Origin of the sequence: Halosegnis rubeus, assembly GCF_009184545.1 — an archaeon.
GTDB lineage: Archaea > Halobacteriota > Halobacteria > Halobacteriales > Haloarculaceae > Halosegnis > Halosegnis rubeus.
The window spans coordinates 555,208-608,141 of sequence record NZ_QJOW01000001.1 but is presented as its reverse complement, the minus strand read 5'-3'; the positions used below and the strand labels follow the sequence as shown (position 1 = coordinate 608,141).

65 protein-coding genes, 1 tRNA gene and 2 pseudogenes (2 of these 68 only partly in view) are annotated in these 52,934 nt (G+C 67.0%); 36 read left to right on the top strand and 32 right to left on the bottom strand.

Going from position 1 to position 52,934, the window contains the following annotated elements:
* A protein-coding gene (locus tag DMP03_RS03235) for a radical SAM protein (protein ID WP_152119274.1) crosses the window boundary here: on the bottom strand, positions 1 to 1,598 show its 5' portion. 106 nt of this gene lie to the left of the window's left edge; 1,598 of the gene's 1,704 nt are visible here — the first part of the coding sequence; it begins with the start codon at positions 1,596 to 1,598; its stop codon lies beyond the left edge, outside the window.
* 86 nt (positions 1,599 to 1,684) lie between these two features.
* Between DMP03_RS03235 and DMP03_RS03230 the strand changes: the two genes are divergently transcribed.
* Positions 1,685 to 2,176, top strand: coding sequence for a TspO/MBR family protein (locus tag DMP03_RS03230; RefSeq protein WP_152119273.1), 492 nt, complete (start codon positions 1,685 to 1,687; stop codon positions 2,174 to 2,176).
* On the opposite strand, the gene DMP03_RS03225 is transcribed toward DMP03_RS03230, so the two are convergent.
* Both DMP03_RS03225 and DMP03_RS03220 read right to left on the bottom strand, forming a co-directional pair.
* On the bottom strand, positions 2,173 to 2,982 hold the full coding sequence (locus tag DMP03_RS03225) for a DUF429 domain-containing protein (protein WP_152119272.1): 810 nt from the start codon (positions 2,980 to 2,982) through the stop codon (positions 2,173 to 2,175). The two genes, DMP03_RS03230 and DMP03_RS03225, sit on opposite strands and share 4 nt — an antisense overlap.
* 36 nt (positions 2,983 to 3,018) lie before the next feature.
* Positions 3,019 to 3,705 (bottom strand): metallophosphoesterase, encoded by a 687-nt coding sequence (locus DMP03_RS03220; protein ID WP_152119271.1) that lies wholly within the window; start codon positions 3,703 to 3,705, stop codon positions 3,019 to 3,021.
* Positions 3,706 to 3,814: 109 nt separating this feature from the next.
* On the opposite strand from DMP03_RS03220, the gene DMP03_RS03215 reads away from it, so the two are divergent.
* Entirely contained in the window at positions 3,815 to 4,585 is a 771-nt protein-coding gene (locus tag DMP03_RS03215) for a DUF7839 domain-containing protein (RefSeq protein WP_152119270.1), read from the top strand.
* Here DMP03_RS03215 and DMP03_RS03210 read toward each other — a convergent pair whose 3' ends face one another.
* From DMP03_RS03210 to DMP03_RS03180, 7 genes are read right to left on the bottom strand one after another with little or no spacing between them, the layout of a single operon-like run.
* Positions 4,586 to 4,810, bottom strand: a complete 225-nt coding sequence (locus DMP03_RS03210) for a hypothetical protein (RefSeq protein ID WP_152119269.1) — start codon at positions 4,808 to 4,810, stop codon at positions 4,586 to 4,588. It abuts the gene before it with no gap.
* A gap of 5 nt (positions 4,811 to 4,815) precedes the next feature.
* Complete coding sequence (locus DMP03_RS03205) at positions 4,816 to 5,442, bottom strand: J domain-containing protein (protein WP_197739280.1); 627 nt, start codon at positions 5,440 to 5,442, stop codon at positions 4,816 to 4,818.
* 39 nt (positions 5,443 to 5,481) lie between these two features.
* Complete coding sequence (locus DMP03_RS03200) at positions 5,482 to 6,234, bottom strand: proteasome assembly chaperone family protein (RefSeq protein WP_152119268.1); 753 nt, start codon at positions 6,232 to 6,234, stop codon at positions 5,482 to 5,484.
* A 50-nt stretch (positions 6,235 to 6,284) separates the two neighbouring features.
* Positions 6,285 to 6,470, bottom strand: a complete 186-nt coding sequence (locus tag DMP03_RS03195; RefSeq protein ID WP_123124225.1) for an RNA-protein complex protein Nop10 — start codon at positions 6,468 to 6,470, stop codon at positions 6,285 to 6,287.
* A gap of 1 nt (position 6,471) precedes the next feature.
* Positions 6,472 to 7,272, bottom strand: a complete 801-nt coding sequence (locus tag DMP03_RS03190) for a translation initiation factor IF-2 subunit alpha (RefSeq protein WP_152119267.1) — start codon at positions 7,270 to 7,272, stop codon at positions 6,472 to 6,474.
* 58 nt (positions 7,273 to 7,330) lie between these two features.
* Positions 7,331 to 7,522, bottom strand: coding sequence for a 30S ribosomal protein S27e (locus DMP03_RS03185; RefSeq protein ID WP_152119266.1), 192 nt, complete (start codon positions 7,520 to 7,522; stop codon positions 7,331 to 7,333).
* Positions 7,522 to 7,803, bottom strand: coding sequence for a 50S ribosomal protein L44e (locus DMP03_RS03180; protein WP_152119265.1), 282 nt, complete (start codon positions 7,801 to 7,803; stop codon positions 7,522 to 7,524). Before DMP03_RS03180 ends, DMP03_RS03185 begins: the two co-directional genes overlap by 1 nt.
* 195 nt (positions 7,804 to 7,998) lie before the next feature.
* Between DMP03_RS03180 and DMP03_RS03175 the strand changes: the two genes are divergently transcribed.
* Positions 7,999 to 8,265: an HAH_0734 family protein gene (locus DMP03_RS03175; protein WP_152119264.1), complete on the top strand. Its 267-nt coding sequence runs from the start codon at positions 7,999 to 8,001 to the stop codon at positions 8,263 to 8,265.
* 3 nt (positions 8,266 to 8,268) lie between these two features.
* A complete protein-coding gene (locus DMP03_RS03170; RefSeq protein ID WP_152119263.1) occupies positions 8,269 to 8,997 on the top strand; it encodes an SDR family NAD(P)-dependent oxidoreductase in 729 nt (242 codons plus the stop codon).
* Here the strand turns inward: DMP03_RS03170 and DMP03_RS03165 are convergent.
* Positions 8,986 to 11,247 carry a DUF2298 domain-containing protein gene (locus DMP03_RS03165; RefSeq protein WP_152119262.1) on the bottom strand — a complete coding sequence of 754 codons (2,262 nt, stop codon included), beginning with the start codon at positions 11,245 to 11,247 and terminating at the stop codon, positions 8,986 to 8,988. The genes DMP03_RS03170 and DMP03_RS03165 overlap by 12 nt on opposite strands.
* Before the next feature lie 84 nt (positions 11,248 to 11,331).
* Here DMP03_RS03165 and DMP03_RS03160 point away from each other — a divergent pair, with 84 nt between their 5' ends.
* From DMP03_RS03160 to DMP03_RS03145, 4 genes are all read left to right on the top strand, one after another.
* Positions 11,332 to 12,093: a glycosyltransferase gene (locus DMP03_RS03160; RefSeq protein WP_152119261.1), complete on the top strand. Its 762-nt coding sequence runs from the start codon at positions 11,332 to 11,334 to the stop codon at positions 12,091 to 12,093.
* Positions 12,090 to 12,539: a GtrA family protein gene (locus DMP03_RS03155; RefSeq protein ID WP_152119260.1), complete on the top strand. Its 450-nt coding sequence runs from the start codon at positions 12,090 to 12,092 to the stop codon at positions 12,537 to 12,539. The genes DMP03_RS03160 and DMP03_RS03155 overlap by 4 nt, the downstream gene beginning before the upstream one ends.
* A gap of 58 nt (positions 12,540 to 12,597) precedes the next feature.
* Positions 12,598 to 12,672: transfer RNA gene (locus tag DMP03_RS03150), tRNA-Met, on the top strand.
* A 32-nt stretch (positions 12,673 to 12,704) separates the two neighbouring features.
* On the top strand, positions 12,705 to 13,172 hold the full coding sequence (locus tag DMP03_RS03145; RefSeq protein ID WP_152119259.1) for a hypothetical protein: 468 nt from the start codon (positions 12,705 to 12,707) through the stop codon (positions 13,170 to 13,172).
* On the opposite strand, the gene DMP03_RS03140 is transcribed toward DMP03_RS03145, so the two are convergent.
* Entirely contained in the window at positions 13,173 to 13,856 is a 684-nt protein-coding gene (locus tag DMP03_RS03140) for a type 1 glutamine amidotransferase domain-containing protein (RefSeq protein WP_152119258.1), read from the bottom strand. It abuts the gene before it with no gap.
* 88 nt (positions 13,857 to 13,944) lie between these two features.
* Here DMP03_RS03140 and DMP03_RS14170 point away from each other — a divergent pair, with 88 nt between their 5' ends.
* Positions 13,945 to 14,103 (top strand): DUF7559 family protein, encoded by a 159-nt coding sequence (locus DMP03_RS14170; RefSeq protein ID WP_172967056.1) that lies wholly within the window; start codon positions 13,945 to 13,947, stop codon positions 14,101 to 14,103.
* Positions 14,100 to 14,534 (top strand): Hsp20 family protein, encoded by a 435-nt coding sequence (locus tag DMP03_RS03135; protein ID WP_152119257.1) that lies wholly within the window; start codon positions 14,100 to 14,102, stop codon positions 14,532 to 14,534. Before DMP03_RS14170 ends, DMP03_RS03135 begins: the two co-directional genes overlap by 4 nt.
* Here the strand turns inward: DMP03_RS03135 and DMP03_RS03130 are convergent, their stop codons facing one another.
* The 3 genes from DMP03_RS03130 to DMP03_RS03120 all read right to left on the bottom strand — a co-directional run bounded on the left by DMP03_RS03130 (position 14,535) and on the right by DMP03_RS03120 (position 17,664).
* Complete coding sequence (locus DMP03_RS03130; protein WP_152119256.1) at positions 14,535 to 15,632, bottom strand: NAD(P)/FAD-dependent oxidoreductase; 1,098 nt, start codon at positions 15,630 to 15,632, stop codon at positions 14,535 to 14,537. It lies immediately after the preceding gene.
* 30 nt (positions 15,633 to 15,662) lie between these two features.
* Positions 15,663 to 16,439 (bottom strand): DUF7388 family protein, encoded by a 777-nt coding sequence (locus DMP03_RS03125; RefSeq protein ID WP_152119255.1) that lies wholly within the window; start codon positions 16,437 to 16,439, stop codon positions 15,663 to 15,665.
* Between the two features lie 73 nt (positions 16,440 to 16,512).
* Positions 16,513 to 17,664, bottom strand: coding sequence for an HD domain-containing protein (locus DMP03_RS03120; protein WP_152119254.1), 1,152 nt, complete (start codon positions 17,662 to 17,664; stop codon positions 16,513 to 16,515).
* 208 nt (positions 17,665 to 17,872) lie between these two features.
* Here DMP03_RS03120 and DMP03_RS03115 point away from each other — a divergent pair, with 208 nt between their 5' ends.
* The 10 genes from DMP03_RS03115 to DMP03_RS03070 all read left to right on the top strand — a co-directional run bounded on the left by DMP03_RS03115 (position 17,873) and on the right by DMP03_RS03070 (position 26,663).
* Positions 17,873 to 19,129 carry an RNA-guided endonuclease InsQ/TnpB family protein gene (locus tag DMP03_RS03115; protein WP_152119253.1) on the top strand — a complete coding sequence of 419 codons (1,257 nt, stop codon included), beginning with the start codon at positions 17,873 to 17,875 and terminating at the stop codon, positions 19,127 to 19,129.
* A gap of 141 nt (positions 19,130 to 19,270) precedes the next feature.
* A complete protein-coding gene (cofD, locus tag DMP03_RS03110) occupies positions 19,271 to 20,263 on the top strand; it encodes a 2-phospho-L-lactate transferase (protein ID WP_152119252.1) in 993 nt (330 codons plus the stop codon).
* Positions 20,263 to 20,994, top strand: coding sequence for a tRNA-dihydrouridine synthase (locus DMP03_RS03105; RefSeq protein ID WP_152119251.1), 732 nt, complete (start codon positions 20,263 to 20,265; stop codon positions 20,992 to 20,994). The genes cofD and DMP03_RS03105 overlap by 1 nt, the downstream gene beginning before the upstream one ends.
* Positions 20,991 to 21,824: a triphosphoribosyl-dephospho-CoA synthase gene (locus tag DMP03_RS03100; RefSeq protein ID WP_152119250.1), complete on the top strand. Its 834-nt coding sequence runs from the start codon at positions 20,991 to 20,993 to the stop codon at positions 21,822 to 21,824. The genes DMP03_RS03105 and DMP03_RS03100 overlap by 4 nt, the downstream gene beginning before the upstream one ends.
* Positions 21,821 to 22,381, top strand: coding sequence for a DUF447 domain-containing protein (locus tag DMP03_RS03095; RefSeq protein ID WP_152119249.1), 561 nt, complete (start codon positions 21,821 to 21,823; stop codon positions 22,379 to 22,381). The genes DMP03_RS03100 and DMP03_RS03095 overlap by 4 nt, the downstream gene beginning before the upstream one ends.
* Positions 22,382 to 22,430: 49 nt before the next feature.
* The gene (locus DMP03_RS03090; protein ID WP_152119248.1) at positions 22,431 to 22,628 is read left to right on the top strand and encodes a 30S ribosomal protein S17e; all 198 of its coding nucleotides are present in this window, start codon (positions 22,431 to 22,433) and stop codon (positions 22,626 to 22,628) included.
* A 215-nt stretch (positions 22,629 to 22,843) separates the two neighbouring features.
* Positions 22,844 to 23,434 carry a TetR/AcrR family transcriptional regulator gene (locus tag DMP03_RS03085; protein WP_152119247.1) on the top strand — a complete coding sequence of 197 codons (591 nt, stop codon included), beginning with the start codon at positions 22,844 to 22,846 and terminating at the stop codon, positions 23,432 to 23,434.
* Complete coding sequence (locus tag DMP03_RS03080) at positions 23,434 to 24,933, top strand: MATE family efflux transporter (RefSeq protein ID WP_152119246.1); 1,500 nt, start codon at positions 23,434 to 23,436, stop codon at positions 24,931 to 24,933. Before DMP03_RS03085 ends, DMP03_RS03080 begins: the two co-directional genes overlap by 1 nt.
* A gap of 60 nt (positions 24,934 to 24,993) precedes the next feature.
* Complete coding sequence (asd, locus tag DMP03_RS03075) at positions 24,994 to 26,025, top strand: aspartate-semialdehyde dehydrogenase (protein WP_152119245.1); 1,032 nt, start codon at positions 24,994 to 24,996, stop codon at positions 26,023 to 26,025.
* Positions 26,025 to 26,663 (top strand): hypothetical protein, encoded by a 639-nt coding sequence (locus tag DMP03_RS03070; protein WP_152119244.1) that lies wholly within the window; start codon positions 26,025 to 26,027, stop codon positions 26,661 to 26,663. Before asd ends, DMP03_RS03070 begins: the two co-directional genes overlap by 1 nt.
* A gap of 4 nt (positions 26,664 to 26,667) precedes the next feature.
* On the opposite strand, the gene DMP03_RS03065 is transcribed toward DMP03_RS03070, so the two are convergent.
* A complete protein-coding gene (locus DMP03_RS03065) occupies positions 26,668 to 27,108 on the bottom strand; it encodes a hypothetical protein (RefSeq protein WP_152119243.1) in 441 nt (146 codons plus the stop codon).
* Positions 27,109 to 27,185: 77 nt separating this feature from the next.
* On the opposite strand from DMP03_RS03065, the gene DMP03_RS03060 reads away from it, so the two are divergent.
* Positions 27,186 to 27,548 carry a VOC family protein gene (locus tag DMP03_RS03060; protein ID WP_152119242.1) on the top strand — a complete coding sequence of 121 codons (363 nt, stop codon included), beginning with the start codon at positions 27,186 to 27,188 and terminating at the stop codon, positions 27,546 to 27,548.
* Positions 27,549 to 27,555: 7 nt separating this feature from the next.
* On the opposite strand, the gene DMP03_RS03055 is transcribed toward DMP03_RS03060, so the two are convergent.
* Positions 27,556 to 28,509, bottom strand: coding sequence for a D-2-hydroxyacid dehydrogenase (locus tag DMP03_RS03055; protein ID WP_152119241.1), 954 nt, complete (start codon positions 28,507 to 28,509; stop codon positions 27,556 to 27,558).
* 77 nt (positions 28,510 to 28,586) lie between these two features.
* Here DMP03_RS03055 and panB point away from each other — a divergent pair, with 77 nt between their 5' ends.
* Positions 28,587 to 29,393 carry a 3-methyl-2-oxobutanoate hydroxymethyltransferase gene (panB, locus tag DMP03_RS03050; protein WP_152119240.1) on the top strand — a complete coding sequence of 269 codons (807 nt, stop codon included), beginning with the start codon at positions 28,587 to 28,589 and terminating at the stop codon, positions 29,391 to 29,393.
* Here panB and DMP03_RS03045 read toward each other — a convergent pair.
* A complete protein-coding gene (locus DMP03_RS03045; RefSeq protein WP_152119239.1) occupies positions 29,390 to 30,175 on the bottom strand; it encodes an alpha/beta fold hydrolase in 786 nt (261 codons plus the stop codon). The genes panB and DMP03_RS03045 overlap by 4 nt on opposite strands.
* A gap of 143 nt (positions 30,176 to 30,318) precedes the next feature.
* Between DMP03_RS03045 and DMP03_RS03040 the strand changes: the two genes are divergently transcribed.
* Genes DMP03_RS03040 through DMP03_RS03030 form a run of 3 tightly spaced genes read left to right on the top strand, consistent with a single transcriptional unit; the run spans position 30,319 to position 33,228 of the window.
* Entirely contained in the window at positions 30,319 to 30,558 is a 240-nt protein-coding gene (locus tag DMP03_RS03040; protein WP_152119238.1) for a DUF7127 family protein, read from the top strand.
* Positions 30,555 to 32,825, top strand: coding sequence for a CDC48 family AAA ATPase (locus DMP03_RS03035; RefSeq protein WP_268900762.1), 2,271 nt, complete (start codon positions 30,555 to 30,557; stop codon positions 32,823 to 32,825). Before DMP03_RS03040 ends, DMP03_RS03035 begins: the two co-directional genes overlap by 4 nt.
* 52 nt (positions 32,826 to 32,877) lie before the next feature.
* Positions 32,878 to 33,228, top strand: a complete 351-nt coding sequence (locus DMP03_RS03030; RefSeq protein WP_152119237.1) for a HesB/IscA family protein — start codon at positions 32,878 to 32,880, stop codon at positions 33,226 to 33,228.
* A 24-nt stretch (positions 33,229 to 33,252) separates the two neighbouring features.
* Here DMP03_RS03030 and DMP03_RS03025 read toward each other — a convergent pair whose 3' ends face one another.
* From DMP03_RS03025 to DMP03_RS03000, 6 genes are read right to left on the bottom strand one after another with little or no spacing between them, the layout of a single operon-like run.
* Positions 33,253 to 33,450 (bottom strand): dodecin, encoded by a 198-nt coding sequence (locus DMP03_RS03025; RefSeq protein WP_152119236.1) that lies wholly within the window; start codon positions 33,448 to 33,450, stop codon positions 33,253 to 33,255.
* Between the two features lie 42 nt (positions 33,451 to 33,492).
* Complete coding sequence (locus tag DMP03_RS03020; RefSeq protein ID WP_152119235.1) at positions 33,493 to 34,158, bottom strand: hypothetical protein; 666 nt, start codon at positions 34,156 to 34,158, stop codon at positions 33,493 to 33,495.
* A complete protein-coding gene (locus DMP03_RS03015; protein ID WP_152119234.1) occupies positions 34,155 to 34,802 on the bottom strand; it encodes a hypothetical protein in 648 nt (215 codons plus the stop codon). Before DMP03_RS03015 ends, DMP03_RS03020 begins: the two co-directional genes overlap by 4 nt.
* 39 nt (positions 34,803 to 34,841) lie before the next feature.
* Positions 34,842 to 35,789, bottom strand: coding sequence for a metal-dependent hydrolase (locus DMP03_RS03010; RefSeq protein ID WP_172967055.1), 948 nt, complete (start codon positions 35,787 to 35,789; stop codon positions 34,842 to 34,844).
* Positions 35,790 to 35,828: 39 nt separating this feature from the next.
* The gene (locus tag DMP03_RS03005) at positions 35,829 to 36,143 is read right to left on the bottom strand and encodes a DUF7116 family protein (protein WP_152119232.1); all 315 of its coding nucleotides are present in this window, start codon (positions 36,141 to 36,143) and stop codon (positions 35,829 to 35,831) included.
* Between the two features lie 50 nt (positions 36,144 to 36,193).
* Positions 36,194 to 36,445 (bottom strand): DUF5816 domain-containing protein, encoded by a 252-nt coding sequence (locus DMP03_RS03000; protein ID WP_152119231.1) that lies wholly within the window; start codon positions 36,443 to 36,445, stop codon positions 36,194 to 36,196.
* A 104-nt stretch (positions 36,446 to 36,549) separates the two neighbouring features.
* Here DMP03_RS03000 and DMP03_RS02995 point away from each other — a divergent pair, with 104 nt between their 5' ends.
* Entirely contained in the window at positions 36,550 to 37,899 is a 1,350-nt protein-coding gene (locus DMP03_RS02995; RefSeq protein ID WP_152119230.1) for a bifunctional metallophosphatase/5'-nucleotidase, read from the top strand.
* A gap of 38 nt (positions 37,900 to 37,937) precedes the next feature.
* Positions 37,938 to 38,336, top strand: coding sequence for a universal stress protein (locus DMP03_RS02990; RefSeq protein ID WP_152119229.1), 399 nt, complete (start codon positions 37,938 to 37,940; stop codon positions 38,334 to 38,336).
* 2 nt (positions 38,337 to 38,338) lie between these two features.
* On the opposite strand, the gene DMP03_RS02985 is transcribed toward DMP03_RS02990, so the two are convergent.
* A complete protein-coding gene (locus DMP03_RS02985; RefSeq protein ID WP_152119228.1) occupies positions 38,339 to 39,349 on the bottom strand; it encodes a mechanosensitive ion channel family protein in 1,011 nt (336 codons plus the stop codon).
* 100 nt (positions 39,350 to 39,449) lie between these two features.
* Between DMP03_RS02985 and DMP03_RS02980 the strand changes: the two genes are divergently transcribed.
* Positions 39,450 to 39,635 carry a hypothetical protein gene (locus tag DMP03_RS02980; RefSeq protein ID WP_152119227.1) on the top strand — a complete coding sequence of 62 codons (186 nt, stop codon included), beginning with the start codon at positions 39,450 to 39,452 and terminating at the stop codon, positions 39,633 to 39,635.
* Here DMP03_RS02980 and DMP03_RS02975 read toward each other — a convergent pair whose 3' ends face one another.
* A complete protein-coding gene (locus tag DMP03_RS02975; RefSeq protein ID WP_152119226.1) occupies positions 39,636 to 40,490 on the bottom strand; it encodes a translation initiation factor eIF-2B in 855 nt (284 codons plus the stop codon).
* Between the two features lie 75 nt (positions 40,491 to 40,565).
* On the opposite strand from DMP03_RS02975, the gene DMP03_RS02970 reads away from it, so the two are divergent.
* Together DMP03_RS02970 and DMP03_RS14165 are read left to right on the top strand one after the other, a co-directional pair.
* Positions 40,566 to 40,877: a hypothetical protein gene (locus DMP03_RS02970; protein WP_152119225.1), complete on the top strand. Its 312-nt coding sequence runs from the start codon at positions 40,566 to 40,568 to the stop codon at positions 40,875 to 40,877.
* An 83-nt stretch (positions 40,878 to 40,960) separates the two neighbouring features.
* Positions 40,961 to 41,119 carry a DUF7563 family protein gene (locus DMP03_RS14165; RefSeq protein ID WP_172967054.1) on the top strand — a complete coding sequence of 53 codons (159 nt, stop codon included), beginning with the start codon at positions 40,961 to 40,963 and terminating at the stop codon, positions 41,117 to 41,119.
* A gap of 190 nt (positions 41,120 to 41,309) precedes the next feature.
* On the opposite strand, the gene DMP03_RS02965 is transcribed toward DMP03_RS14165, so the two are convergent.
* From DMP03_RS02965 to DMP03_RS02955, 4 genes and pseudogenes are all read right to left on the bottom strand, one after another.
* Positions 41,310 to 43,826, bottom strand: a complete 2,517-nt coding sequence (locus DMP03_RS02965; protein ID WP_394351027.1) for an RtcB family protein — start codon at positions 43,824 to 43,826, stop codon at positions 41,310 to 41,312.
* A gap of 57 nt (positions 43,827 to 43,883) precedes the next feature.
* Positions 43,884 to 44,204, bottom strand: a pseudogene (locus DMP03_RS14815) (RtcB family protein); the annotation flags it as partial.
* 39 nt (positions 44,205 to 44,243) lie between these two features.
* A complete protein-coding gene (locus DMP03_RS02960; protein WP_152119223.1) occupies positions 44,244 to 44,660 on the bottom strand; it encodes an archease in 417 nt (138 codons plus the stop codon).
* The gene (locus DMP03_RS02955; protein ID WP_172967053.1) at positions 44,657 to 45,721 is read right to left on the bottom strand and encodes a DUF502 domain-containing protein; all 1,065 of its coding nucleotides are present in this window, start codon (positions 45,719 to 45,721) and stop codon (positions 44,657 to 44,659) included. Before DMP03_RS02955 ends, DMP03_RS02960 begins: the two co-directional genes overlap by 4 nt.
* A gap of 83 nt (positions 45,722 to 45,804) precedes the next feature.
* Here DMP03_RS02955 and DMP03_RS02950 point away from each other — a divergent pair, with 83 nt between their 5' ends.
* The 4 genes from DMP03_RS02950 to DMP03_RS02935 all read left to right on the top strand — a co-directional run bounded on the left by DMP03_RS02950 (position 45,805) and on the right by DMP03_RS02935 (position 48,859).
* Positions 45,805 to 46,290 (top strand): GNAT family N-acetyltransferase, encoded by a 486-nt coding sequence (locus tag DMP03_RS02950; RefSeq protein WP_152119221.1) that lies wholly within the window; start codon positions 45,805 to 45,807, stop codon positions 46,288 to 46,290.
* Positions 46,291 to 46,338: 48 nt separating this feature from the next.
* Positions 46,339 to 47,526: a DNA primase small subunit PriS gene (priS, locus tag DMP03_RS02945; protein WP_152119220.1), complete on the top strand. Its 1,188-nt coding sequence runs from the start codon at positions 46,339 to 46,341 to the stop codon at positions 47,524 to 47,526.
* The gene (locus tag DMP03_RS02940; RefSeq protein WP_152119219.1) at positions 47,523 to 48,422 is read left to right on the top strand and encodes a hypothetical protein; all 900 of its coding nucleotides are present in this window, start codon (positions 47,523 to 47,525) and stop codon (positions 48,420 to 48,422) included. Before priS ends, DMP03_RS02940 begins: the two co-directional genes overlap by 4 nt.
* Positions 48,423 to 48,664: 242 nt before the next feature.
* A complete protein-coding gene (locus DMP03_RS02935) occupies positions 48,665 to 48,859 on the top strand; it encodes a cold-shock protein (RefSeq protein WP_152119218.1) in 195 nt (64 codons plus the stop codon).
* A gap of 49 nt (positions 48,860 to 48,908) precedes the next feature.
* Here the strand turns inward: DMP03_RS02935 and hisD are convergent, their stop codons facing one another.
* Positions 48,909 to 50,180, bottom strand: coding sequence for a histidinol dehydrogenase (hisD, locus tag DMP03_RS02930; protein ID WP_152119217.1), 1,272 nt, complete (start codon positions 50,178 to 50,180; stop codon positions 48,909 to 48,911).
* Between the two features lie 117 nt (positions 50,181 to 50,297).
* On the opposite strand from hisD, the pseudogene DMP03_RS02925 reads away from it, so the two are divergent.
* A pseudogene (locus DMP03_RS02925) lies at positions 50,298 to 51,136 on the top strand (ZIP family metal transporter).
* Between the two features lie 37 nt (positions 51,137 to 51,173).
* Entirely contained in the window at positions 51,174 to 51,842 is a 669-nt protein-coding gene (locus DMP03_RS02920; RefSeq protein WP_152119216.1) for a metal-dependent transcriptional regulator, read from the top strand.
* On the opposite strand, the gene DMP03_RS02915 is transcribed toward DMP03_RS02920, so the two are convergent.
* Positions 51,839 to 52,934, bottom strand: partial view of a sensor histidine kinase gene (locus DMP03_RS02915; RefSeq protein ID WP_152119215.1) — the 3' portion only. 161 nt of this gene lie beyond the right edge of the window; the window shows 1,096 of its 1,257 coding nt (coding positions 162–1,257); its start codon lies beyond the right edge, outside the window; the stop codon is at positions 51,839 to 51,841. The genes DMP03_RS02920 and DMP03_RS02915 overlap by 4 nt on opposite strands.

Genomic DNA, 52,934 nt, shown 5'->3' with positions numbered 1-52,934 from the left:
CCCGGAATCGCCGTCAGTTCGTCCATCGACGCCTCGTTCACGTCGAGCGGATGGGGGACGCCGGTCACCGACCGGTAGCCGTGGCCCGTAATCGCTACGTCCATCGACTGACCCAGCTCTCGTTCGCCGGGCACGGCGATGAGCAGCGAGTACGTGCCCAGCTGGCGACCGAAGGTGCGCCCGTCCTGATGGTATTCGAGGTGCACGTCCGGGAGGACGGTCCCGACGGGTGCGACCCGTTTCAACATCGGATTGTCGATTTGCTCTCGTACCTCTTGTTTGTAGGCGTTGAAGTTCTGCTTGTGCGCCTTCGCGATGTCGGCACCCGTCTCGGCCATCTCCGTCCCCTCGAAGGCCATCACCTGCCGGATGTTGATGCGTCGGATCATCAGCCCCTCGTCGAGCACGCGCCGGAGGAACTGCTTGTTGTGCTCGTACGTCTCGGGGCGTTCGCCCATCAGCCCGTGGACGAGATTGATTCCCGGCAGGAGCTTCGGCAGGCGGTTCGCCGACCCCTCCCCGAAGGAGGGGGCGTCTTCGGGGGATTCACCGGGTCGCCAGCCACCCTCCTCGTTGACGATGCGGACGGCTTCGAGACACTCGTCGGCCGTGACGAGCAGATTGTTCTTCTCTTGGACGAGAGGGTCGGCCGACTCCAGCCCGAACGCCGCGGTGTCGCCGGCGGTGTTGTACTTCGCAATGGTGCGAATCGCCTCCCGCGACTGCTCGGGGTAGTCGACGATAGTGACGGGGTTCATGTTGTCGAGGTGGAGCGTCTCGAGGTCGGGGGCCACCTCGCGAATCCCGCTGTAGAGGTCGTGAAGGGCGTCTGGGTTCGGGGCCTCGCCGTCGCCGCCGTACGCGAGGATGTCGGCCTGTCGCCCAAGCCGGAAGTGGCGCGCGCCGCGGTCGTACAGCGCCTCGATTTCCCCGGTCACCGCGTCAACGGACCGGAAGGCCGGGTCGCCGTACATCGGCTCCGTACAGAAGGAACACCGGTAGGCACAGCCGCGGGAGGTCTCCATTTCGCAGATGAGGTAGTCGGGGTGGTTGGGGTGTTGTTCGATGACGAACGCGCCGTCAGCGGCCCACCGGGCCAGCTCCTCGTTCGACCGGTAGCGGTCCTCGAATCCCTCTAGCCCGCCGTGGACGAGGTCGTAGGCCGCGGCTTCTACGTCGGCCATCGCGAGATAATCGAAGTCGAGGTCGTCACGCTCCATGTTCTGTGCGCCGGCGTTCTCCTCGCCGACGCCGAATCGGACTGGCCCACCCATCAGGGTCGTGCCGTCTGCGGTCCACGCGAGCTCGCGAACCTCGTCGGGTTCGGCGGGCGTCCCGCCGACGTAGCTGCCGGGGACGGTCATTCCGCCGACGTAGATGAACAGGTCGGCGTCCTCCACGTCGCGCCACTTTGACTTCTCGTCGCGGAGTTCGTCGATGGTGTGGTAGGTAATCTGCGATTCGGAGACGCCGGCGTCGACGAGCGCGCCGGCCGTGTACCGAGGGTACGTCGAGATGTACGGCGGGACGCCGAAGTGGGCCGGCTCGTCCACGTAGCCGTCGACAAGCGTCACGGAGAGCGTCGCCGGGTCGGTCATTACCAGAGCAAGCGGGTCGAGACGCAAAACGACGCCGGTCGCGAACCGACGCAAACAGCTACCGTCTCGGAGGGCGTAGAGCAGATATGCAACAGCAGACAGACAGCGGCGGCCTGTCGGTGCCGGACGGGCGCGGCCTCCTGACTGCGGCCGGTTTCGTCGTCGGTGTGAACGCGGTCGGTGCGCTTCCGGCACTGTTCGTCGGCTCTGACACCTCGTGGATCGACAAGCCGGCCTTCTTTCCGCCGGAACTCGCGTTCCCCGTCGTCTGGACGCTGCTGTTTACACTGCTCGGCGTCGCCCTCTACCGGGTGTGGCAGACGCCCGACGGCCCCGCTCGGTCGCGCGCGCTGGCGCTGTTCGCCGGACAGTTCGCCGTCAATCTCGTGTGGACGCCGGTGTTCTTCGGACTCCGCGCGCCCGTCGCCGGACTCGCTATCATCGCCGTGTTGTGGGTCGCAATTCTCGCCACGATGCGCGCCTTCGACCGCGTGGACCGGCCGGCGGCCGCGCTCGTGGTGCCGTATCTCGCGTGGGTCTCCTTCGCGACGGTGTTGAACGCCGCTATCGCTTTTTAAACGTATATATACCCCTCAAGCGAATCGTACCGCTCTTCCTCGACGGCAAAGTCGTTCTCGACAGCCCGCGCGACGGCTACAGTTCCGACGGCGGCATCGAGGGCGTCACCGCCCGATTCGTCGACCAGTCGCTCGGCCAGCGCGTCGTCCATCGCCATGCCCCACTCGCGCAGGCCGGCGACGATTTCCTCGCGACGGGCGCGCTCGCCGTCGTGTTTGTTTCCCTTGTACTGCTGGTCGGGGAGACAGAGCGCACGCAAGGTCGCCGCCGGATAGATTTCACACAGCGTGGGTCCCTCGCTCGGGGCCATCGGCTCGACGCCCGCTCGCTCGCCGAGGACGAGGGGGGCGAGTACGTCGCGAATCCCGTGGAGCGTCTGGTAGCGCGTGATGAACGAGTAGGGTGAGGAAGCGCCCGTCGGGCTGTCAGTCCGCCGCTTGAGTTCGATTCCGTCGGCGTCGCTGGCCCGAGCGCGCTCCTTCAGAGCGGTCTGCATCGACTTCCCGTCGTCTCCGGCGAAGGTCGCGCCGAACCACCGGAGGAACGCCGGCCACGAGTCGCAAGCCTCGGTGGGGACGAGCACGCGCGGGAGACCGAAGGATACGTCGAGTCCGGCGACACCGTCCACATCAGCGAGCCACGCGCGCAGCGCACTGAGAACGGCTTCTCGCCCGGTCGCGTCGAACTGCTCGCCCGCAGAGACACAGGAGTCGAGTCTGAGTCCGTCGGCGGTCGGGCGGGCGCTCGCAAGCCAGATGTCGTCGCCGGGTCGGGCCGCGCCGCTGAAGTCGATACCGTGGTACACACTCGACGGTCGGGGCGCTCGGGGTAAGCAGTTTCCTCACAGCAGCCGGCGGAACTCGTCCAGCGGCGGAAACGTCAGCGTCTCGTCGGCGTCGGGATCGCGCACGACGGGCCGGAGCGGGCGGGTCGTCTCCACGAGCGGCGAGTCGAAGTGGCGGGCGTACATCGCGTTCACCTCGACGCCGCCCGCGAGTCGCGTGAAGGCGGGCAGCATCAGGAGATCGCTGTCGCCGTAGACGCCGTCCCCGGTGAGATAGCAGGGTCGCCGCTGCCCCTCGATGTCGATTGCCGGGTGGTCGTGGCCGACGATGTAGCCGTCGGCGTCGGCCGTCGGCTCCTCGTGGCCGTGACACACGACCCAGTCGCCGACCCAGTGTTCCGACTCCGTTGGTCCGTCCCACACCTCACCCAGCATCGCGTCGTGGTTGCCGGGGGTGACGACGAGTCGCGCGCCGGTCTGTCGACACGCGGCCTTCAGTTCGCGAACCGTCTCCAGCACCCCCCGGGGAAGCGTCGAGAACGAGTGGAGGAAGTCGCCGGCGACGACGACTTCGTTGGGCGAGAACTGCGCGAGCAGTCGCTCGAACCGCGCCGTGAGGTCGCCGTGCTCGCCGACCCGAAGCTCCAGATTCGACGCCTCGTCGCGGCCGATGTGCAGGTCAGCGACGACGAGCGTCTCGGGGGCGGGGAGATAGACCGCCCGGTCGCGGTACGTCGGCTCCATGTCTCTGGTAGGGCGGCGAGCGACAAAGAGGCTCGCGGCCACAACACTCTGGAGAGACGACGCGACCGCCACGCCGGGGTTTATGAACACTGGAGCGGAACAGTTCGGTATGGTCGAGGTTCTCGAAACCAAGCGGGCGGCGACGACGTTCCGCGTGCTGACCGCGGTCGCGGAGCGTGGCCCCGCCGTGAATCAGGAGGAGATCGCCGAGGCCGTCGGCGTCACCTCTCAGGCCGTCTCCGAGTACATCAGCGACCTCGCGGACCGTGGCTTCGTCGAGAAGGAGGCTCGCTCCCGGTATCGCGTCACCAACGAAGGCGTCGACTGGCTGTTCCAGCAGGCCAACGACGTGCGCCGGTTTGCCGACCACGTCACCGACGACGTGCTCGGCTCCGTCCAGGAGGACGCCGCCGTCGCGACGGCGGAAATCCAGGAGGGCGAAACCGTCTCCCTGTCCATCGAGGCGGGACTGCTCCACGCGACCCCGGGCGAGACCGGACCGGCGACGGGGGTCGCGACCACCGACGCGAGCGAGGGGACGGTCGTCGGCGTCACCAACTTCGCGGGCGTCATCGACCTGGAGCCGGGCGAGGTGACGGTGTATCAGGTCCCGCCCGTGCGGGCGGGCGTCGAACCGGACATCGAGACGCTCACCGCCGCTCGCTCTGCCGAAGTCGTCGCCGCCGACGGGGTGGAGGCGGTCGTCGCGCTCCGCGAGGCCGACATCGAGACCGACGTGACCGTCGCCGCCGGCGAGGTCGCCGCGGACGCCGCTGGGCGGGGGATGGACGTCGTCGTCGTCGTGAGCGCCGACCGAACCGGACGCGTGACCGACACGCTCCGGGACAGCGGTCTGGCCTACGAAGTTACCGACGCCTGATTAGGGCAGTTCGATGTCGGTCTCGGCCTGTTTCTCGGCGCGTCGCACCGCCTCGTAGTAGGTGGCGGCGTCCGCCTCGAAGACGAACGTCGCAAGCTCCTCGAAGCCGAAGTCCTGTGCGAGAAACTGCGTCCCCATCCAGTTCGTCGGTTGATCGAGTTCGCCGCTGTCGAGAAGTTCGGCCAACTGCGTTACTACCGTCTCGGTGATGTCGACTCGTGTCATGCTGTCTATTGTGTCGCCGTCGCGTACGCCTCCTGCACCCGGCGGAACGCCTCCTCGTCGCCGCCGTGGTCGGGGTGGACCTCCTTCACGCGATTTCGATAGGCGGTCCGGATCTCCGTCTCCGAGGCCGTCGTCGGAACCCCGAGGGTCTCGTAGGCGTCGCGCGTCGGACGGTGGTCGCCGCCGGACTCGGCCATCTCGCGTTGGTACTGCTCGCGGCGGTCGCGGTCGCGTTCCGGTTCGGGCGTCACGAACGGGAGCCGATACCCCAGATTCACGCTCGGCATCTCGTACTCGACGAGCACCGGATGCGTCTCGGTCTCGCCGAGTCGGTAGAACGTCCGCGGGTCGAAGGTGATCGCCACGTCCCGGGCGGGCAGGTAGAATGCGACGGACTCCGCGTCGAGCGCGTGGTCCTCGACGTAGCGTTCGCCGATAGAGTCGAGATACTCCCGAATCTCGCCGCGCCGGCGGCCGTCCCCGTCGAACTGCTGGTCCGACTGTCGGGGTGCGGTCGGAAACAGTCGCACGCCGGCGATGAAGATGCCGGCGATGGCGACCGTCGCGACGCCGCCGGCGACGAGACCGAGACGGACCCACTCGGGAGTGGCGGCGACGATGTCTGCGAGCACACCCGCCGTATGTGAACGGGACGTAAGAATCTCTCGCCGTCAGCCGATGTACCGCAGGTCGTCGTCCGGCGTCTGCGCGCTCTGTTGTTGCATCTCCTGCATCTTCTCCATCACTTCCTCCATCTCGTCGGCGCGCTCGTCTAACGACTCGTAGTCCACTTCGAAGCCGAGTTTCGCACACAACACGTCGAGCACGGCGCGGGCGCTCTTCGGGTCGACCAGATAGCCCGAGGTCTCACCCATCAGACAGGCGGCCTCGAAGCCGCGCCGGCCACCGAGTCCGAGGATGAGTCCCGAGACGCCGACGACGCCGCCCGCGGGTTCGTCGTCGCGGAACTCCACGCCGGCGTCCTCGAGCGGCTCGACGAGCGACGCCTCGCTGACCGCGCCGACGACGCCGTACTCCTCGATGAGCTCCCCCGTCGGGACGCCACCCAGCGCGTAGGCGGTCTCACAGCCACACTCCGCGGCGACGTCCAGAAACGTCGTGGTGAGCCGGTAGTGGCCCGGGCCGTCGCCGGCTTGCTGGTCGCCCGTCAACACGAGCAGGTCGGTGCCGTCGGCGTCGACGGCGTGAAACTCCGCGCTCGCGAGCTTCGAGACGCCGTCCTCGACGGTGACCTGCGGCGGGAAGTGCTCGGAGTACACCGTCGCGACGTGGTCCGTCTCGAACTCGTCGACGAGGTGGTCGGCCGCCAGCTTGCCGACGTGACCGACCCCCGGTAACCCCTCGACGAGTACGGGGCTGTCGAGCGACGGCTCCGTGTGCCAGAGTACATCGAATTCGTCCATACCCACACCGGGAGGCCCGCACGTAAGTCGTATTCGGTCGTTGCTCGGGGTTACGCGTCCCGCTCGCGGCGCTTGACGCGGCGGCGATACTCGCCGTAGCGGTCCTCAGGGTTGTACGGCGCTGGCGCGCTGTTTTCGGTGTCGGCCCCGCAGTCGGGACAGCGGTCCTGCAGCGTGTAGCGCGGGCGCTCGTGGGCCGTCTCCCACGCGCTACAGACGCGGATGTCGGCTTTCATCTCACTCGTCGTCGGTACGGCGGTCGCGGTGGAACTCCGCCGTCCCGCCCGCGGCCGAAATCGCGTCGCTCGCACGGGCCGCACTCGCTTCGAGCTCGGACTCCGCGTCGTCGTAGTTCGGTGCCTGCACGCGGATGCGGTACTCCGGTGCGCCGACGTAGGTCACGTCAAGGTCCACCTCGTCTGGCACCTCGCCGTTGCCCGCGGCTGCCTCCATCGCGGTGCGCACGTCCTCGACGCCGTCGGGGTTCGGCGACGTGAGGTCGACGTAGCCCGTCACGGTCACGTACGGGACCGAGACGTTTCTTCTCGCGGTCTCGACCAACGCGTCGACTTCGTCCTCCGAGAGGTCCGTCGAGTCGAGGGCGTCTGGTCCGTGGATGGCCGCCTGCTCGAAGCCGGCGTACATGCTGCCGAACTCCTCGACGAGTTCGCCGGCGACGGCGGCGAACTGCTCGTCGGAGACGTCCTCGCCGAAGGCCAGTTCCATCCACTTGTCGGCCTTCTGCTCGTTTTTCCACTCCTGAATCTTGTCCGAGCGCTGGTGGTCGTTGACGTCCTTGATCGAGAGGTCGACCTGCTGGCTCGACGTGTTCACGTCGAGCACCTTGCAGACGACCACGTCGTCGACGTTGACGTGGTCGCGGACGTTCTTGATCCAGCCGCTCGCTACCTCGCTGACGTGGACGAGCCCACGCTTGTCCTCGTACTCGAGGAGGTCGACGAAGACACCGAAGTCCTCGATCTCGTCCACCTCGCCCACGACGAGTTCGCCGGTTTCGGGCCAGCCTGAGTATTGCATACCTACGGATAGCGGGGTGGAGTGGATAAACGGTTCGTGATGAAGCAGACGCCGGGCGTTACGCGAGCGGGTCGGTCGTGCGGTCCTCGACGACATCGACGACCTCGCCTTCGACGGCACCGATGCCGCCGGTCGGCGTCACGAGCGTGTGGCCACAGACGGCACACGAGACCTCATTCGAGGGCTTCTCGAAGACTATCTGTTCGTTCTCACAGTCCGGACAGGCGACGGTGATGAAGCTCCCGGCCATTATTCCTGGAACTCCAGTCGTCCGGCGCGCCATCCCTCGCGCAGGTGGGCCTTGCCGCAGTCGGCACAGCGGTACTTGAGGTTCGTCTTCTTGGTGGGCTTGTCCCCGCCGGGAACCTTCGAGAACCGACCGGCGTTGCCGATGACGGAGCGGCCGCGTCGGGTCTTCCGCTGGTCGTGGGTCATCCCCGAGGAGCGCCCGGTGCGGACTTTCTCCACCTCGTGTTCGTGGTGGGCGTTACAGTGCGGGCAGTACGTGTTGAATCGGCGTGGCATCTGCATTGTTGTTGCCCCACCTAACACAGCCCACGTTAAAAGCCGTGTGATTCGGTGGGTAGCCGGCGGCGCGGGCGGTGAGCCGTCGGCGACTGCGTCCCGCGGTCGGGCTGGGTATCGCCGCGTCGGTCACCTACCTCGAAGCGACTCGTTCGGGTATAGCTCCGAAGTGTTTACTACGCCATTCGCCAATACGTAGATATGAAACGTCTCATCATTCACGGCGACCCGGGCATCCGGAAGGGCGCGATTATCGAGCTGGACGGTGAGGAGCTGTACTGCTTTTCCGTGACGCGCAACGGCGACTGGCACGGTCCCGACGAGGTGCAACTGTGGTGTACCGTCGGTGCCGAGACAGAGCTGGAAGACTTCGAGCGTCGCGACTTCGTCCCGATGCACCTGGACGTGGAGACCGTCGACGCCGATGCCGTCGAGGTCATCAAAGCGAAGGACGCACTCGCGGTCTAATCCGTGAGCAGCGAGCCGCGCCGGGCCGTCGTCGTCGGCGCGTCGAGCGGTATCGGCGAGGCGCTCGCTCGCCGACTCGCCGCCGACGGGTACGAGGTCGGTCTCTGTGCCCGCCGGCGCGGACGGCTCGTCGACATCGGCAACGAGCTCCCGACGAAGGCGTACGTCGCGAAGCTCGACGTGACCGACGCCGAAGACGCACGCGAGGGTTTCTTCGACCTCGTCGAGGCGATGGGCCACGTCGACCTCGTCTTCCTGAACGCCGGCGTCGGCTACGAGAACCGGTCGCTCGACTGGGAGCGCGAACGACAGACCGTCGAGACGAACGTGCTCGGGTTCACCGCACTCGCCGTCGCCGCGAGTCGCCAGTTCGAGCGGCAGGGCGACGGCCGACTCGTCGGCATCTCCTCGCTTGCGGCCCACATGGCAGACGGGAACGCCGCCTCCTATCACGCCTCGAAGGCGTACGTCTCGCGCTACTGTGACGGGCTTCGCTACCGCGTCCAGCATCTCGACGCCGACATCGGCGTCACCACCATCGAGCCCGGCTTCGTCGACACCGACCTCGCGGGGGGTGACCTGTGGCTCTGCTCGCCGGAGACGGCGGCCGACCAGATCGTCGCGGCCGCACGCAGGGGGAAGCGCCACGCCTACGTGACGAAGCGCTGGCGCGTCGTCGCGTGGCTCGTCGCGCTCCTCCCGGACCTCGTCAAGCGCCGGCTATTCTCCTGACGTGACCCGGTAGATCGTCACGTCACCGCGTTCGATTTGCTCGACCGAATCGAGCGCACTGACCGTGATATCGCCGTATTTTGCCCGTTCCGTCGGGCCGACGTAGATGTAGCGCACGTCGTACTGTTCGATGAGTCGCTGCTGTGTCGCCGGCTCGCCGGTGTAGATATCCAACACGTCGGTGACGCGCTGTTCGTACGCCTCGGGCGAGCGGTACTGGCGCTCGTGGTACCAGCCCGCGACGGTCGGGACGCCAGTGAGACTCGCCGGTGCGCTCGCGCCGTTACCGTCCGACGGGTTCCACCGGTAGCCCGCGGGCGCGGCCGTCACGATGGTCGGTTGGCCCTCAAGCCGACTGATGTACTCGATGGCGGGCGCTTCTTCGGCGTGGCGAATCTCGACGAACGCCGTCGCGTCCAGTGTCGGCCCGCGCTCGTTCGCCGTCGGACTCGCCGCGTCGAGATGGGACGGAACCGCGAGCGCGCCGTACAGTCCGGTCGTGACGACGAGGACGACGAGCAGGACGCGCCCGGCGATTGCCGTCCGTCGGCCGGGCGTCGGGACGCTCGCGCGCTCGCGAACGAGACCGGCAAGCCGAACGAGCGCGAGCCCCGCGGCGGGTGCCCACAGCGCCCACACCTGCGCGTAGAGCTTGAACACCGTGTTGAGCCGCGAGTCGGGGGACTGCGGCTCGGCGATGTAGACGAACTCGACGAGGACGACGATTCCCGCGCCCGCGACGACGAGCAGTGTCTCGTAGCCGGCCGACTCCGTGCGCAACAGGAGCCACCCACCGAGCACGAGCGGGGCAACGAGCGCGAGCGCCGGCGCGCCGACAGCGACGCCGACAGCGACGAGCACGAGCGTTCCGGCGACGGCAGCCCGGGAGCGTCGGCTGTCAAGGTCTCGTCCCCGCGTGAGATAGTAGGCGACGAAGGCGGCGAGGAAGCCACCGTGGACGAGCAGGAGTTCGCCGACTCCGGTGCGGTCCGGCAGGAAGCCAATCGGTCGGCTGGAGGCGCTCCCCAGCCAGAAGGGCGCGGTCCACGCGAGCGCCAGGAGCGTCGTCGCGCCCGCGAGCAGCAGTGCGGCTCCGAACCGCACTCCCTCGGCACGGAGTCGGGCGTCCGTCTCTGCGGGCTGTTCCGGGACAGCGCCGGTCAGGAGCGAGCGCGGGGCTGCGGGCGCGAGCGCGTACACGAGGAACGGCAGCCCGAGCGCCGCCGTCGGGAGCGACCACGTGTTCACGACGCCGATGTAGCCGGCTATCGGCGGAACGAGACCGAGACCGAGCAGCCGGCGACGACGCAGCTCCTCGGCCGGCGTCCGCCAGTAGGCGTACAACAGCCCCGCGACGAGCAGGAGAAGCGGCACGTCCATCATGTGCGCGTGGAGGTCGCCGTTCAGGTACGCGAACAGCGGGAACTCCGTGATTGCGCCGTCGATGAGCCGCGAGGCGGACCAGTAGTAGAAGTCGCCGGGCGACCACGCGACGAACTCCGATACCGCCTGTGACCCGAGTCCGAGGCCAGTCGCGAGGGTGCGGGCCAGCCCGTCCGGGAGCAGCCAGCCGACGAACTGCGTGGCCGTGTAGAGATTCGACGCGATACCGAGGAAGAACGCAGAGAGCGCGCCGGCGGCGACGGGCGAGTAGCCGGCGTCGTCTGCGACCATCGCGGCGAGTCCGTAGACGGTCGAGACCGCTGTCCCGTAAAACCCCGCGAGCGCGAGGTTGTAGGCGTAGCGGGGTGCAGTCGAGAGCAGTTCCGTCAGCAGGGCGGCGATGACGTGGCCGCCGTAGTAGTACTGTATCGGCTCGTTCGCAAACCACATATCCTCGGGCGGAAGCGTGTCGGTGCGGAGCAGCGAGCGGAGCAGCCCGAAATCGAGAAACTTCTCGCCGCCCAGCGGCGCGACGCCGGGGTCGAAGGCACGAAGCAGGACGACGAACGCGAAGCCGAGCAGGAAGACGACGGCTGGACCGGCCGCGGCCCGGAGGTCGACCTCGGCTCCGAACCGGTAGCTCGCGGCCGCGAGACCGGCGACGACGACGACGGCGGCGGGGAGACCGAACAGCCCGGGTATCGTCCCGAGGAGGAAGCCGCCGAGTCCGAGCGCGGCGAACACGAGCGGGAGCGTGAAACCGGCACCACGGGCCGTCGAGCCGAACAGCCGGGCCGCGAGCGGGAGCGCGATTGCCCCGAGGACGAGATACGCGAACCCCCACACGAGGACGAGACCGTACTCCATTACCGGCACCTCAGACTCGGCCGGAATACGTCTTGTGGAGTCACCATCGAACCGCTTTTGCTCTCCCCTGTGCGAGTGGCCGCCATGCACCGGTCGCTGGGAATCGTACTCCCCGCGTACGACCCCGACACTGACCGGCTCGCGCGCTACGTCGACACCCTCCAGGAGACACTCGCGCCCGAGACCATCAGCGTCGAACTCGACGCTCCCGACGAGCGGACGCGCTCTGCCGTCGCCAACCTCGGCGTGGAGCTACACACCGTCCCCTACCGCCGCGGCAAGGGCGCGGCCGTCACGGCCGGCTTCGAGTCGCTCGACACCGACGTGCGCTGTTTTCTCGACGCCGACGGCTCCACGCCGGCTCACGCCGCCGAGGAAATCATCGCGCGTGTCGGTGACGGGCTCGCCGTCGGCTCGCGTCGCCACCCCGGCTCGAACGTCGTCGGTCACCAGACCGTCGCCCGGCGCTTCCTCGGCGACGGCTTCGCGTGGGTCGCCCGTCGACTCCTCGCGGCCGACCTCTATGATTACCAGTGTGGCGCGAAGGCGATTACCGCCGAGGCGTGGACGGACGTGCGCGACCACCTCTACGAGCCGGGCTTCGCGTGGGATATCGAACTCGTCGCGATGACAGCCGCGCTCGGTTACGACGTTCGGGAGGTTCCAATCGAGTGGGAAGACGCCCCCGGGTCGACGGTCGACCCGCTCCGGACTGCCGTGGACATGGGTCGGGCGCTGGTCGCGGCGCGCCACCGGGCGAAACGCGTCACGAACAGCCGGCTCCACGACGCGCTCGCCACCGGGCGCGAGGAGCCGGTCGCGCTGGTCGAACGCGAGGAACAGTGAACCGCCAACAGCTCCGAGCGCTCGTCGCGCGCGACCGCATCGGCCAGTTCCTCTCCGTCGGGGTCGTCGGAGCCGGCTTCGACATCACGACTGCGACCGTCCTCCGGGAGCTGGGCGTCTACCCCGAACTCGCGGTCTTCGCCGGCATCGAGGTTGCCATCGTCGTGATGTTCCTCCTCAACGACCGGTTCACGTTCGCGGAGGAGGGTGCGGCCGGCCTGCGGGCGACACTCCGCCGACTCGCCACCTCGAACGTCGTCCGTATCGGCGGTATCGCCGTCCAGTTGGGCGTGTTCCGGCTGTTGTATCGCGTGCCCGACATCACGCTCACGGTCGCCGGGCTGGACGCGTGGTTCGTCGCAGCGAAGGTGTCCGGAATCGGTGCGGGGATGGTCGTCAACTACGTGACCGAGAGTCTGTTCACCTGGCGTGTGACACGACACTAATCCCCATCCGGCGTGACGAAAGGCAACCCTTATCCGAACGCCTCGAATACGAGGAGGTAGCGGGATAGGATAGCCAGGAGATTCCGCCGGGCTCATAACCCGGAGATCGGTAGTTCAAATCTACTTCCCGCTACTTTCTCTCGACGCCAACCCCACAGTTGTCGCTTGGACAACGATTTATTTCTCGACCGGCCTAACCTCGTGTATGCACTATTTCGTTGCGTTCGACGGGACGCGACTCAGCGAGGAGGCGGTCCGACGGGTGCGGTCGATGGCACACGCCACCGACGACATCACCGTCGCGACGGCCATTCCGGACGGCGACCGTTCGCCCGCAAGCGCGGATGGCTCGGCGAGAACGAGTCCTTCGAGCTGGAGACCGTCGCAGACAGTGCCCGCGAGGAGGCGGCGTCGCTCGCATCCGCGGCGTCGTTCGAGCCACTCCGCGTCGGGCACCACGCCTCGTCGGGAGCCATCGGGTCGCGGCTCCGTCGGCTGGTCCGCGACCTCGACCCGGACGTGGTCGGCAGTGAGAACGCCGGCCACCAGATGAACGCCGTCGGCTCCGTCGCCTTCCCCGTCATCGGCAGCGACAGCTACGACGTGTTAGTCGTTCGCCACGTCCACGAGTAGTCAATCGAGACCCAACTCGGCAAGCAGCGTCTCGCCGGCGGCCTCGGAGGAGCCGGGACCGCGGGCCGTGATCAGGTCGCCGTCCACGGTGACGGACGTATCGGCGTCGAGTTCGGCGTCCCAGTTTCCGCCGGCGGCTTTCACCTCGTCTTCGACCCAGTAGGGGAGCTTGCGGCCGTCTGGCATGCGGTCGTGCTCGTCGACGATACCCTCCTCCCACTCGTTGGGGAAGCCGGTGACGTTGCGCCCGTCAACGAGGAACGCACCGTCGGCGGTGCGGGTGAACGCGAGGATACCGACGGCGTGACAGACGACGAGTGCCGTGCCGTCGGTGCCGTTTGCCGTGTCGCGGAGCAGTCGCCGGGCGTCGCGGTCCTGGTTCACGTCCCACTCGGTGCCGTGGCCGCCGGGGAAGACGACGGTGTCGTAGTCGTCGGCCTCGACCGTCGCAATCGGGACGGAACTGTTCATCGCCTCGTTGTCCTTGTGGACGCCCATCGCGAACGCGGCCGCGTCCTCCCCGACGTTGTCGGGGTCGACGGACCGCTCGTCGACGACCGGCTTCCCGCCCGACGGCGTCGCGACGGTCACGTCGACGCCCGCCGCTTCGAGCGTCGTCAGCGGCTCTGCGCATTCTTCGCCCCAGTACCCTTCTTCGCTCACGACGAACAGCGCTGTTGTCATCAGTCGCCGTTCTCGGGGGACGGAGAAAACCGTACTGGCAACGGAAGTGGCCGGGACGTTCAAGAGCCAAGCGGGCGTAGGCCGGCGTATGCCAGCAACCCTAGAAGTCGTCTGTACCCGCGACGACTGCGATTTGGACATGTTCAATCTCCATTACACGTACGACATGCCGGACGGAACAGGCGTCGAGGCGTTCACCTGCCCGTACTGTGGCCACGCCGACGGGCTGGAGGAACTGGACGCATGAGCGACCGGCCGGATATCGACATCCAGGAGATGGGCGAGTCGCTCGGCAAGGAACTGCTCTCGCGGGCGGGGCAGGTCTCCTCGCGCGTACAGGAGGAGCGGCCGCTCGTCGCGGACGTGCTGGAGAGCGACGACGCGTATCTCGTCGTCTTCGACGCGGCCGGCATCGAGATGGAGGACGTACAGGTGCGCTTCGAGGACGGCGGCGTCGAGGTGCGACTCGACCGATTCCGCGACGCGAGCGAGGAGTTCGAGATGGTGTTCCCCGGCCGCGGGCTGACGCTCGAAGGCCGCGCCGAACTCCCCGGCGGCGACGTGAACCCCGAGGCCGCCGAGGCGACGCTGACTGCCGCCGGCACGCTCCACGTCGAGGTGCCGAAAGTGGCGACAGAAAACGACGAGACGGACGAGCACGCGGACAGCGAGGAGTAGCTACCGCCGTTCCACGTCCATTCCCTCGACGATTTCGAACGACTCGTCGCCAGCGAAGCGCGTCGGGTCGAACGCCGACCACTCCTCGCCGAACACCTGCGCCGTCAGTCGCTCAGCGATTGCCGGCGCACGCATGAACCCGTGGCCCTGCCAGCCGGTCGCGACGTACACGCCCGACCGGAGTTCACCGACCAACGGGTCGCCGTCCGGGGTCGCGGTACAGAGCCCGGCCCACGACTGTGCGTCCGGCCACGACTCGCCGAGTGCCGCCTCCTGATACCCGGTCGCGTCGGTCCGAAACCACGCGTCGGCGTCGCGCTTCCAGTCGTCGGGCTCCTGTTCCTCCGGGAGCGTGCCGTCACCGACGAGGATACCGCCATCGCGAGGGCGGAGATAGTAGCCGCCGGAGGCGTCGAACACCATCGGAATGTCGCGGTCGACGGATTCGGTCACGAGCGCCTGCACCCGGTAGGGCTTGACTGGAATCGGCGCGACGGCCGAGACTACCGCGCGGGTGTGTGCGCCCGCGGCGACGACGACCGCATCGAACTGCTCGACGCCGTCGTCGGTCGCAACGTCGCCGTCGGCGGTGAGCTGCACCGGCGTGTGCTCGCGAACGTCGACGCCGCGCTCGCGGGCGCGGGCGGCCATCTCCGTCGTGTACCGTTCCGGGTCGACGTAGCCTGCGGACTCCGCGACGGCCGCGACGGCAACATCGTCCGTGACGAGGGCGGGAAATCGGTCGCCGAGTTCGTCGCTGTCGAGCGTCGTCACGTCGACACCGCGGTCGCGCACGAGCGCGGCCTGCTCGCGGATCTCGCTCGCGCGGCGGGCGTCGCGGTCCTCGCCGGTGTCGCGGGCGAGCCAGACGTACGGGCAGTCGGTGAGCGCGTCGGCTTCGCGAAAGCGAGACAGCGCGCGCTGGGCGAGACGGGCATCACGGCGGTCGGAGAAGGCGTCATAGCAGAGACCGGCGGCGCGCCCGGTCGCGCCGGCGGCGACGGTGTCAGCCTCATAAAGTGTGACGGTGGCGTCGGTCGCAAGGTCACGGGCGAGCGCGACCCCGACCGCGCCGCCACCGACGACGGCGACGTGCATACCCGTGGCTTCGTCGCCGGTCACTTCGCGCTATCGGTCCAGGACGACGTCGAGACCGCGAGCGGGGTAGCCGACGACGGTGTCGACGCCGGCGTCCTTCAGGTCGGTGACGCGCTCGCCGACGGTCTCGGGCGTGCCGACGAGCGCGAAGTCCGGTATCGCGTCGGTGAGCACTTCGCGGGCGCGGCCGGTCGCGGCAGCGTCGGTGGCCGCGTCCTCGGGGAGCGCGCGCCGGACCGGGCCGCGGCGAGAGGCGTAGCCCCCCACCGCATCGAGCAGCGCGTCCTCGTCGTCGGTGAGGACGACCGGCGCGTAGAGGGCGATTTCGGCCGCGAAGCCGGCCGCACGGAGCGCGCGCACCGCCCGGCGCGTCCCTCGCGAGAGGAGTTCGTACTGCGGGCCGCCAGCGGCCATCGCGATACGCTCGACGCCCTCCGTCCCGACCCACGCCTCGGGAGCCTGTTCGCGGGCTGCGCCGAGCCGAGGGGCGACAGCGCGTTCGCGCTCCGCGTCGGTGAGATACGCCGGGTTCCCGGCGACGAGGACGCGTTCGCCCGCTGCGAGCGGGAGCAGCGAATCGTCGCCAAGCGGGTCGAAGCCGTCGGCGCGCACGGGCGTCGTCACCCGGAGGTCGCGGCCGTCGGCGAGTCGGGCGAGCGCGTCGGCGTCGGGGAACACCTCGCGCCCCTCGTAGTCGACGTTGAGCAGGTCGGTATCGAGGTCCGCGGCGCGAGAGAGGTCGTGCTCGTGGGGCTTGAGGGCGATTCCGTCGAGGCGGGCGGCGGTGAGAGGCTGGTCGGTGAGCATGCGGGAGCGAGAGCGGTCGTTGCTCGTCTCTCTTCCTGCGACGGCTAAGTGTCGTCGCTTTCCGCGAGCGTTGTCAGGGCAACCCGAGCACGTCTCGAGCGGCGGTGTGGACGGCCGACTGGTCGGCTGCGGGCGCGTAGACGCCGAGTCGCCACTGCGCGCGCCGGGTCGCCCTGAGCGCGGCCACGAGCTCAGAGGCCTGTTCGAGCCGCTGGACCACGTCCCCGACGACGACCCGGATGCGCGACTCCTTCAGCTCCGGGCGCGAGGGCACGTCGACGATGACGTGTTCGCGGTCGACGCCGGCCCGGTCAGCGATTTCGCGGGCGGCCCGTCGCTCGTCGGCCCGCGAGAGATCCGTCAGTGCGTCGGGGACCGTGTCGAGACCGGCCCACACCGCGCGCTTGTAGAGGTCGCGGCGTTCGATGCGACCGCCGAGGTCGGGCACGTCCTCACGGAGGGCGACGAGCAGGTCGTGGTCGGCCATCCGCGCGAACGTCTCGATGTCGGTGTCGGTGTCGAGCAGGCGTTCACAGGCGCGTTCGAGCATCGCGCCCGCGATGCGCGAGACGTGATGGCGATAGACGATTCCGTCCATCAGCGTCCGAGCCAACAGGAGCGACTCGGCGGTCTGGACGTTCCCCTCCGCGAGGACGAGTCGGTCGTCGCGCAGTCGGAGGTCGCGCACGAGTCGACCGTGGTCGATAGTGCCGTACGGAACGCCGGTGTGATGGGCGTCCCGCACCAGGTAATCCATCCGGTCCACGTCGAGTTCGCCGGCGACGATCTGGCCGAGGGGGCGCTCCCCGCGGACGAGCGCCGCGACGCGGTCGGGGTCGATGTCGTGGCGGTCGAGCACGCCAGCGAGTTCGGTCTCGTACAGCAGGTCGCCGAGTTCGTCGTGGTCGCGCCCGGTGTGACGCTTGATGACCGTCTCCGTCTGGTGGCCGTACGGGCCGTGACCCACGTCGTGGAGGAGTGCGGCCGCCCGGACGGCCTTCGCGCGCTCGTCGTCGATGCCGAGCGAGTCGAGGGCGGTGCGGGCGAGGTGGTAGACGCCGAGCGAGTGTTCGAAGCGGGTGTGTGAGGCAGACGGATAGACGAGCCGGACAGTCGAGAGCTGTTTGATATGGCGGAGTCGCTGGACGGCCGCCGTGTCGAGTAGGTCCGTCGCGACCGAATCGAGGGGAATCCAGTCGTGGACGGAGTCCTTGATGGCGTTCATACCGGCGTGTCGGGCGGGGGCCGTTTGGCCGTTCGGATTCGGTAGTTCCGTCCTCCTGTTGACTCATCTCGACGTTTTCAACTGGAGCGGTAGCGCGGAGTCCCCTTCCTCAAGGAGCGACCGTAGGGAGCGAGTAGGGAGGGGAGGAGCGCGTTCGGATAGGTCAAAGAAACCAATATATAAGTAGCCATAGTACTACATTGAAACTGTGGCAGACGACTACGTGCGTCGGACAGCAATCACCCGACTCTCAGTAGATGGTAAGCAACGCGAGTTGCTTGAGGAAACCATCTCTGAGTGGAAGCGTGGTTGCCAGCTCGCCACCGACATGGCGTGGGGCAAGTGCAACGCCAAGAGCGACGTACAGCCCCTCGCCTACGACGACGTGCGTGAGCAAACTGGCCTCGGGAGTCAGCACGCGATTCTCGCCACCCACCAAGCCGCACAAGCTATCACCGGCTGTCTCGAACGCCGGTCCAACGGCAAGAAGATCAGCAAGCCGACTTTCACCGCACCCACGGTGAAGTACGACACCCGGACAATGACGCTGTTCGATGACGACACAGTTTCTCTCTCCACCACGGAGAGTCGGGTCCGGTGTTCGCTTGCCCTTCCCGATGCCGACGATGGCTACCAACGGCAGTACCTCGACTCAGATGAGTGGAGCGTCACGGAAAGCACGCTCACTGCCCGTGATGGCAACTACTTCTTGCACATCGGCTTCCGCCGTCACAAGACCGATACCGAGCGCAACACCGCCGAGGACGGAACGGTCCTCGGGGTTGACCTCGGTATCGAAAACCTCGCCGTCACCAGCACCGCCTCCTTCGTTAGCGGACGAGAGGTAACCCACGACCTCCGCGAGTTCGAGAAGGTACGCGCCGGACTCCAACAGACCGGGACGCGAAGCGCCCACCGAACACTCGAACGGTCGAGTGGCCGCGAACTCCGGTATATCCGCGACGTACTCCACCAAGCGTCGAACGCCATCGTAGACGAAGCACTCCGATACGAGTGCGACGTAATAGCGTTCGAGGATTTGACCGACATCCGCGACCGCACGGGTGCGTCGTGGGGCCACAAGTGGGCATTCCGAATGCTGTACGAACAAGTCGAGTACAAAGCCGAAGCGGTCGGCGTTTCGGTGAAACAAGTCGGGTCGGCGTACACGTCGAAACGGTGCGCCGAGTGTGGCTTCACAGCCGACGAGAATCGCCCGAATCGAAACGATTTCTGCTGTCAGAAGTGCGAGTCGGAAGCGAACGCGGACTACAATGCGGCGAAAAACATCGGTATGCGGTACGTCCGTCGGGGCCAACAGTCGTCTCGGCGGACGGGCAACAGTCAGCTTGCCCTGAAGTCTGGAACGGTGACGCCGAGTGGCGGATTTACTGCCCACCCGGACGGGTTCGAGACCGAGTTCACGGACAAGCCCCACCCTCAACGAGCGAAGTCGTCAGACTGAGCGAAGTAGGGTGGGGTAGTTGACAACCGTCGTAAGCGTAAAGTCCCGTCCGACGAGTGGCGGGAACAGCGCGGGGACGCTGCCAACGGCGGGAGAGTGCGACGACGAAACCGACAAGCCGCCGGGCGAACGAACACGGGTATGGTAACGTTCCTCGCCGGCGGGACGGGGACGCCGAAGCTCCTCCACGGGGCCGCGGCGACGTTTTCGCCCGCCGAGACGACCGTGGTCGCCAACACCGGCGACGACATCGAGCTGGCGGGACACCTCGTCTGCCCGGACCTCGACACACAGCTGTTTGCCGACGCCGGTGAACTCGACACCGAGACGTGGTGGGGGCTCGCCGACGAGACGACCGAGACGCACGACGCGCTCCACGAGTTCGCCGAGCGGGCCGGACTCGGGACCGACCCCCGGTATCTCGACGCCGAGGCGCAGACGAGCGGTCGGCGACTCGCGCGCTGGCGACGCTTTTCCGGCGTTGGCGAGTTCATGCTCATCGGGGACCGCGACCGCGCCGTCCACCTCACCCGGACGGGTCGACTCGACGAGGGGGACACCCTGACGGAGGCGACGGCCGTGTTGCGCGAGGCGCTCGGCGTCGAGCGCAGGATTTTGCCGATGAGCGACGACCCCGTCGCGACCATCGTCCACACGCCAGACGGCGAACAGCACTTCCAGGAGTGGTGGGTGGCAAACAGCGGGGAGCCGGCCGTCGAGACGGTTGAGTTCCGCGGTGCCGACGACGCCGAGCCGACACCCGAGGTGACGGAGGCACTCGCCGAGCCGGTCGTCGTCGGGCCGTCGAATCCGGTCACGTCGCTCGGACCGATGCTCGCGATGGAGTCGTTCCGCGACGACCTCGGTTCGACGCCTGTCGTCGCCGTCTCCCCGTTCGTCGGCGACGAGGTCTTTTCGGGACCCGCCGGGAAGCTGATGGCCGCGACGGGCCGCGAACCGTCGACAGCCGGCGTCGCCACAGCGTACGAGTTCGCCGACGCCTTCGTCCTCGACAGCGAGGACGGGACCGACCTCGCGCGCCCGGTCGTCCGGACCGACACAACGCTCGACACGCCCGAGGACAGCGCCCGGGTCGCCCGCGCCGTCGAGCGCGCGCTCGGGGAGGTGACCTGATGTTCACGCCGCCGCTCGCCCTCGCCTCCCTCTCCGGTGAGGCCGACGCCGAGTGGGCCAAACTCGGAAGCGAGTGGGCCGGCTGTGGCTTCGTGGGTGGCGTCTCGCTCGACGAGCCGACCCGCGAGGCCGCCCGAGAGCTGGTGGCCCGCGACCGGTCGGAGTTCCTCCCCGAGGACCCGACTGCGTTCATCGACGCCCAGCTCGCGGCGCTTGCGGACGTGGACATCCGTGCCGGCGTGAACGTCCGGACGACGAGCACCGCCCCGCTCCGCGAGGCGGCCGGCGTCGCCGCCGACCACGACGCGATACTGGAGGTAAACGCCCACTGCCGACAGGATGAACTCTGCGCGGTCGGAGCCGGGGAGACGCTCCTGCGAGACACGGACCGGCTCTGTGAGTACGTCCGCTGCGCCAGCGAGGCGGGCGCGGCGGTCGGGGCGAAGGTTCGCGCCGAGACCGGCGTCGACCTGCCGACGCTCGCTTCCGAGCTTGAGTCGGCCGGCGCGGACTGTCTTCACGTCGACTGCATGGACACCGAGTCGGTCGTCGCCGACATCGCCGACGCCTGTGACCTCTTTCTCGTCGCGAACAATGGCGTGCGCGACCGGGCGACCGTCCGCGAGTACCTCGACTACGGAGCCGACGCCGTGAGCGTCGGGCGACCGTCCGACAGCCCGCGCGTGCTCGAGCGCGTCCGCGACGCCCTGTCGGAGGTGACTCGCGCGTGAGTCGGACCCACGCCGAGCAGGCGGAACTCGCGCTCCTGCTCGAAGTCGCCGGCACGCCCAAGCCGGGGAACGTGGACCGCCGCCGCGACCACGACGACCTCCGGTTCGAGCACTTCCTCGCGGGTGCGGTCGGCGCGAGCGACGGCCTTCGGGCGGCCGCCGCGGGTGAGCCAGTCGGCGAAGCGTTCGAGACCGCCGTCGCCGGAATGGCAAACCAGGAAGGAGGGAACACGCAGTTCGGCTGTCTCCTCCTGCTCGTTCCGCTCGTACGGGCCGCGGGCGCGGGAGACCTGACGTGCGACGGCGTGCGTCAGGTGTGTGAGACGACGACGGTGGCCGACGCCGCGGGCTTCTATCGCGCCTTCGAGCACGTCGACGTGGCGCTGGCCGACCCGCCGGCCGGGCTGGACGATCTCGACGCCAGACGCGGGAGCGACGCGATTCCGGCGCTCGAGCGCGACGGCGTGACGCTGTACGACGTGATGGCCCGCTCCGAGGGAGACGGCAACGCCGCCGAGTGGACGCGCGGCTTCCCGCGGACGTTCCGGGAGGCCGACCGCATCCTCGACGGCGACGGCTCCGTGCTCGACCGTGCCAGCCGCGCGTTCCTGCGACTGCTCGCAGGGGAGGAGGACGGGTTCGTCCGCCAGCAGTCGGGACCGGAGGCGGCTCGGGAGGCGACCCGGCGGGCGCAGGCCTGTCTCGACGGGGAGGAGGACCCCGAACGGATGGCCGAGGAGTTCGTCGCCCGCGGAATTAATCCGGGGACGACGGCCGACATCACCTGCGGGGCGCTGTACGTCGCCCTCGAACGAGGGCTGTCCGTATGACCGCGTGGCCGGTCGACTGGGACGGCGTGGCTGAGACGGTCGTGACGACCCGCGGGCCGAACGACCGCTGGAACGTGGCAGCACTCGGCGTCCATGCGGGCGACCCGGCGACGGCGCGGACGTGGGGCCGGACCAGGACGTGGCGCAACTTCACCGAGCGCGGGCGCGGCTACGTCCAGTTCACGCGCGACCCCGTCGACTTCGTGGAGGCTGCCTGCTCGGTCCGCGAGGAGGACGAGCAGATACTCGACTCCGCGAGCGCGTGGGCCGAGGTCCGCGTCGAACAGACGGCCGCGGGCGAGGAAGACGCCACTCAGTGGGTCGACTGGGCGCTTCACGTCGAGTCGAGCGAGGTGCGCGAGCGGTCGGTCCCGACGGTGTCGCGCGCGCATGCTGCGGTGGTGGAGGCGACGGTCGCGGCCTCCCGACTCGGCGTGCCGGGGTACGACGACGAGACGCTCCGCGAGCGAATCGCCTTCTTCGAGTCGGTGGTCGAACGCGCCGGTGGCGACCGCGACCGCGAGGCGTGGCGACGCTTCGAGACGCTGACCGAGTAGGTCGAGAGTCGAACGCTTTTTATCTGGGTAAGGAGTCAATACGGGTAAGATGCCTATCAAACCGGCCTACATCAAGAAGCTCGCCCGCGCGCTCATCGAACGATACGGCGAGGCGTTCAGCACCGACTTCGAACACAACAAGGAGGTCGTCACCGCCGTCACGAACGTCGAGTCGAAGGGCGTCCGCAACCGCATCGCCGGCTACATCACCCGCAAGCAGCGAAGCGCCGCCTACGCTGCCGCGTAACCGCGCGACACCTCCGCTGCCGCGTAACCGCGCGACACCTCCGCTGCCGCGTAACCGCGCGACACCTCCGCTGCTGCGTAACTGCGCGGTACCTCCGCCGTCACGTAACCGTGCGACATCTCACTGCCGCGTAATCTTTCTCACACCGTCCCCATCCGCGCTGAGCGTTCCGGCTCCGCAATCTATTTGACTGACTAGTTAGTCAGTTAGGGTAGATGGACGACGAGACGGAGGCGGCGGTGATGGCCGCGACCTCGCGCGCGCTGTGCGAGCACGGCTACGCCGACCTCACAATGCAGCGTATCGCCGACGAGTGGGACAAATCGAAGGCGGCCCTCCACTACCACTACGACACGAAAGAGGAGCTGTTGGAGTCGTTTCTCGACTGGACCATCGCGCGGTTCGACTCCCGGCTCGCGTGTGAGGCCGCCAACCCGTGCGAGCGACTCGACACCTTCGTCGAGGCGCTGTTCGGCCCAGCAGAGGAGAGCGACGGTAGCTTCGCCATCGCTCTGCTCGCGATGAAGGCTCAAGCGCCACACTCCGAGACCTACCGCGACCGCCTCGTCGAGATGGACGCCCGGATGCGGGAGACCCTCGCGGAGACCATCCGCGACGGTATCGAGGCGGGACAGTTCCGCGAGGTCGACCCCGAGGACACGGCCCGGTTTGCCGCCACGGCCATCAACGGTTCACACGTCCGCCGGGTCGCACTCGACGAGCGGCCGGCGGAGGCCCGCCGGCTGTTCGAACAGTATCTCGACGTGACGCTGGGACGCGAGCAGACGCCGGAGGTGCCTGTCTGATGGGGCTGTTCCCCGGCAAGGAGGACCTCGAACTCACGGAGGGAGGCGTCGCGAAGCCCCTCTTCTTCCTCGCGCTCCCCATCGTCATCACGAACCTGCTCCAGACGGCGTACAACCTCGCCGATACGTTCTGGCTGGGCCAGTACTCGAACACCGCGCTGGCCGCGGTTTCGTTCGCGTTCCCGATGGTGTTTCTGTTCATCTCGCTCGGGCTCGGTATCTCGGTGGCGGGGAGCGTCCTCGTCGCACAAAACACCGGCCGGGGCGACGAGCGACAGGCCGAGTACGCCGCCTCACAGACGGTCGTCTTCGCGCTCGTCGTCTCGGTGCTGCTCGGCGGCATCGGCTTCTTCATCGTCGACGACCTGTTGACCATCTTCGGGGCCGCGCCGGCGACGCTGGTCGAGGCGACGAAGTACATGAAAGTCATCACGCTCGGCCTGCCGGCGATGTTCGGCTTCTTCATCTTCATCTCGCTGATGCGCGGCTACGGCGACACGGTGACGCCGATGCTTGTCATGCTGGTGACGGTTATCCTCAACGTCGTCATCGACCCGTTCCTCATCAACGGCTGGGTGTTTTTCCCCGAGCTCGGCATCGAGGGAGCCGCCTACGCCACCGTCTTCTCGCGAGTCGTCGCCACGGTCGCCGGGTTCGGAATCATGTTCTCCGGTAAGCGGGGCGTGCGAATACGCCTCTCGGACATGAAGCCCGACCTGAGCTATCTGCGGGAGATTCTCAACATCGGCGTGCCCGCTTCCGTCGAGGGCGTGAGCCGGTCGCTGTCGGTGAATCTCCTGCTCATCATCGTCGGTACCTTCGCCACGGAAGTCGTCTCCGGCTACGGGATCGGCGTGCGCGTATTCTCGGTCATCTTCCTGCCGGCGATCGCCGTCGCTCGGGGCGTCGAGACGATGGCCGGACAGAACATCGGGGCCGGGAAGCCGGACCGGGCCGAGACGGCCGCCGACGTGGCCGCCGTCGCCACCTTCCTCATCCTCGGTGCCGTCGGCGTCCTCGTGTTCCTCTTCCCCGAGCCGATTATCCGCGTGTTCACCGACCCGTCGAACCCGGGGACCGAACAGGTCGTCGCCACGGGGGCACAGTTCCTCCGATACGTCGCCTTGACGTTTGGCTTCATCGGCGTCGTCCGCGCGTACACGGGAGCGTTCCGCGGCGCGGGCCAGACCCTCGTCTCGGCGGTCATCACCATCACCTTCCTCGGACTCATCCGGCTCCCGGTGGCCGCGGGGCTGGCGCTCGGCGTCGGCGGCGTCTACACGCTTCCGCTCGTCGGCGTGACCCTCACCGTCCCGCAGGTGGTCACGGCGATGGGACCGACCGGTATCTGGTGGGGCTTCGTCGTCTCCAACGTGGTCGGTGCGCTGCTCGCGCTGGCGTGGTTCAAGCGCGGTCGCTGGCGCGACGCGGAGCTTCGTGGTTCGGACTCCGCGCCGACGGACGCCGACGACATGGACGCCGCCGCCAGCGACGACTGACGGTCGGCAACGCCTTCCCGTGACGACACGGTTTTGAGTCGGCCCGTCCGAGGTTCGCCAATGGTAGACGTTGGCATTCTCGGCGCGACCGGTGCGGTCGGACAGCGACTCATCCAGCTGCTCGAACCCCACCCGGAGTTCGACATCGCGACGCTCACCGCCTCGCCGGCCTCGGCGGGGAAGACGTACAAGGAGGCCGCCAAGTGGCGGGCGGACACCCCCATGCCCGACTCCGTGACCGACATCGAGGTCACAGCCACCGATCCGGACGCGATCGGCGACGACGTGACGCTGCTCTTCTCCTCGCTCCCCTCCGGCGTCGGTGCCGAGGTCGAACCCGACCTCGCCGAGGCCGGCTACGTCGTCTCCTCGAACTCCTCGAACGCCCGCATGGCCGATGACGTTCCCCTCATCATCCCCGAGGTGAACGCCGACCACCTCGGACTCATCGACGTACAGCGCGACGACCGCGGCTGGGACGGCGCGCTCCTGAAGAACCCGAACTGCTCGACGATTACGATGGTCCCAACGCTCGCCGCCCTCGACCAGTACGGGCTTGAATCGGTGCGCGTCTCCACCCTACAGGCGGTTTCGGGTGCCGGCTACTCCGGCGTCACCTCGATGGAGATTATCGACAACGCCATTCCGCACATCGGCGGCGAGGAACAGAAGATGGAGTCGGAGTCGCGCAAGCTGCTCGGTGAGTTCAACGGGGCCGAGGTCGTGCGCCACTCGATGGACGTGGCCGCCTCCTGTAACCGGATTCCGACCATCGACGGCCACCTCGAGAACGTGTGGGCCGACACGAGCGACGACGTGACCCCCGATGAGGTGTCCGCAGCGATGTCGGCGTATCCGTCCGCGACGCTTCCGTCCTCGCCCGAGCGACTCATCCACACCTTCGAGGAACCGGACCGGCCACAGCCGCGGCTCGACCGGAACCGCGGCGACGGGATGGCCGTCTCCGCGGGCGGATTCCGCCGGACCGAAGGCGGCGTCCAGTACAACTGTCTCGCTCACAACACGATTCGCGGCGCGGCCGGCGCGTCGGTGCTCAACGGCGAGCTGCTGTTGGAGGAAGGGTACCTGTAGTGACCGAGGCGACCGTCGTCGAGTTCGACACCGCGGGCGCGGCCGCCGACGAGCGACTCGTCCGCGAGTACCTGCTTTCGGCGCGCGACCGACTGCTCTCGACTGACGCCTGTGAGCGCTGTGGCTTCCTGCGCTACGGCCACGACCCCGGACGCCCGGGCGGACAGGTCCGGCTCCATCTCCGGGGCGAGGTGGAGCTGCTCGTCGCCGCCGAGCGCGACCGCTGGGACGAACTCGTCGAGGAGGGGCTGGCTCGCTCGTGGCAGGAAGTCGGTCCCGACGACGACACCGAGACGTTCGGTCCCCGCGGTGACGCGCTCGTGGACGACCTGCAGTTTCTCGCGACGGCGATGGCTCGGCCCCTCTACGAGGAGTACGACGACCTCACGGACCTCGCGCCCGTCGACACCCACCCCGACGGCGGTCCCGTACCGGCGGGCTGGTGGACGCTGCTCCACTTCCTCTCGAACCACCGCGCTCTGACGGCGCGTGAGGAAATCGACGCCTCATTCGAGGCGATGCGGAATCGGCTGCTCTCGCTCGGGGCACGCGACCCGACGCAGGCCGAACGGAAAATCGAGACACTCCAAGAGGACCTCGATGACCTGCGGGGCGAAATCGAGTCCACGCGCGAGTAGTCGACTACTCGCGGATTAGCTCTCCGCGGAGTCGGGGCGCGATACCGCCGGTGTAGGCTCCGATGCTGGCGATTATCGTCCAACAGCTCCCGGCGATGAAGCCGGTCGTCGCGTCGGGATACCGGAAGACGATGTCGAAGCGCGAAAGCTCCGTGGCCGCCAGCCGATTGAGACCGTTGAACACGCCGTACGGCTCGTTGGCGAAGAAGACGAGCACGATGGCGGCACCGGCGACAGCGCCGGCGAGCGAGCCGGCGAGCAGGCCGTGGTGGTCGGTCCGGTCCTCGGCCAGGGTGCCTGCAACGACGCCCGCGACGACGCCCGTCCCGAACAGGAGCGGCAGCGAGGCGGCGGGCAGTTCGTGGAGCGTCGGCGTGAACGCGAGCACGGCGAGATAGCCGACGCCGGCACCCCCGCCGGCGAGGACGGCCCCGCGGTCGGTCATACCCACACGTGGGGCGAGACACAGTTGTACGTAGCGGTAGCCGTCGGATTCATGTCGGCGGCGCGCGGGGAAGAGGTATGGAGATACTCCACACCTGTCTGAACGTCGCTGACGCCGACGAGACCATCGCCTTCTACGAGCAGTTCGGCTTCGAGGAGAGCTGGTCGTTCGAGGCCGGCGACACCGAGAACCGCTACATCGCCGACGACGACGGCGTCGAACTCCAGCTCTCGGACACCGAAGGCGAGACGGCCTTCGAACAGGGGACCGCGTGGGACCACCTCGCCATCCGTGTCGACGACGTGGACGCAACCTTCGAGCGAGTCGACCACCACGGCGTCGTCCAGGAGCCGGGCGACCAGCCAGCCGCCGGCGCGCGAACCGCGTTCATCGAGGACCCCGACGGCCACGTGCTCGAACTCATCGAACCGCTCGAGTGAGACTCGATTAGGGTTCGATAACGACGTTGTCGAGGTCGACGCCCCAGCCGCCCCGTTCCACGCAGTCGACGTTCGTACCGACAATCTCGGCCAGCCGTTCATAATAACGGGGCGTCGACCCCGCGTTGTGCGGGGTAATCTGTACCGCAGAGAGCGTCCAGAGGGGGTGCTCCGGCGGCAGCGGCTCGGGGTCGGTCACGTCGAGGGTGGCTCCGCCGATGCGGTCGTTGCGAATCGCGTCCAGCAGCGCGTCGGTGTCGACGACGGGACCCCGCGCGACGTTGACGAGAACCGACTCCGTGGGCATCGTCGTGAGCTCGTCGTCGCCGATGAGTCCGCGAGTCGCGTCCGTGAGCGGACACGCGAGCACGACCGCGGCCGATTCGGCGAGCGCGTCGTGGAGGCTGTCGGGACCGACGACGGTGTCGGCGGGACCACCGAGGTCCGGGGAGGCCCGAATCCCGACCGTCTCCACGTCGAACGGGTCGAGCCGCTCAACGACGGCTTGCCCGATATTACCCAGTCCGACGACGGTGACAGTCGACCCGGCGAGTTCGGTCACAGGAACTGGCTGCCACTCCCGGCGGTCCTGCTGGCGGTACGCCTGCTGGAAACCGCGGACGTGCGAGAGCAGCGCACCAACGACGTATTCGCCGATATTGGGCGCGTGAACGCCGGCTGCGTTCGTCAGTCCGACGCCGTGGGATTCGAGCGCGTTGAGCGGGAGGTGGCCGTGGCCAGCGTATGCTCCCGCGAACAGCCGCAGTTCCTCGGCACGGTCGAGGAGGTCGGCCGTGATCTCTGTGCCGGTCGCGACGGCCGCGTCGGTGATTTCGGCGCGCTCCTCGCTCGGGGTGCGCGCGTGGACGATGTCGTGGTCGGGGAGGCGGTCGCGTAGTTCGGCGGCGTAGTCGCTCGCGTTCGTTCCGTGGACGCCCTCGCGCAAGACGAGAATCTTCATACGCGAGCCTCGCGGTCGGGGGTGAAAAATCCGTCCGGCGACGGGGGCTTTATCGCCGGCGCGGCCGGACGCCCGGTATGCGCGCGAAGGACATCAGAGCGAAGGCAGACACGGAGCCGATCACCATGCTCACGGCCTACGACGCCCCAACCGCCGCCGTCGTCGACGAGGCCGGCATCGACGTGATTCTCGTGGGCGACTCCGTCGGAAACACGCAGCTGGGCCACGACTCGACGCTACCCGTCACGGTCGACGAGATGGCGAGCCACACCGCCGCGGTCGCACGCGGAGCCGACGACGCGCTCGTCGTCGCTGACATGCCGTTTCTCTCCTTCGGCGTAAGTACCGAGGCGAGCATCGAGAACGCCGGTCGCATGCTGAAGGACGCAGACGCCGACGCCGTCAAGCTGGAGTGTGGGCCACACACCGTCGAACTGACCGAGCGGCTCACCGACCTCGGTATCCCGACGATGGCGCATCTCGGACTCACCCCGCAGCGGGAAAACGAGACCGGGCTGTTCCGACAGGGAACCGACGCCGAGGGTGCTCGGGAGATTCTCGATCTTGCGCGCGCCCACGAGGAGGCCGGCGCGTTCTCGCTCGTCTTGGAACACGTCCCCGCGAACCTCGCCAGCGAGGTGACTCGTGAGCTAGAGATACCGACCATCGGCATCGGGGCCGGGCCGGAGTGTGACGGACAAGTGCTCGTCGTGGACGAGGTGCTAGGACTGAGCGAGAGGACGGCTCCGTTCTCGAAGGCGTGGGGCGACGTTCGCGGCGAGATGCAACAGGCAATCGAGGGGTACCGCGACGACGTGGAGTCGGGAGCCTTTCCCGCCGACGAGCACTCACACTACGAATCCGAACTGGAGGACGTGTACTAGCTGTCGGGGACCCGGTGTAGCTCCTTCCCGAGGAACGTGCGAACGCGTTCGTTCCAGACGACCGGGCGTTCGAGCATCGATAGATGTGCACAGTCGTCTATCAGCGTCACCTCACAGTCCGGGAGCTCTCTCCCCAGGTACTCGGTGAACGACGGCGGCGTCATACCGTCGTGTTCGCCGGTGATGGCGAGGGCGGGCACGTCGACCTCGTCAAGACGGTCACGCACGTCGAACGTGTCGCAGGTGCGGAAATCACGGGTCGTGACGGCTTGGCCCGTCTCGTGGAACGCGGCGGTCGTTCGCGCCACCACACCGCCGTCGGGGTCGTGAAACAGGAGGTTCGGCGCGGCCAGCGTTTCGAGGGCAGCGTCGAACTCGCCGTCGAACATCGACAGTAGTTCGTCGCCAACGGCCAGCTTCGCGCCCGTGCCACAGAGGACGAGCGCTTCGGGATCGAAGCCGTGTTCGAGGACCGCCCACAGCGCGACGGCTCCGCCCATCGAATTCCCGACGAGCGTCGCTGCGCCCGTCTCGCTGGCGACCGCGAGTACGTCCCGTGCGTAGGCGTCGAGCGTCTCGGTCCCAGAATCGAGGTCGGCGTCGTCGCTCTCGCCGTGGCCGGTCAGGTCGAGCGCGACCGCCGGTCCGACTCCGTTGGGCGCGTACTGTTCGACCCACAGGCGGTGGTCGCCGCCGGCCCCGTGGACGTAGAGTACGGGGGAGTCTCCGTCGCCGGTCCGTCGGTACGCGACCTCCCTGCCCGCGTGCGTGACTGTCTCCATGGACGACGCTCACGGCCGACCGGCTTGAACGCGGCGGCCGACAAGTTCGCTGAACCGCAAACATAGCGTGAGTTCGACACTTATTACAGTAGGCCGCATTTGGAGAAGCATTTATATACTATTGAGACTAACATGTGGTTAGGATGAGTGACTTTACAACACAGTTCGCCCGTGAGGACGGCGTCGCGACGGCGCGGTACGAGCAGGGCGACACCGTCGGCTTCGTCGCCGACGTTGGCGTAGGCACCGACGCGACGGCAGACATCGTCGCCGGGACCGCGATGGTCGTCGTCGACGACGACCAGTACGAGTTCGACGTGCCCGCGGGCGACGCGACCGCCCGCGTGAGCAACGGCGTCGTCACCGTGGAGGTGGTGCGGTGAGCCAGACGCTCGTCGTGAAGCCGATGCCCCAGAGCAAGGCCGGTCGCGGTCTCGCCATGGTCGATTCGGAGGCGATGGAGGAGCTCGGTCTCGACAACGGCGACTACATCGTCATCAGCGGAGGCGAGAACCGGACCATCGCCCGCACCTTCCCCGGCTACGAGGACGCCGGGACGGGCGTCGTCCGTATCGACGGGCGGCTCCGCTCGGAGGCGGGCGTCGGTATCGACGACCGCGTCGAAATCGAGAAGGCGGACGTGAGTCCCGCCAAGTCGATCACCGTCGCGCTCCCGTCGAATCTCCGGATTCGCGGCAACATCGCCGGCCCGATTCGCGACAAGCTCTCCGGGCAGGCGGTGACCCCCGGACAGCAGGTCCCATTCAGCTTCGGCTTCGGGGCCTTCTCCTCAATGAGCGGCCAGCAGATTCCGATGAAGATTGCCGAGACCGACCCCTCGGGGACGGCCGTCATCACCGACTCGACGGAGGTCAACATCTCCGAGCGACCGGCCGAACAGATCGTCGGCGAGCAGTCGAGCACCGCCAGCGAGGACGGCGGCACGCCGAACGTCACCTACGAAGACATCGGTGGGCTGGACGACGAGCTCGAGCAAGTGCGTGAGATGATCGAGCTGCCGATGCGCCACCCGGAGCTGTTCTCGCAGCTCGGCATCGACCCGCCGAAGGGCGTGCTCCTGCACGGCCCGCCGGGCACGGGGAAGACCCTCATCGCCAAGGCCGTCGCCAACGAGGTCGACGCCTACTTCACCGACATCTCCGGCCCGGAGATCATGTCGAAGTACTACGGCGAGTCCGAAGAGCAGCTGCGTGAGGTGTTCGAAGAGGCCGAGGAGAACCAACCAGCCATCATCTTCATCGACGAGCTGGACTCCATCGCGCCCAAGCGCGAGGAGACCTCCGGCGACGTGGAACGCCGCGTCGTCGCGCAGCTGCTCTCGATGATGGACGGGCTCGACGAGCGTGGACAGGTAACCGTCATCGCCGCCACCAACCGCGTCGACGCCATCGACCCCGCGCTCCGCCGCGGTGGCCGGTTCGACCGCGAAATCGAGGTCGGCGTCCCCGATCAAGAGGGCCGCGAAGAGGTCCTACAGGTCCACACCCGCGGGATGCCGCTTGCCGACGGTATCGACCTCGAAGCGTACGCCGAGTCGACCCACGGCTTCGTCGGGGCCGACCTGGAGTCGCTGACGAAGGAGTCGGCGATGAACGCGCTCCGTCGCGTCCGCCCGCAGTTGGACCTCGAGAGCGACGAAATCGACGCCGAGGTGCTCGACTCCATCGAGGTGACCGAGGCTGACTTCAAAGACGCGCTGAAGGGAATCACCCCGAGCGCGATGCGGGAGGTCTTCGTCGAGGTCCCCGACGTACAGTGGAACGACGTCGGTGGACTCGACGACACCAAGACCCGGCTCCAAGAGACCATCCAGTGGCCCCTCGATTACCCGGAGGTGTTCGAGCAGATGGACCTCCAGGCCGCGAAGGGCGTCCTGATGTACGGCCCGCCGGGCACGGGGAAGACCCTCATCGCCAAGGCCGTCGCCAACGAGGCCGAGTCCAACTTCATCTCGGTGAAGGGACCGGAGCTGCTCAACAAGTACGTCGGCGAGTCGGAGAAGGGAGTCCGCGAGGTGTTCGAGAAGGCGCGCTCGAACGCGCCGACGGTCATCTTCTTCGATGAGATCGACGCCATCGCCGGCCAACGGGGCAAGGACATGGGCGATTCCGGCGTCGGCGAGCGGGTCGTCTCCCAGCTGCTGACGGAGCTGGACGGGCTCGAAGAGCTCGAGGACGTGGTCGTCGTGGCGACGACCAACCGGCCGGACCTCATCGACTCGGCGCTGTTGCGCCCGGGGCGACTGGACCGTCACATCCACGTGCCGGTGCCGGACGAGGACGGCCGCCGCAAGATCTTCGAGGTGCACACGCGCGACAAGCCGCTTGCCGACGACGTGGACCTCGACCGGCTGGCGCGCAAGACCGACGGCTACGTCGGTGCCGACATCGAGGCCGTCGCCCGCGAGGCGTCGATGGCCGCGACCCGCGAGTTCATCAACTCCGTCGACCCCGAGGACGCCGTCGGCTCTGCCGGGAACGTCCGCGTGACGATGGACCACTTCGAACACGCGCTCGAAGAGGTGACCGCGTCGGTCGACGCAGAGACCCGCGAACAGTACGACGACATCGAGTCGGAGTTCGACAGCGGCGACGACACCGGCCGGGACGTGTCCCGCACGTTCCAGTAAGCCGCCCGTCTGCCGGCGTCACTGTTTTGTCCGCGCGTGTCCGTTACCAAGTATGAGCAGTACCGACACGACACCCGTCGAGATCACCGAGCCGGCGGCAGGACAGGCGGTCGGACTCATCGAAGACGAGGGGCTGGACACCGACGTGGCCGGCCTCCGCCTGTTTGTTCAACAGGGCGGCTGTGCGGGCCTTTCCTACGGGATGCGGTTCGACACCGAGCCGGAAGAAGACGACACCATCATCGAGGGCCACGGCCTGCGCGTGTTCATCGACCCCGCGAGCATGGAGTATATCGGCGGGTCGACGCTCGACTTCGAGGGCGGCCTGCAGGGCAAGGGCTTCTCGGTCGAGAATCCGAACGCGGAAAGCGAGTGTGGCTGCGGGGAGAGCTTCCGGACGTAGTCGCTCCTTCCCAAGAGTCGCCCGTTACTCCACCTCGAACGCAACCGTCACTTCTGCCTGGTACTCCCGTCCCTCGACGGAGCCGACTTCGACGCCGAGCTCCTCGACTTCGACCCACTGGACGTTGTCGAGCGTCTCCTCTGCCCGGTCGATCGCGTCGTCCGTGGCGTGGTCGAAGCTCTCGGAGCTCCGGCCGATGAGGGTGACTTTCTTGAACACCATGCATGCGACGTTTCGCCAGCAACACAAAAGAAAGTACCCCCGTCAGGAGCTGGACTCACTGTCGAGCCGGTCGGCAATCGCCGCGACGACGCCGCTGAGCCGTGTAGTCCCCCAAATTGCGACGATAGTCGCACCGACGGCGTCGAACGCGAGGTCGGCAATCGTGTCACCGAGTCCGTACTGTGTGAGCACCGCCGCCGCGCCGAACCGTTCGGCGGCGACGCCCAGCGTGAACTCGATGACCTCCCAGAGGACGCCGAACGCGAACGTCAACAGGAGGATGAAGACGAACATGAACTCGCTCGGCAGCCAGACCTCGTCGTCGTGCACGTCGATTGCGCGGGCGACCGAGTAGCCGGCTCCGGCGACCACACTGGCCGACAGCGCGTGAGTGACGTGGTCCCACCACCACGTCGTCCGGTAGAGGTTCTGCTCGACGACGCCCGGGACGACGATGGTCCCGACCGCGTGGAGAAACACCGCCGACGTAATCCAGAGTGTGAGTCCGGCGTCCATCGGCAGGTCGTAGTCGCGTTCGAGCAGCCCCGGAACGCGGGCGACCAACAGTCCGATAGCGCAGTTGACGATGATTCCGGTCTGGCCGTACCGGACACCAATAGCGAGCATCGCGACCAGACTCAGCTCCATCACCCGGACGAGCCGCCGCTGCTGGCGCGCAGAGATGCCGAGTCGACCGCGGATGTTCACGACAGTTCCACCTCTACTTGCTCAAGAATATCTTCGCCACGGTGTTGCCGGCGGAAGTACCCCTCGAAGAGGACGCCGGCCCCGATTCCCGCGATGAAGCTCGCGACGAACTCGACCATCAGCTTGTGTTCGACCTGGGAGAGGGCCTCCCGCGGGGCGTTCGGGCCGCCGGGCGGGAGCAGGAGTTGGGTGCCGAGATAGGCGTCGGAGCCGTAGCGGACGAGCGCCCAGATGCCCGCCGCAGCCATCGTCGTGATGACGACGAAGCCGACCGCGAACCGGTAGCTCATCTCGACGGGCGTGAGCAGGTGGAGTTCGACGGCGATGAGCAGTGCGACCGTCGCCACGGCTACGTAGGTGACGATGTCAGACCGGAACACCGCGAGCGAGGCGACGACGCGGGCAAGCAGCGGGAGCGCCGCGAGCAACAGCAGCTCCCACGGCAACATCGCCGTCGGGTCGCGGTAGACGACCGGCACGACCAGTCCGAGGAGACCGACGACCAGGGCGAATCCCGCCCACAGCGGGGCGACGGCCACGGCGTTCGCGACGGCCACGAGGAAGGTGAACGCGATAACGGCCCACGCGAGAGATGCGTTGGTGCGTGCTCCGCCGAGTAGTCGCCCGATTCCGGAATCTTCCATGACCCGCTGTTCCCGTCGGGTACTGTTAGTTATCGGGGACTACACCGCGAGATACGCAACGGTGTACGTCGCCGTGGCGAGCGTGATAGCCGCCAAGCCCGTCACGCCGGTGGTGAACGACTCCCCGCGCAGGTCGGACAGCGACCGCACGTCGAGCGCCGGCAGCGGGGTCGCAACCGCGAGCGACAGGGCGAGCAGCGAGAACACGAACAGATAGGCGGTGTGGAGCGTCGGGTCGGGCGCGACGACGACGAACGCGGCGAACAGCGTCGCAAGCCCGGCGCGCGTTCGGAGGCGGCGACGCACGTGGAGCAGGGGCCGTTCTCCGCGTGTGACCCACAGATAGACGCCGAGCGCGAGCCAGAAGGTCGCAAGCTCCGCGGCGAGGGGCGCGAGCAGGTTCAGCGTCGGGTCCCCCAGCAGATTCGGCCGCGTCGCGGTGAGCGTCACGTCGAACGGGTAGAAGAAGGCCGGCGGTGTCCCGGTGAGCAGGTCGCCGAACGGGTGTGAACAGAGTCCGACGACCCCGGCGACCGTGACCGCGGTCGGGGCGATGTCGTACCGGCGTGCACCGCGAGCGAGTGCGGCGACCGTGACGGCGAGCAAGCCGACGACGACCGCCGGAAGCCCCCCGGAGACGGCGAACGCGACGGCGACGACGCCGGCGAGTGCACCCGCCCCGAGGAACTGCACGAGGCGGCGCTCGCTCGCAACTGCGCCCGCGGCGAGACCGAAGACCAAGCCGACGACGAGCGAGTGGGTGACGACCCGGTGGATTTCGGTACTCGCGGCCCAGAAGCTCCCGACAGCGCTCCCGCCGGTCGGTTCGAGCACGCCGAGGAAGGCGTACGCCATGTCCACGTCGGGAGCGAGACCGAACAGGCCGGCAAGAAGCCCGACCGCCAGCGTTCGCTCGCGCGACAGCCCGGCCCGCGTGGCCGCGGCTGCGACGAGGGCGAACGCGAGGAAGCCGTGGCCGATAAACACGGCTGCTGTAGCGCGTGGACGGAGATAAGTTATCTGTCGTTACGGCGCTTCGAGCGTCGGCGCGGACGGGTGGAGCACGTCGTAGCCGTCGTCGTGGACGCCGATAACCGCCCAGTCGTACGGGTACTCTCCCTCACAGAGTTCAGCACAGAGGTCGTCTGCGCGGTCGGCCCGGGCGACGAAACACCGGAGCCCAGCGGCTGGCTCCTCGTTCGTCGGCTCACCGGTCGTGACGTGGACGGTCCGCCACTTGCGTGTCGCGTGTAGCCCGTCGACGCCGCGCTCGATGTCGTAGCCCAGCCCTCGGAAGATCGATTCGGCCTCGTCTGTGAGTCCCGCGTGCTCTGCGGACATTCACTTGCACTTCGAAGTCGAGTGTGTTAACGTTTTGCACGGTCGGGGCGCTACTCGTGGGCGGCGTCCCACTCGTCGGGGCGTTTGAAGTTGCCACAGTCGTTGCACTTCACGCGGCCCATCGAGTCCATCGCGGTCGAGAGGCTGTCGCAGTTGCCACACAGGTACCCCCACGGTCGCTCGCGCGCGTCGTCGACGTAGACGACGAAGAACGGCGCGTCGGCTCCCTTCTCGGCCTCGTGGCGGGAGACGTACAGCGTCTCGCCCTCGTGTCCGCGCTCGTCCAGCCTAGTGTTGCTCATACCAACCCGAACGGCTCCCGGGGCGAAAACAGTACGGTCTGGGGAGGGTATCCTGTGAACTGTTCAAGCGACACCGTTTTTCGCGCGAACAGCCGAGACGTGGTATGCTTCGGCTTCTCCACTACTCCGACATCGAGAACGCCTACGACGACCCCGACCGGCTCGCCCGACTCGCGGGCACTATCGAGACTCGCCGCGACGCCGACACGCTCGTCTTCGGCACGGGCGACAACACCTCTCCCGGGATTCTCCCGCTCGTAACGAAGGGCGAGCAGGCGCTCGATTTCTTCCACGCCGTCGATCCGGACGCCGACACCTTCGGCAACCACGACTTCGATTACGGTCCCGACCGCGCGCTCGATATCATCGAGCGCGCCCCCCAGCCGTGGCTCTGTGCCAACGTCGAGCGCGGCGGGGAGCAGTTCGGCCACGAGTCGAGCGTGCGCCCGTGGCAGATATTCGAGCGCGACGGCCAGCGGGTCGGCGTCTTCGGGCTCGTCACTCCCAAGACCGCGAGCATCAACCCCGCCACCGAGGACGTTGTCTTCACCGACCCGATTGTCGCGGCCGAGAAGGCCGTCGACGCCCTCCAAGCCGAGGGCGTCGACTACGTGGTCTGTCTCTCGCATCTCGGTCGCGGCGACGAGACACTCGCCGCCGAGGTCGACGTAGACGTCGTGCTCGGTGGACACAACCACGCCGAGTTGGTCGAACGGCTGGACGATACCCTCCTGACGCGTCCGGGCGTCAACGGACAGGTGTTGTTCGAGGTGACACTTCCAGAGAAGACGGTGACGCGCCACGTCGTCACCGACGGCCCTCGCGATGAGTCCGTCGCCGAGGCGGTCGAGACACGACTCGACGAGGCCGGCGTCGACGAGGTGGTCGCGACCGTCAAGGAGCCAATCGAGCGCACCGAGGTCGCCTGTTTCCACGGCGAATCACGCGTCGGGAACTTCGTCGCCGACGCCTACCGCTGGGAGACGGACGCCGACGTTGGACTGCAAAACTCCGGCGGTATCCGGTCCGGGCCGGCCCTTTCGGGAGAAGTGACGGTCGGCGACCTTATCTCGCTCATCCCGTTCGACGAGCCGCTCGCCGTCGCTGAACTGACCGGCAAAGAGCTTCGCGAGGTGTTCAGACAGGGCGAGGGGACGCGACTCGGCTTCGGCGAACCGGACTGGTGGCACGCCCACCTCTCGGGGGCGACTATCGAGTACGACCGCGCGAGCGACACGCTCGCGAGCGCGACCGTCAACGGCGAACCGCTCGACTCCGACCGCACGTACCGAGTCGCGCTGGCCGACTACCTCCTCCACTCGGACGACGAGTTCCCCGCCGTCGGGATGGACCACCGAGTCGGGACCACGCGCACACAGTACGAGGTACTCGCCGACTACGCCCGCAGCGAGGGACTGAACCCGACAGTCGAGGGGCGTATCCGTCACGTCTGAACAGAAAGACACACGGCGGTCGATGTCGTGGCTGAGATATGACTCGTGTCGTCGTTCCGGTCCGGTATCCGCTGTCTGACCACTCCAGACAGACGCTCGAAACGGCAATCGACCTCGCCGGCGAACACGACGCCGAGTTGACCGTCCTCCACGTAAACCTGTATCAGAACGACAGCCGCGTCACCCGCAGAGAGCTTCGGCGTGCTGTCGGGCGGGCGTTCGGCCAACTGGAGAACGTCCGTTACGTCGTCCGCTCGGGCTTCCTCGTCGAGGAGACGATTCTCGACGAGGTCATCGGCGAGGACGCCGACTACGTCGTCATCGGGCGCAAGCAGGCGAGCCGGTGGCGGCAGATGGTTCGCTCGCTCGTGGACGACCCCGACGTGGAGTCGTTTCTCCGCGAGAAGCTGGACGCACAGGTCGTCACCGCCGGGTAGCCTCAGGGGTCGCTCGAACCGTCGCCTGTCGGTCCGGACTCGTCGGGGATGTCGTGGTCCGGTTCGCCGTCGGACGGGGCGTACTCCTCGGGGGCGCGTTCGCGCATCCCGACCGCGACCTCTCCGCTCGTGTCGTCGAAGACGAGATGCGAGTGCGGGTAGGCCATCTCCGCGTCGGCGTCGGCAAACAGCTCGCGGATGTTCGTCTGCACCTTCGAGCGCGTGGCGAGCAGCTTGTACGGCTCGGTCACCCAGTACCGGAGCCGGAGGTTCACCCCGTTGTCGCCGTGGGTCTCGATGTAACAGGTCGGTGCGGCCGGGTAGCGCGCACCGCCGATACGGATGTCCGGCCCGCCGTTGATGACGGTGTCGACCTGTCGGGCAGCCTGCTCGATGCGGTCGCGCGCCTCCGGAATATCGGATTCGTATGTGACGAGCACGTCGAGCGCGAGTCGCGTCCGGGAGTCCTCTGCCGAGAAGTTCACCACGTCGCGGTCGCGCATCGCGCCGTTGGGCAGGATGAGGAAGGTGTTGTCGAGCGTGAACAGCTTGGTGTACCGGAGCGTTATCTCCTCGACGAAGCCGTAGGTGTCGCGGTCGGCGAGCTGTATCATGTCGCCGATCTCGTAGGGCTGTTCGGAGAGGATGAAGAAGCCGCTGATGATGCTCCCGATGAGCGGCGCGAGCACGATACCGATGACCGCCGAAAACACGGACAGCGAGATGGCGAGGTCGCTGATTCGAATTCCGAAGACGGCCAGGGCGACGAAGATGGAGACGACGAAGATGCTCATCTGCGTCGCGCGGAGGACGGTCTGGCTGATGCTCTGTCGTTTGAACCGGCGGGCGATGCGCCGTCCGAGCAGCCGACGCACCAGCTTCGAGAGGTAGTAGCCGACGACGACGATGGCGACGGCGGTCGCAAACTGGAACAGCCAGTCGGGAATCTCCGTAGGGAGCCACGTCGGCGGTCGCAGCCCCTCCGGCGTGCCAGTCGGCGTCCCCGGTTGCATACTCGCCGCTGGCCCGCGGCGTGAAAAAGCGTTGCCCTCACTGGGGTGTGTTCACACGGCTGCGAGCAGCCCTATACTGCTCCAGCCCGTACGGGGGGATATGCACGATAGGAAGCCCTCCACCACCACTGCCGGAGACGCGCCGAAGCTGGCGCTGTTCTGTCAGGAGTGTGGACACACGAGCAAGCTCGGTGGCGACTGGCTGCTCAGAGAAGACGACGGCGGCTACTGGATTGTCTGTCCCGACTGTGAGACGACCGTCGTCTCACAGCCCGTCTTCGAGTAGTCAGGGCCGTTCGACGCCCTCGTCGGTGACGACGGTGTCTACCAGATGCAGTGGCGTCGCGTCGTACGTCGGGTTCACCACCTCGAACCCCTCCGTCGGCTCGCGGATCACCTCCGTCGCCGACCGGTTCTCGTTCTGGAACGCGAAGCCACCTTCGTCGATGATTTTCGTCGACGAGCCGACGACCGTCATCGGGACTTCGAGTTCGCCTGCCGTCGCCGCAATCGGTAGCGTCCCGACCCGGTTGTACAGCTGCTCGTCGACGATACAGGTCATCCCGACGACGACCCGGTCACAGGAATCGAGGATGTGTCCGGCAGCGGCATCCGTCAGCAGATGTGGCGTCGCGCGGTCGATACCCGCGAGGGTCCGGACCGTCTTGCGTCCGATGTATCGGGGGCGCGCCTCGGTCACGTACACGTCGAGGTGGACGCCGTCGCGAGCCGCGAGCTCAATGGCCTCCAGCAGCGTCGAGGAGTAGTCGTGGGTGAGGATGGTGTCGCCGTCCTCGAACCGCTCGGCGGCGGCCACAGCAGCGTCTTCCTTCGCCGTCATCACCTCGTCGACGACGCGGTCGATGGCGTCTTCCGTCGCCGCCACGGCGTCGGCGACGGTGTCGGGGTTCGACTCGTCGACCGCCGTGACGATGTCCCGCTGGGTCGTGTGGAGGGAGGCGTGTGAGGGGTTCGCTCGCCGGAGCGCGTTGGAGTTGTGTTCGAGGTCGCGCAGATACTCGCTCACGGTCGGATACTCGCGGTCGGCCAGCTCTCGGAGGGCGTTTGCCGCCTTGACGGCGACGACCGACGAGGAGTGGGTCTGCATCGCCTCGATTTCGGCGACGGTCTCGTCTATCATACCCGAGTGCGACGGCGGGCGCGGACAAAGAGCTTCGGACACGGGACTCAAGCCGTTCCCTCCCATACCCGACGTATGGTCACGGTGAGCTACTACTGCCCGCGGTGTGAGACGCTTGCCGAACTCGAACGCGACGCCGCCTTGCGCGACAAGTGCGTCACGCCCGAGCCGCTCGACGGCTGGGAGTATCTCCCCGCGTACGAGCTCGACGGCGAGATTGACCCGCAGGAGCGAGCCGACGGCGTCGAACTGGTGTGTGGCGCGAGCGAATCGACCGACGAGGGGTGTGGAGAGCCGTACTATCTCTCGTTTATCAGATTCGACAACGGCGAAGAACTTGACCCTCGCGTCGGGACCGTCGACGTGAACTTCGATTTTCTGAAGTAGAGTATCACGGTTTCCCGTGAAACCACTTCACGTGGTGGTGACAACTCAGAAGCTACTTACGTGTCAGACCGAACAACGTGGACATGGCTAACTGTCTCAACTGCGACTCTTACGTCTCCGAACAGTACGTGAAGGTGTTCGCCCCGGACGAACTGTCGAGCGTCCGCGTCTGTCCCCACTGTGAAGACAAGATGCGCGACGGCAACGGTGTGCGCGAGGCGCGGGCACCACGGCAGCAATAGCACCTTTTTGCACTTCGCTCGCGGCGAAGCCGCTCGCTCAGGCAAAAATCTGCATTAAAAAGACACGTCGGCCCTCCCGTCGCTCGCTTCGCTCGCGGTGGTCAGGCCTCGGTCCCGAGCCTCCCGTTGGTCGGCTCGGTGAAACGCCTCGCTACGCTCGACGTACAAGTGACCAGTACCGCGACCGCACTCAGCCCTTGATGTTGCAGACCGGGAACGTCCGAGCCACTTTATCGCCGATGCCGAGCGCGTCCGAAATCCTGACCACCTCGTCGATATCTTTGTAGACGCCGGGGGCTTCCTCCGCGATTGTCGCACCCGAGGAGGCTTTGACGTACACCTTCTGCTGGTCGCGGAGGTCGTCCTGCACGTCGCCGCCCCAGAACTCGTCTTTCGCTTGGGTGCGCGACATCAGTCGGCCGGCACCGTGGGCCGTTGAGCCGAACGTTTCCGACAGGGAGTGGTCACCGCCCGAGAGCACGTACGACCCTGCACCCATCGACCCCGGGATGATGACGGGCTGGCCCGTGTCGCGGTAGGCCGTCGGCACCTCCGGGTGGCCGGCGGGGAACGCCCGCGTCGCTCCCTTCCGGTGGACGAACAGTTCCGTCTCGCCCGCGCTCGTCTGGTGGACCTCGCGTTTCGCGATGTTGTGGGCCACGTCGTACAGCAGTTCCATCTCCATCTCGCGCCAGCTCCGGTCGAACACGTCGGCAAAGACCTCCCGCGTCCGGTGCATGATGAGCTGTCGATTCACCCACGCGAAGTTGATGCAGGCGCACATCGCACCGTAGTATTCCTCCGCGAGGTCGGAGCCGGCGGGTGCGGCGGCGAGTTCCCGGTCCGGAAGCTGCGCGAGCAGGTCGTCGTGTTCCTCCTCGATTTGCCGGAGATAGTCGTTGCAGGTCTGGTGGCCCAGCCCGCGCGAGCCACAGTGGATGAGCACGACCACCTGCTCCTCGCTGAGACCGTAGGCGTCTGCGGTGTCGGTATCGAAGATGTCCGTCACGCGCTGGACTTCGAGGAAGTGGTTGCCGGAGCCGAGACTCCCCATCTGGTTCATCGCGCGGTCTTTCGCACGCTTCGAGACGGCGCTCGGGTCGGCGTCGAGCCGCCGGCCACCGTCCTCACAGTGGGTCAGATCCGACTCGATCGCCCACCCTTCTTCGAGTGCCCACTCGACGCCGTATTCGAGCGCGGCGTCGATGGATTCACGCGACCCGTCGATGACACCGCCACCGCCGAGGCCGGTCGGCACCGCGTCGAACAGCGCGTTCGTCAGCTCCTCCTCGCGACCCTCGATATCGTCGTAGGTGAGGTTCGTCCGCATCATCCGGACGCCGCAGTTCGAGACGACGAAGCCGTCTGCGATGAAGTTATGCGCGTCGTGTTCGACGCCGATATCATAAACCGGTTCAGCTCCAGCCAACTCGATCTGTTCGATCGCTGTTTGGACCGTATTGTCGGGGCGCACCGACACCTCCGTACGGAACTCCTCGTAGTCCGGAAAGTCGGCTGGAGGACGTGGACGACCGCTTCGGCCACTCCACGCGCTTCGCTCAATGAATCGGTCGTTGATGTCGGACTCGGCACGGAGCGTACTGACGGGCGTACCGCCGTCAGCACGGGTGGCAACCTCGGCTGCAATTTCGGCCCGGCGTTCGATGGTGTGTTCTTTCCGCTTTAGATACTGCATCGCAGCGGCAGCCTCCTGTTGTTTGTGCTCGTTGTATCGGTAGCCGACAGTCGAGAAGAACTGAATGAGGTTTTCCGAATCGTTCTTGATACCAACTCGGAGTCGCTCAACACCGTCGCGCGAGTCGGCCTCAAACCGTTCGACCGTGTTTGTCTCGATGCCGAGCGAGTTGAGTGCATCAGCGACCTCGTGCATGAACTGCTCGCCTGCATCCGCGACCGCCCGTTCACGATTCTGTGAGACCTTCGGACAGTAGAGATTCTTGTCGTGTTGTGCACTCGGCGCACTCATCTCCGCCCCGAAGTACGCAGACAGATACAGGGCACGTTGCCAGTCGGTCAGTCGGTCGAAGTACGCTGGAGTGGTGAATCCGGATTCGACTTTCGGCCCCCTCGGCGCACCAAGTTTCGTGAGAAGCTTGTTGAACCCTCTTGCGCCGACCTTCACGCTGTGCTCTGTCCGCGAGAATTCGGTTTCATTTACCTGATGGTCGCGCTCGCGTTCGTAAACTGGCGACGGGGAGAAGCCGAGCGCCGAGATATCGTCACGAATCGCTTCGAGGTCCTCACGGTCGGCGTAGAACCAGCTTTGAGCCCCCGAGAACGAACCATCCCCCGTGTGGAAGCCAACGAGTTTCAGCAGCCGGGCGAACGCATCGTCGGTTGACCGGAGCGGAAGTAAATCCTGTTCGGTGAGGTGGCTGACGAGCTGGTGGTTCTCGTCTTCGAAGTCGCTCTCGTCCAGTAGGGTGAACTCTTCTGGCTGTTCGTCCACAACGCCCACGAAGCCACTAGTGAGTACGGTATCTCCGGTGTCGAGCTCATCGAGTTCCACCATCCCATCGGGAGTCATGAACGGGTGGTCGGCAGTCGCACGGACAGTATCCCCGTCCGTGGTCGTCACCCGGAACACCTCTGTTGGTTTAGATTCCGTGAACAGTTGAATCTGAGAGTTGACTCGGTCCTCACCGGTCGCGACGACGGCCTGTTCATCCTCGAACCGTCGGTCCAGCGTCTCGATAGGAGCCCGACGCCCGAACGAGAGCGTGACCTCGGTATCCTTCGGAAGGCAGTTGATGTCGTAGCCGACCGCTCCCGGCGAAATACAGCCATCTTCGGCATCGATGGCGGCCACCCCGCCGACGGGGAAGCCATACCCCTGGTGGCCGTCGGGCATACAGATGGCGTAGTCGGTGACGCCCGGCAGGTGGGTCGTGTTCCGGAGCTGTTCGATGGTGCGGTCCTCTGAGATTTCTTCCAAGAGGTCGCGGCTCGCGAGCACGCGGGCCGGAACGCGCATGTCTCCCTGTTTGGGGAGTTCCCAGACGAACTCGCGGCGGCGGTGGAGGGTGTAGCCGCCCGCCTCAAACGTCTCGTCGTCGTCGCTCATGGCGAGACTCCTCGCGGCGCGGCGGAATAGCTTTCGCTCTCAGACGTCGAAGACCACGTACGTCTCCCAGCCGTCGTCGGTCCGGGCGACGGAGAGCTGTGAGTACGTGACGGCTTTCACCCCGCGGGCGGCGACCGCGTCAAGCGGGAGTCCGCGCGCGCTCGCCGTGATCTCCCATTCGTCGGCCGTCCCGGTCACGGCGGCGGCGTGGTCACAGGGGAGGACGCCGCGCACGTCGCGCTGGTAGATGAGCTCGTCCAGATACGAGAACAGCAGCGTCTCCAGCGTGGACTCCCGGACGGCGAGTTCAAACCGGTCGCCGCCGGGCGGGTAGTCGTCACACATCGCCGCAGTCAGGCCGTCGGCGGTCGCGGCAAAGGCAGTATCGAGGGTCGACCCGCGGGCCGCGACCGCAACATCGGCGGTGTGATCGCGGAGTTCGAAGCGACCGGTCACGTCTCGGTGTCGTCGTCGCGGCGGCCGGCGCGTTCTGCCGGCGTGTCGGTCGTCGGCTCGCGGGTCGCGTCGTCGCGGTCTGCCAGCTCGGCGGGGGGTGGGTCGGTCTCATCCGTGTCGCTGTCTCGCTTTGCCGCCTCGGCCGGGACTGTGTCGGTCTCCTCGCGTTCGGCCGTGCGCTCGCGGTCGGCGATTTTGTCGGGCGTATCGGAGTGTTCGGGGGCGACTTCGGTGTCGTACTCTTCGACCCGCGCATCGGTGTCCTCGCCCTCGTCCGTGACTGCTCGCTCTTGCCCGGGTTCGATGTGTTGTTCGATGCGTTTGATGCTACCGAGCGTCTCCATCTCGTCCGGGCTGAGCCCGCGCAGGTCGGGACCGTCGTCGCTGTCGGTGAGCGCGACTCCGGAGGTGACGATCGAGCGAAGTCCCTGCTCCACGGTGATGTCGACGTCCACGACGCGGTCACGAGAGACGTGGATGACGAACCCGCCCATCACGGGGTTTGGTGCCATCGGCATGAACAGCGTCACCATGTCTTCGTGGCCGGTGTCGCGCTCGATGACGGACGGCGTCTCGGCGGTCTTGAACGCGACCGTGTACGACCCCTCGCCGGGGTACTCGACGAGGACGATTTCCTGGAAGCTGTCGGTGTCCGAATCCAGCATAATTTCGGACATCTCGTTGAACGAGGTGTAGACGGAGCCGAGCCCCGGAATCCGGGACATGAAGTCATCGAAGTACGCGCCGAACTTCGTGCCGCGCTTCGAGAACTCCGCGACGAGACCAAGCAGGAAGATGAAGCAGACGAAGACGACGACGGCGAGCACCTTTATCTGACCGTCGGTGAACTCGTTCGGGCCGAACGGACTGCTCCGGAGACCGTCGACGAGCGGCTGGAGTGCGCTGTCGATGTACCCCACGCCGAAGTTGACGATGAGCGCAGTGACGATGAGCGGAACGACGGTCGCGATGCCGGTCAGGAACGAGCGGCGGACGACCTCGCTCACCGAACTCGCGCCGTCGGTCTCTCCCTGCGCCTCATCGTCAACGCTGAACGACATACGGGTACCGACACGTCCACCCATTATAACCTTCCGGGGGGAGGGGCGTTGGAGTTAAATTCTCCCGCTCGTAGGTTCTACCAGTGAGTGCCACAGTCGAACTTCGCGTCGTCGAACAGGGTGACGACACCTTCGTCGAGGACGCGTGGGCACTGAAGGAGGGAATTCGGCGGGAGGAGGGCGTGCTCCGCCAGCGGCGCGGCTTCTTCACCGACGCGTACGCCCGGTCGCGGACGTTCGTACTCATCGAGCGCACACTGGACGAGGAGCGACTCGTCGGCTTCGCCTCGGTCCGGCGTGACGGGTACATCCTCTTTCTCGCCGTCGATCCCGACGAACGCGGGGAGGGACACGGCAAACGGCTCGTCGCCGCCGTCGCCGAGGAGTACGGCAAGGTCACCTGTCACGCGCGCACCAGTAACGAAAACGCACTCGAGTTCTACCAAGGAATTGGCTTCGAGGTCGTCCGGAAGATCGACAACTACTACGAGGATTACGGTGACGCATACTATCTCCGGTTAGGCGAGGACTCCTTCACGGAGAAGCTGTCGCGCTTCTTCCGGCGGTGACGCGGCGAAGGACATGTTTTTACTCCCGAGTCCCGCAGTTCGAAACCGATGAACGAGCGGACGCGGACGTATCTCTCGGGTCGGTTCGGCGACTACTACCGCCGGAGCGACATCGAGGGACCGCCGGCGTCCAACGAACGCGAGTGGGGCCACATCCCGTTCACGCCGGGCGAGGGAACGACGATGATTCGCCACCAGTCGTGGCACGAAGTCGCCGGTAGCGGCTCGATTACGGACTCTCTCGCCCGCGAGCAGCCACGCCACGTCTACCACTCCGTCGGCCGCTACGACGACCCCGACGCCTCGCGGATGGGGGCAAAGGGGTGGCGCGGGGCAGACCTTGTTTTCGACCTCGACGCCGACCACCTTCCCGGCGTGGACCCCGAGGCGACGAGCTACGCCGGGATGCTCGCCGCCTGCAAGGAGACGCTGTTCGACCTGCTGGATTTCCTCGAGGGGGACTTCGGGTTCACCGATCCGACGGTCGTGTTCTCGGGTGGCCGTGGCTACCACGTCCACGTGCGCGCCGACCGCGTGCAGGGTCTCGGGCGCGACCAGCGCGACGAGATCGTCGAGTACGTCCGCGGTCCAGACGTGGCCTTCGAGGACCTGCTCCGGACGGAGACGGTCGAGGGGCTCGGCCTGAAGAATCCGACACAAAAGCGAATGTTGCCGACTGAGGGCGGGTGGGGTGCCCGCGTCCACCGCCACCTGCTCGAGCTCGTGGACGAGATTCGCGAGCTTCCCGAGGAGGAAGCGCTCGCCCGCTTACGGGAGTTCGACGGCGTCGGCGAGGGGAAGGCGAAGGCCACCCTGCGTGCGGCGACGGACAGCTACGACCAACTGCGCGACGGCAACCTCGATGTCCACGCAGCAGTGGTGTCCATCGCGAAGCGACTGTTCGAGCAGACGCTCGCGGAAGACGGCGCACCCATCGACGAGCCGGTGACGACGGACATCAATCGGCTCATCCGGCTGCCGGGAAGTCTCCACGGCGGCTCCGGGCTGGTCGTCACCGAAATCGACCGGGGCGACCTCGACGACTTCCGACCGCTCCAGGACGCGATTCCGGCGCAGTTCCGCGGCCACGAGGTTCAGGTCGAGGTGACCAACCCCGGCCCGACGACCTTCGACGGGGAGCAAGGATTTATGATAGCGGAAGGGAAACAGGCGGTGGACGAAGCGCTCGGTGTGTTCCTGATGGCTCGGGGCCGCGCCGAGAAGGTGGCAGAATGAATCTCGACGAGCTCCAATCCATCCAGAGCAGGGAACGACAGGCGAGTAGCCTGCAGAATCTCCGCCCCAGCTTCTATCAGGACGTGGGGGAGTTCATCCAGGAGCTGACCCGCGAGCGCGACCGCGCCGCGGAACGCGCGGACGATCCCTTCTCCTCGCCGGAGGTGCGGCGGCTCTCGGACGACATCGAGACGGCAAAATCAACCGTCGAGGCGATTTACGAGCGCCGCGTCGGCAAGGTGGTCAAGATGGCCTCTATCGCCGCCGCCGGGATGCCGACCGACGAGAACGGGCTGACCGACGAGGAGCGCGAGCTGTTCTCGACGCTGGTCGAGCGTATCGAGCAGAGCCGCGAACACGTTCTCAACGGCGTGCTCGAAGGCGACGGGTCAGGAATCTCCTGTTCGCGCGAACCGGTGACGGAGCCGAGCGAATCGGAGCCGACGCCGAATCCGACCGACACGCCGGCGAGCGACGACCCCGCGCCGGAGCCGAGTGCCGCCGCCGAACTCGGGTTGGACCCGACGCCCGACACCGACGACGCGCCGCCCGCACCGCCGGACACGCCAGCCGATGCCAGGGCGAGTGGTGAGGTGAGCGCCGCGGACATGATGGGCGATGGCGACGACACCGGTTCCGAGGCGGCCGCGGGCGACCGCACGCCCGCCACGCGCACGACGGCCGATGCCGCCGGTGCGGACGACACTGCCGCCGCTGACGAGTCCGGCGAGTCGCCGAGCGTCGACCGCACTACCGTCCGCATCACGCGTGACGTGGGTGAGGTGTTCGGCGTGGACGAACGCTCGTACGACCTCTCGGCCGAGGACATCGTGGACCTCCCCGCCGAGAACGTCGAGCCACTCCTGAAGCAGGACGCCGCCGAACCACTGGAGTAGCGTCCTCTGTCGTGAGAGTGTGTACCGTGAAACAGTGGCGCGTCCGTCATGTGTCGCGAATCCGCGTATCCACCACGAGCGCGACGGCTCCCGACCGTACGGTCGAGAATCCTGCCAAGAGCCGACGTGTCGAAACATATGTCCACCAAAATCGTGCTTCGAGTTCCATTCGTGTGTTCGTCTGACACGCAGTCGGACGAATGCCAACCCTTAACCGTGGCTCGGGACTGTGTATTGATGTAATGGTAAACGGTACGGTTGACTTCTTCAACGACACTGGCGGCTACGGTTTCATCGAGACTGACGACTCTGACGACGACGTGTTCTTCCACATGGAGGATGTCGGCGGCCCGGACCTCGAAGAGGGGACGGACGTGGAGTTCGAAATCGAACAGGCAGACAAGGGCCCGCGCGCGACGAACCTCGTCCGCAACTAAGCTACAGTCCTCAATCGACTTCTTTCATTTATTGACCGGCGAGCGACGGCTACTCCTCGAACCGCTTGCGAACGCTCTCGGCGTGTGCCTCCAGCCCCTCGGTTTCGGCCAGCGTCGTGACCGTCTCAGAGATGTCAGCGAGGGCGTCGCGGTCGAGCCGCTGGACCGTCTGTGAGACGAGGAAGTGGTCGACGGAGAGACCGCCGGTCGTCTTCGCCAGCCCGCCCGTCGGGAGGACGTGGTTCGGGCCGGCGGCGTAATCGCCCGCCGCGACCGGGGAAAACGGGCCGAGAAACACGCTCCCGCCGGCCTCGATGCGGTCGAGCAGCTCCTCGTCGTTTTCCGCTTGAATCGAGAGGTGTTCGGCCGCGTACTCGCCGGCAAACAGCACGGCCTCGGACATCGACCGCGCGGTGAACACGCCGGAGGCGTCGTTGTCGAGCGCCTCCTGAATCACGTCCCTGCGGTCGCGCTCTGGGGCCTGTCGCTCACACTCCGCGGCGATGTCGCCTGCAAGGGACTCGTCGGGCGTCACGGCGACGACGGAGGCGTTCGGGTCGTGTTCCGCCTGTGCGACGAGGTCGGAGGCGACGACGGCGGGGTCTGCCGTCTCGTCGGCGATGACAAGCACCTCGGAGGGACCGGCGAGGAAATCGATTTCACAGTCCTCGCGCACCTCGGCCTTCGCCGCGGTGACGAACCGATTGCCGGGACCGACGATCTTCTCGACGCTCGAGACGGACTCGGTCCCGTACGCGAGCGCGGCAATCGCCTGTGCCCCGCCGGCCTGATACACGGCGTCAGCATCGGCGGCGTGGATGGCCGCCAGCGTCGCGTCGTTCAGCTCCGCTGCGGGGGGAGTGGCGACGGCGACGTGGTCGACGCCGGCCACCTTCGCCGGGATGACACCCATCAGTGCCGAGGATGGGTAGGCCGCGGTCCCGCCGGGGACGTACGCCCCGACGCGTTCGAGCGGGCGATACCGCCGGCCGAGCTCGCGGCCGTCGAACTCTCCCGTCCAGTTGTCCGGACGCTGAGCCTCGTGGAACTCGCGGATGTTGGCGGCGGCGGTCTCGATGTGGGCGAGCAGATCGTCGTCGAGTCGGTCGGCGGCGCGTTCGACTTCGTCGGTGATGTCGACGTTGCCGACGGAGACGCCGTCGAACTCCTCGGCGTACTCACGCAGCGCCACGTCACCCTCGGTGCGGACGCGTTCGACGATGTCGCGGGCGGTGTCGCGGGCGGCGGCGACGCCGGCGTCTCGGTCGAACAGCGCGGCCCGCTCGTCGGGCGATAAATCGGCGACCGCTTGGACGTTCATACCCGAGCCTCGGCGCGCATGATGAAAAGCCGACCGCACGCGTGTGACCGGTAGGTTGAATGTCCGAACGGGGATTCGACGGTAGATGGACACCGGTTCGACCACGGCGGGGCAGCGATGATAGAATCGCAGTTCGTCCAGCTGTTCGGCGAGAACCGCGTCGTCTGGGGACTGGTGGGCGGGCTGGTCATCGCAGGGATGAATCTCGTCGGCGCGCTGCTGATTCTCGTCTGGCGAAACCCCTCACAGAAGGGTCTCGACACCTCGCTCGGCTTCGCCGGTGGCGTCATGGTCGCGGCCGCGTTCACCAGCCTCCTCATTCCGGCCATCGAGCAGTACGGTAATCTGTTGACGACGAGCATCGGCTTCGTGCTCGGGGTTGGATTTCTCGCCGTGAGCGGCTACTGGGTACCGTACGTCCAGCGGCTCATCACCGGAAAGACGGGCGAAGCAGCGCTGATGGCCGAGTCCGGCGTCTCCTCGCCACACGAAATTGATTACTCGTCCGGCCGGCTCGCGGGAGTCGTCGTCTTCATCATCGCCATCACGCTCCACAACATGCCGGAGGGACTGGCGGTCGGCGTCGGCTTCGGCAGCGGGAACCTCAGTGACACCATCCCGCTGATGATTGCCATCGGCACCCAGAACATTCCGGAGGGCTTTGCCGTCGCGGTCGCGGCCCGCAACGCCGGTCTCGGCTCGCTGTGGTACGCCTGCGTCACCGGGCTGCGCCCGGGGCCGTCGAGATTCCCATCGCGGTCTTCGGAGCGGCCGCAGTCACCGTCGCCGAGCCGCTGCTTCCGTACGCGATGGGCTTTGCCGCCGGCCGGATGTTGTATGTCATCGTGAACGACATCGTCCCCCAGACTCACGACCACGGCCACGACCGGACGGTCACGCTCGGCACGATGGTCGGGCTCTTGCTCATGCTTTCGCTCGACATCGCGCTGGCCTGAGAGGAGGACTTAACACACGGACCACGCTATGTCGCGTATGCTCAGTGCGGTCATGGAGGATTACATCAAGGCGATATACACGCTCGAAGAGCCGGACGAGCGTGTCGCCACCTCCGCACTCGCGGAGTATCTCGACGTGACACCGCCGACGGTGTCGAGCATGCTCCAGAAGCTCGAAGAGCGCGGGCTCGCAGACCACGAGAAGTACAAGGGCGTCCGACTCACCGACGAAGGGGAGGTCGTCGCCCTCGAAATCCTCCGACACCACCGCCTGCTGGAGTCGTTCCTGACGGAGACGCTGGATTACGACTGGGCCGACGTGCACGACGAGGCGGACCGGCTCGAACACCACGTCTCTGCGGAGCTGACCGACCGCATCGAGGCCGCGCTCGGGAACCCCGAGGCCGACCCCCACGGCGACCCGATTCCGAACCGAGAGCTCGAACTACCCGAGAGCGACTCGACCCGCCGGCTCGACGGCGCGAGCGAGGGGGAGACGCTCATCGTCCGTCGCATCCGTCACCAGGGCGACGAGGAGCTCCGGTATCTCGCCGACGCCGGCGTCGAACCGGGCGAACGGCTCGACGTGCTCGGCGTGGCTCCGTTCGGGATGGTGACGGTCGCGACCGACGCCGGCGAGCAGTCGCTCCCACAGGAGATCGCTCGGCTCATCGAGACGGTTCCGGCAAGCGAGGCGACCGTTTAGGTCCGAACCTCGAAGCGCGTCCCTGTCTCCGCGTCGGCGAGCGAAATCCCCCAGCCGTGAGCCCCGATAATCTCGCTGACGATGGAAAGCCCGTAGCCGGTACCCTGCTCAGCTGTCGTGTGGCCGTGTTCGAACACCTTGTCGGCGCTCTCGGCGGGGATGCCGACGCCGTCGTCGGCGACGTAGAAGCCGTCGTCCGTCGTGCCGACGGTGACGGTGAGCGGCTCGGTCGCGTCGGCGCGGCCGTGAGTGACGGCATTGGCGAACAGGTTCACGAGCGCCTGTTCGATGCGGTCCGGGTCACCCTCAACCACGGTGTCGCCGTCGAGTTCGAGCGTCACGTCCCCTTCGCGGTCGACCGAGTCCCACGCGTCGCGTGCGACCGACTCCAGTGTGACCGGCTCGCGCTCCCGGAGTATCTCACCGTTGCGCGCGAGCGTGAGCAGGTCGTCGATGAGGTCGCTCATGTCGCGGAGCCCGTCGAGTACGTCGTCGATGTACTCGGTCCGGTCGTCGGCGACGAGGTGGGCGTTGGCGTGTGCGACGGAGAGCGGATTCCGGAGGTCGTGGCTCACGATGCTGGTGAATCGGTCGAGCCGCTCGTTTTGTCTCGCCAGCTCCTCCTCGCGGTCGACGCGGTCGGTGACATCACGACCCGTGAGGAGATACGCCGTCTCTCCCTCGTGCATGATATCGGCGACCGAGAGGTCGAGGACGACGCGGTCGCCGTCGCCCCGCTCGACCGTCACCTCGGCCGAATCGCCGTCCTCGAACGGGACCGCCAGCCCGAATTCGGTGTTCTCGTCGCCGAGCAGTTCGAACACCGGCGTGGCGACGAGGTCGGCGTAGTCGCGTCTCAGTAGGTCACTCGTCGCCGGATTCGCGTCAAGCACCTCACCGTCGGGGGTGGCGACGATGACGGCGTCGTTGACGTTCTCAAAGACGGACGCCGAGAAGGCACGGTGCGTATCGAACCGCTCGCTGCTCTCGCGGCTCGACTGCGTGCGGAACGTCGCCGCGAGCAGGCGACCCGACTCCGTTTCCGTATCGCTCAGCGACACGTCCACCGGCACGGTGTGGCCGTCGCGGTGT

Excerpts from the sequence above, each read along its gene's own strand:
- DMP03_RS03140 (WP_152119258.1), bottom strand. The coding sequence starts at position 13,856 with ATGACAACAGCGCTGTTCGTCGTGAGCGAAGAAGGGTACTGGGGCGAA.
- DMP03_RS03055 (WP_152119241.1), bottom strand. The coding sequence starts at position 28,509 with ATGAAGATTCTCGTCTTGCGCGAGGGCGTCCACGGAACGAACGCGAGC.
- DMP03_RS03025 (WP_152119236.1), bottom strand. The coding sequence starts at position 33,450 with ATGGTGTTCAAGAAAGTCACCCTCATCGGCCGGAGCTCCGAGAGCTTC.
- DMP03_RS03195 (WP_123124225.1), bottom strand. The coding sequence starts at position 6,470 with ATGAAAGCCGACATCCGCGTCTGTAGCGCGTGGGAGACGGCCCACGAG.
- DMP03_RS02985 (WP_152119228.1), bottom strand. The coding sequence starts at position 39,349 with ATGCAACCGGGGACGCCGACTGGCACGCCGGAGGGGCTGCGACCGCCG.
- DMP03_RS03105 (WP_152119251.1), top strand. The coding sequence starts at position 20,263 with ATGTTCACGCCGCCGCTCGCCCTCGCCTCCCTCTCCGGTGAGGCCGAC.
- DMP03_RS03015 (WP_152119234.1), bottom strand. The coding sequence starts at position 34,802 with ATGGAAGATTCCGGAATCGGGCGACTACTCGGCGGAGCACGCACCAAC.
- DMP03_RS03210 (WP_152119269.1), bottom strand. The coding sequence starts at position 4,810 with ATGACACGAGTCGACATCACCGAGACGGTAGTAACGCAGTTGGCCGAA.
- DMP03_RS03095 (WP_152119249.1), top strand. The coding sequence starts at position 21,821 with ATGACCGCGTGGCCGGTCGACTGGGACGGCGTGGCTGAGACGGTCGTG.
- DMP03_RS02935 (WP_152119218.1), top strand. The coding sequence starts at position 48,665 with ATGGTAAACGGTACGGTTGACTTCTTCAACGACACTGGCGGCTACGGT.
- DMP03_RS03165 (WP_152119262.1), bottom strand. The coding sequence starts at position 11,247 with ATGGAGTACGGTCTCGTCCTCGTGTGGGGGTTCGCGTATCTCGTCCTC.
- DMP03_RS02980 (WP_152119227.1), top strand. The coding sequence starts at position 39,450 with ATGCACGATAGGAAGCCCTCCACCACCACTGCCGGAGACGCGCCGAAG.
- DMP03_RS03160 (WP_152119261.1), top strand. The coding sequence starts at position 11,332 with ATGCACCGGTCGCTGGGAATCGTACTCCCCGCGTACGACCCCGACACT.
- DMP03_RS03060 (WP_152119242.1), top strand. The coding sequence starts at position 27,186 with ATGGAGATACTCCACACCTGTCTGAACGTCGCTGACGCCGACGAGACC.
- DMP03_RS02920 (WP_152119216.1), top strand. The coding sequence starts at position 51,174 with ATGCTCAGTGCGGTCATGGAGGATTACATCAAGGCGATATACACGCTC.
- DMP03_RS03120 (WP_152119254.1), bottom strand. The coding sequence starts at position 17,664 with ATGAACGCCATCAAGGACTCCGTCCACGACTGGATTCCCCTCGATTCG.
- cofD (WP_152119252.1), top strand. The coding sequence starts at position 19,271 with ATGGTAACGTTCCTCGCCGGCGGGACGGGGACGCCGAAGCTCCTCCAC.
- DMP03_RS03040 (WP_152119238.1), top strand. The coding sequence starts at position 30,319 with ATGAGTGACTTTACAACACAGTTCGCCCGTGAGGACGGCGTCGCGACG.
- DMP03_RS02970 (WP_152119225.1), top strand. The coding sequence starts at position 40,566 with ATGGTCACGGTGAGCTACTACTGCCCGCGGTGTGAGACGCTTGCCGAA.
- DMP03_RS03065 (WP_152119243.1), bottom strand. The coding sequence starts at position 27,108 with ATGACCGACCGCGGGGCCGTCCTCGCCGGCGGGGGTGCCGGCGTCGGC.
- DMP03_RS03130 (WP_152119256.1), bottom strand. The coding sequence starts at position 15,632 with ATGCACGTCGCCGTCGTCGGTGGCGGCGCGGTCGGGGTCGCGCTCGCC.
- DMP03_RS03005 (WP_152119232.1), bottom strand. The coding sequence starts at position 36,143 with ATGTCCGCAGAGCACGCGGGACTCACAGACGAGGCCGAATCGATCTTC.
- DMP03_RS03200 (WP_152119268.1), bottom strand. The coding sequence starts at position 6,234 with ATGGACGAATTCGATGTACTCTGGCACACGGAGCCGTCGCTCGACAGC.
- DMP03_RS03220 (WP_152119271.1), bottom strand. The coding sequence starts at position 3,705 with ATGGAGCCGACGTACCGCGACCGGGCGGTCTATCTCCCCGCCCCCGAG.
- DMP03_RS03125 (WP_152119255.1), bottom strand. The coding sequence starts at position 16,439 with ATGCTCACCGACCAGCCTCTCACCGCCGCCCGCCTCGACGGAATCGCC.
- DMP03_RS02955 (WP_172967053.1), bottom strand. The coding sequence starts at position 45,721 with ATGTCGTTCAGCGTTGACGATGAGGCGCAGGGAGAGACCGACGGCGCG.
- DMP03_RS03230 (WP_152119273.1), top strand. The coding sequence starts at position 1,685 with ATGCAACAGCAGACAGACAGCGGCGGCCTGTCGGTGCCGGACGGGCGC.
- asd (WP_152119245.1), top strand. The coding sequence starts at position 24,994 with ATGGTAGACGTTGGCATTCTCGGCGCGACCGGTGCGGTCGGACAGCGA.
- priS (WP_152119220.1), top strand. The coding sequence starts at position 46,339 with ATGAACGAGCGGACGCGGACGTATCTCTCGGGTCGGTTCGGCGACTAC.
- DMP03_RS03085 (WP_152119247.1), top strand. The coding sequence starts at position 22,844 with ATGGACGACGAGACGGAGGCGGCGGTGATGGCCGCGACCTCGCGCGCG.
- DMP03_RS03000 (WP_152119231.1), bottom strand. The coding sequence starts at position 36,445 with ATGAGCAACACTAGGCTGGACGAGCGCGGACACGAGGGCGAGACGCTG.
- DMP03_RS03080 (WP_152119246.1), top strand. The coding sequence starts at position 23,434 with ATGGGGCTGTTCCCCGGCAAGGAGGACCTCGAACTCACGGAGGGAGGC.
- DMP03_RS14165 (WP_172967054.1), top strand. The coding sequence starts at position 40,961 with ATGGCTAACTGTCTCAACTGCGACTCTTACGTCTCCGAACAGTACGTG.
- DMP03_RS03190 (WP_152119267.1), bottom strand. The coding sequence starts at position 7,272 with ATGCAATACTCAGGCTGGCCCGAAACCGGCGAACTCGTCGTGGGCGAG.
- DMP03_RS03215 (WP_152119270.1), top strand. The coding sequence starts at position 3,815 with ATGGTCGAGGTTCTCGAAACCAAGCGGGCGGCGACGACGTTCCGCGTG.
- DMP03_RS14170 (WP_172967056.1), top strand. The coding sequence starts at position 13,945 with ATGCCAGCAACCCTAGAAGTCGTCTGTACCCGCGACGACTGCGATTTG.
- DMP03_RS03045 (WP_152119239.1), bottom strand. The coding sequence starts at position 30,175 with ATGGAGACAGTCACGCACGCGGGCAGGGAGGTCGCGTACCGACGGACC.
- DMP03_RS02975 (WP_152119226.1), bottom strand. The coding sequence starts at position 40,490 with ATGATAGACGAGACCGTCGCCGAAATCGAGGCGATGCAGACCCACTCC.
- DMP03_RS03135 (WP_152119257.1), top strand. The coding sequence starts at position 14,100 with ATGAGCGACCGGCCGGATATCGACATCCAGGAGATGGGCGAGTCGCTC.
- DMP03_RS03175 (WP_152119264.1), top strand. The coding sequence starts at position 7,999 with ATGAAACGTCTCATCATTCACGGCGACCCGGGCATCCGGAAGGGCGCG.
- DMP03_RS02995 (WP_152119230.1), top strand. The coding sequence starts at position 36,550 with ATGCTTCGGCTTCTCCACTACTCCGACATCGAGAACGCCTACGACGAC.
- DMP03_RS03090 (WP_152119248.1), top strand. The coding sequence starts at position 22,431 with ATGCCTATCAAACCGGCCTACATCAAGAAGCTCGCCCGCGCGCTCATC.
- hisD (WP_152119217.1), bottom strand. The coding sequence starts at position 50,180 with ATGAACGTCCAAGCGGTCGCCGATTTATCGCCCGACGAGCGGGCCGCG.
- panB (WP_152119240.1), top strand. The coding sequence starts at position 28,587 with ATGCGCGCGAAGGACATCAGAGCGAAGGCAGACACGGAGCCGATCACC.
- DMP03_RS03180 (WP_152119265.1), bottom strand. The coding sequence starts at position 7,803 with ATGCAGATGCCACGCCGATTCAACACGTACTGCCCGCACTGTAACGCC.
- DMP03_RS03030 (WP_152119237.1), top strand. The coding sequence starts at position 32,878 with ATGAGCAGTACCGACACGACACCCGTCGAGATCACCGAGCCGGCGGCA.
- DMP03_RS02990 (WP_152119229.1), top strand. The coding sequence starts at position 37,938 with ATGACTCGTGTCGTCGTTCCGGTCCGGTATCCGCTGTCTGACCACTCC.
- DMP03_RS02940 (WP_152119219.1), top strand. The coding sequence starts at position 47,523 with ATGAATCTCGACGAGCTCCAATCCATCCAGAGCAGGGAACGACAGGCG.
- DMP03_RS03185 (WP_152119266.1), bottom strand. The coding sequence starts at position 7,522 with ATGGCCGGGAGCTTCATCACCGTCGCCTGTCCGGACTGTGAGAACGAA.